The organism is Reinekea blandensis MED297 (assembly GCF_000153185.1).
GTDB lineage: Bacteria > Pseudomonadota > Gammaproteobacteria > Pseudomonadales > Natronospirillaceae > Reinekea > Reinekea blandensis.
The window spans coordinates 34,251-90,483 of sequence record NZ_CH724153.1 but is presented as its reverse complement, the minus strand read 5'-3'; the positions used below and the strand labels follow the sequence as shown (position 1 = coordinate 90,483).

Here is a 56,233-nt window from a genome sequence, read left to right as displayed (position 1 = left end):
GATGAACACCATCGTGGCCGATGTAACGGACATCCCCGTCGTTGAGGTTGAAGATGAGGTGGTGATTTTCGGCCATCAGGGCACCGGCAAGATCGACATCAAACGCATTGAAATGCAGGCCGATACCATCATGGCCGACATCTACGCCGAGTGGGGCCAGCGCAACCCACGCGTTTATATCTGAGTTCATTGCGGTCCCATAGAAACCTGAAGCACTGCGGTCCTCGGCGCCGAGGACCTGCCACTGACCAACACAGGAGGGTCAGCTTTACCTACTTTCAACCAACTCAGTTTGCACCACCGGGTCGTTATGCAGGGTCCGATGCACCGGACATTTGTCCGCAATCTCCAACAGCTTTTGGCGTTGTTCCGCCGTTAACTCGCCTTGCAGATAAATCCGGCGAACCAGCCGTTCCACCCCCGACTGATTCTGTTCCGCCTGGTCGGCATCCGCTACGTAGTTTCGCTCATGAAAGAGGGACACCTCGACGTGATCCAGCCGGAGTTTTTTACGCGTGGCGTACATCCGTAGTGTCATGGCCGTGCAGGTGCCCAGCGCCGCCAGTAAGTGCTCATACGGGTCCGGACCGCCATTCTGCCCGCCCATGGCAATCGGTTCGTCGGCGTACCAGTGGTGATGATCGCTGTACACACTTTGCTGAAACCGATGATCCATTTCAGATACGACTACATGCCCCTTGGGAACATCGGGACGTTCCGGCGTCGACGATTCAGTCACGTACCGGCTGGCCCAGCCAGCAATGGCCTGAGCTGCGTACTCGCTGTCGGCTTCCTGAGACAATAAATGGTCAGCACGATCGAGGCTGATAAACGATTTCGGATGCTTCGCCGCGCCGTAAATCTTTTCTGCCTCGCGGATATCGACAGTGGTATCCAACGGCGAATGCATCACCAACAAGGCTTTGTCGAGTGCGCCGATCGTCTCGGTACTCTGAGCCCGAACATCGTCGATAAACTGCCGGCGAATGGTAAAGCAACGGCCACCCAGACTGACTTCCGCTTGCCCTTGCGTTTCGATTTGCGACAGATCCGCATGAAAATTATGCAGCACATGGTCCGCTTCAAAGGGAGCACCAATGGTGACGACGGCATCGACTTTCGGCAGCTCTGCCGCCGCCTGTAAGACTGCGGTGCCGCCCAGGCTATGACCAATCAGCAAGCGCGGTGCCTCATAAGTCGCTTCCAGGTAACGTGCCGCGGCGACCAGGTCTTGCGTATTGGTGGAGAAGTTGGTGTTGGCGAAGTCGCCATCGCTGTTCCCCAAGCCGGTAAAGTCAAACCGAAAAACGGCAAACCGTGCCCGCACCAAAAAACGACTGATCCGACTCGCTGCAGCAATGTCTTTTCCGCAGGTAAAACAATGCGCAAATAACACATAGGCTCTTGGGGGTTCATCGGGGGTTTCGAGAAGACCTGCCAAGGTATGCCCCTGGCTGTCGAAGGTCAGTTTCTGTCGCATGGTGAGTTCCTGTGCTGGTACTGAAAGAAGAATCCCGTTCAGACCGACAGAATACGCGCAGGTTCCATTGAATGACAATCGCGCACGACAGACTGGTTGGCCTGTCGTGCGTCAGAGATCAGAGAACGTAAAACAGAATGGCAAAGTAATGGAACATGGCACCCGTCAGAACAAACAGATGCCAGATCGCATGATTAAACGGAATGCGCTTGTTCACGTAAAACACAACGCCGCCGGTATAGGCCAGACCACCGGCAACTAACAGGCCCAAGCCACCGGCACTGAGGTTATCAACCAGCGGTTTCGCAGCGATCACCACGACCCAGCCCATCAGCAAGTACAGAGTAACCATTAAGGCTTTTACATGTCGCGCGGGCGACAACTGCAACACGGTGCCGATAATGGTCAGCCCCCAGATGATGCCGAAGATGGTCCAGCCCCAGCCGCCGTTCAGCGTCATCAATGTAAACGGCGTATAAGAACCGGCGATCAGGTACAGAATGGCCAGGTGGTCCAGTTGCCGCAGCACCTGTCGAACCTTGGGTATTTGTATGGCGTGGTAAAGCGTAGAGGCCAGAAACATCAGGACCAGTGTGGACCCGTATACGCTGCTGCTGACAATGGCCCACGCATCGCTCTGACCAATGGCAACGGCCAACATGATAATAAACCCGACCACGGCCAGAACGGCGCCAATGCCATGTGTCAGGCTGTTCGCCCACTCTTCCAGTGTGCTGTATTTGGGAAGTGCTTCGCTCATAAACTCTCTGATGTACTTTTTAAATAATATACAAGTGTATATTTATTATTCTTTAAAACAACCACCCTGTGGTAATCATCCCGGACCTTTACATTCGCACCCACCGTTCGCCCGCGAGCAAACCGGTTTTGGCACCTTAGGTCCGAACCAACGTCCAGCTTAGTACTCAATGAGTAGCCTGTCAGTATCAACAGAGTCGACTTTTTGAACCGTGCTTGGAGTGGTCGTCTCAACGCGTAAAGTAACGGTCGTGGATTTCAGAGTTACGACAATCAGGAAGTTGGAATGGACACGATCGACGAAGTATTAGAGTTTGTGGAAAAAAACCCGGAGTATCGGGCTCAGATTGGCGTTATTAAATTCGGGGACGGCACCAAAACCTACCTGGCCTGGGCGGCATTGCCGAGAGATTCCGGAGACTCAGCCGCCCCGTGGATTCCGGCGATGCGATCCATTCAGAAACTGAACCCCAGCGCGCACTGGGTCCCACTGACGGCGGATGAACTGCAGGACTATCTGAATGGCCGCTCAGAACCCGCCTTTGCCGAGCGAACCCGAGCGGTTTCCCGCCGGGCTTAGCACCGGCTAACCAACCCTGGCTCAGCCGTATCGACGCTGAGCTTCCAACACCAGCCCTTTGCCGACACTGTTGAACAGATCCCCCCGAACCTGTCGGGCAGCAGGAAAGCGCGACGCAATCAACTGCCGCACCGAGGGCAAAGCGGTCGACCCGCCGGTTGTAAAAATCGTCTGCACCTCAGTGTGATTGACCCCAGCTTGAAGAAGAGTTTCATCTACGGCGGTAAACACCCGCTCTACCTCAGTCGCAATAGACGACACCAGCTCAGCCTGGCTCACCGAACAGACCGTCTCTTCGAGTTCATCCAGAAAGCTCAGCTCAATCTGCGCCTGATCCTGTTCCGACAACTGGATTTTTGCCGCTTCCACTTCACCGGCCAAACGATGACCGTCTTTCTGACGCAAGGCCTGCATTAATCGATCCAAACGCTCCGGCTCAACCACGTTACGTCGCAGGTCGCTCAGCTCGCGCAAAACTTTCGGCTCATACAGATGATGAATGCGATGCCAGGTCGCCAAATCCACAAAATAATGCCGCGGGATCGCCAGATTGGGTTTGTCGCGATACACCATGTTCAGCCCCAGTTGCGGCATCACCGTCGCCATCGACAGCAACCGGTCGAAATCGGTTCCGCCAATGTGAATACCATGGTTGGCGAGCAGATCGTTTGACCGATCCGATTTTTTTCTGGCCTCCGGCGACAGTTTGATGAGCGTAAAGTCGGACGTACCACCACCCATATCGATGATCAGCGCCAGCTCTTCAGACTGAGTCTGCTGCTCGTAATCGTAGGCCGCGGCAATGGGTTCAAACTGAAAAGACACATCGGTAAAGCCGATGTTTCGGGCAATGGCCGCCAACGTCTCTTCGGCGGCCTGATCCAGCTCGGGGTGATGATCATTGAAATGGACCGGACGCCCCAACACCACCGACGTCAACGGTTCTTCGGCGAACGCTTCCGCCCGTGTTTTCAGGCTGTTCATGAAGAAGCCGATGATTTGCTGAAACGAATAAACCGTCGCTTTAATCTGGGTGCCTTCGTTCATCTGATTAGACCCCAGAATCGACTTCATGGAACGCATCAGCCGACCAAACTCACCTTGCGAATAGTGGCGAATGGCGTCCCGTCCGAAGTGAATATCGTCGGTTTCGAAATCAAAGAACAAAGCGCTGGGCAAGGTCGTTTCCCAGGCACCGCTGATCGGATGCTTTTCCAGCGGCGTCATTTGAGCCTGCTGATGACGAAGCACACCCACCGTTGAATTGGAGGTTCCGAAGTCGAGTCCACACAGTGCCATCGTCGTTCATCCGTCATCCGAAAAGGGCGCGCGATTATAGGGAACTGCACCGGCTTTTCAAGTGCAGGACACCCGGTTCGTGAAAGTTGCGCTGGCGCAGCAGATCGCGTACAACAGCCGCTGGAACAATATCAGGAAATGCTTATGTTGGGTCTGAACCGAAATGTCTGGATACTGGCCATGACGCAGCCTTTGGCGCTGGCCATGTCCCCGGCCATTGTCTTAATCAGCGGATTTGTCGGGAAATCGCTGGCGCCGCGGCCAGAACTGTCCACGCTGCCGCTGTCGATGATGATCATCGGCATTACGCTCGGCGCAATGCCCGCGGCCTTGCTGATGCAACGGTTCGGACGCAAACGCGTCTTTCTGGCCGGCATGGTCATTAACAGTCTGGCGGCACTGATCGCGGCCGGCGGCATCGCGCTGTCCAGCTTTATCATCTTTTTATTGGGCATCACTCTGTCCGGTATGACCATCGCGATCATGCATCAGTTTCGTTTCGCGGCGGCCGAGTCCACACCGGCCGAGCTGGCCGGACGTGCCATTTCAATGCTGATGCTCGGCAGTGTCGCCGCGGCCTTTATCGGAACGGAACTGGCCGCTTTTGGGCAGGACTGGTTTGCGACACCCTATGCCGGCTCCTTTCTCGCCCTGATTGCCGCCAGTGTCGCAGGGTTTATCCTGTTGTGTTTTTATCAGGACAACACCCGGCCGGAGCAGTCCGACAAGGACACCCCACCGGTCAACTGGTCGGATGTGTTACGACGACCCACGTTTCTGATTGCCCTCGGTTCGGCGGCCATCGGCTATGGCGTGATGAGTTTCGTCATGACCGCCACCCCTCTGGCCATGCACGACATGATGGGACACAGCCTGGGCGACACCAAATGGGTGATCCAAAGCCATATCATGGCGATGTTTCTGCCCTCATTGGTCACCGGTGAGTTGATTCGCAAGTTTGGCGAACGCACGATCATCTTTGTGGGACTGCTGGCTTATCTCGCCACCACGGCGTTTGCCTATTCCGGGGTCGAAGTACTGCATTACTGGTGGGCACTGGTGTTACTGGGCGTGGGCTGGAACTTCCTGTTCATTGGCGGCACCACCCTGCTGACAAAGGCGTACAAGCCGCATGAAAAGTTCCGCGTGCAAGCGGTAAACGACCTGACCGTCTTTGTGTTTCAGGCGTTGTCGTCGCTCAGTGCCGGCGTCATTCTGTTTTTAAGCGGTTGGTCTGGCATCGTCACGCTGTCGCTGGTGCCAACGGCTGTGCTGCTCATTGCCATCGGCCTGACCTGGACGCGAATCAAGTCCACCGTGGCTGCCGAGTCTCAAGCAAGCTAACCTGGCGCAAAACGATTTCGCTTTGCCCCAAACAAAAAACCACCCGACGGGTGGTTTTTTTTATGGATCGCGTTTGTCTGTTAAACGCTCTTTGCTGTTAACGCGATTAAAGATATTCAGAGAAGAAGCTATCGAGCTTGTCGAACGGAATCATGTCTTCGCGATCGTACAGGTCGATGTGGCGCGCGTCAGGAATGACGACCAACTCTTTGGGTTCGGCCGCTCGCTCAAACGCCTGTTCTGTCATCAGACGGGAATGCGCGTTTTCCCCCATGACCATCAAAATCGGACGCGGAGAAATCTGCTCCAGATGCGTCATCAACGGGAAGTTGATAAAGGATAACCCGCTGGTCAGCGTAAAGTTCGGAATGGTATTGGGGTGCCAGCCGCGCTGAGTGCCATAATACTCAAAGAACTCAGAAATCACCGGCGGTAAACCTTCCGGAACGGCAGGCGCAGGGCCATCGGTTGGCCATCCACCGCGCGGCAAGGCCGGGGTGCCGTTTTCAAAATCATCCCAGCGTTGCTGACTCAACCGTTCCAGCGTCGCGTTACGCTGCTCATCGGTCATTGAGTAATCAATGTTGTAGCGATGCATCACACTGATGTCGTACATACTGGTGGTGGCAATCGCTTTGATGCGAGGATCGACTTCCGCCGCGGTCAGGGCAAAACCGCCAGCACCGCAGATTCCAATGGCGCCAATGCGGTCACGATCGATGTAGGGCCGTGTACCCAGGTAATCGACTCCCGCGCTGAAGTCTTCCACAAAAATACCGGGCGCCGACAAGTCACGCGGTTCACCGCCGCTTTCTCCGTTGTAGGATTCATCAAACGCGAGTGCAATAAAGCCCCGCTCCGCCATGTTCATGGCATAGATGCCAGCACCCTGTTCTTTCACACCACCATAGGGCGTACCAATCACAATGGCCGGGTACTGTTGGCTCGGGTCAAAATCGGCCGGTTTAAACAGATGACCGGCCAGTTCGATACCGTAGCGGTTTTCGTAACGTACCGCTTCCATAGTCACGGTATCCCGCAACTCATACGTCAGGTACACCTCATCGGCCGGTGCCGATTGCGATTGCACACCTGGCGTGCTGCAACCGACCAGAGCCACCGTAGCCAAAGCCACCGAGGCGACGAACATTGAACGTTTCATATACTTTTCTCCGTAATGATTACCAAGGCTGTAAACAAACGAGCGGTTTCAGATTACGGAATCGAGGATGGGCGCGGTCAGTCCAATCGGACACGATCTTTGCCTAAACGTCTGACCGTTCAGGCTTTACAGAAGACCGACAAAAGAAGACATTCGAACAACAGAAAGGAATCGTTCGGCTCAGCCGATCACTCCACAAAGGGCAGAACCAGAATTACGGACGTCACCAAACAGTACACCAGCTCCAGTTTCGCGGTATTTGCCAGTAATTGGTTTAAATCCCGCCCCTGCAGGCGGTTCACTTCCTTAAACCGTTTCACCACCAGCGGCGCCAGTAGCAGCGCCGGGATGACACCCCATAAGCCAATCGGGAACGACACCAACAAATGCAGTACCAGGGCCGCGATCAGCATCCATTGATAGAGCTGCCGGGTAGCCGTATCACCGAGGCGCACCGCCAATGTACGCTTGTTCGCCTGAGCATCGGTGGGGATGTCCCGAAGGTTATTGACCAGCATGATCGCCGCGCTGATCAGCCCGGCCACCGCCGCATAACCAAAACTGGTCAACGTCAGGGCCTGCGTATGCGCGAAATAGGTGCCGACGACCGCCAGCAAACCAAAAAAGAGAAAGACCGTCACCTCACCCAGGCCATGAGAGGCCAGCGGATACGGGCCGCCACTGTAGGCGAATACGCCCAGCATAGAGGCCAGGCCAAAGACCAACAGGCTCCAATGGCTGAGCCAGACAATACCGAGCCCACTGAGCAACGCCACCAGGCTGACCACAATCAGCGCCAACTTCATCTGCCCGTCCGTCGCCATGCCGCTGTGCATAATGCGTTGTGGCCCTAAGCGGTCTGGCGTATCGACGCCTGAGCGGGCATCGGACCAGTCGTTGGCGAAATTGACGGCAATCTGCAGCGCCATGGCACAGATCAACGCCAGTACCAATACCGTCAGACGCAGCCCATCATCTGACCACGCCAGCGCAGAGCCCAGTAAAATCGGGCTGATTGACGCCGGAAGCGTTTTTGGCCGTGCGGCCAACCACCAGGTTTTCAGCATGAATCCTCAATAAAAAACAATGCGGTAAATCAGCCTAAATCATTCTCGTTTCGGCTATCCTCAGAAGACATTGTACGAACTGGAGACGTCATGCAAGCTTTAGTATCCCAAGTCCTTCTTCCTGTTGTGTTGGCCGCCGTCATGCTTGGCATGGGTCTGGGCCTGAAGGGGAGCGATTTTGCCCGAGTTGTGAAACGACCGAAAGCCTCTTTGCTCGGCTTCGCCATGCAAATGCTGTTTTTGCCGGTGTTGGCTTTACTCATTATCTGGGTTTTACCCCTGTCGGCACCGGCCGCCGCGGGTCTGTTCCTGGTGTCGTTATGCCCGGGCGGCGCGACGTCGAACCTGTTTTCTTTTATCGCCCGCGGAGATGTGGCCCTGAGTGTGACGCTGACCGGCATCATCAGCTTGCTGTCCCCTATCATTTTACCGATCGTATTCATTGGTTATCTGCAATTTGCCGGTGCTGACGCCGCCGAGTTTGCACTGCCCTTGATTCCCGCCATGAAACAGCTGGCCCTGGTTACGCTGGTACCGGTCGCCATTGGCATGAGCATCCGCTATTTTGCGCCGCAATGGTCGGTACGCACACAGCCACTGATTAAAAAGATCGCCACCGTGGCGATGATGGTCATCATCATTGCGTTAATGGCCACCAACCTGAACGTCGTTCAGAGCTTTTTGAGTCTCGATGCCCTGGCGGTTCTGACGCTCTCGACGGCGTCGCTGCTGATTGCCTTTAAGGTCGCCGGCTACTTCCGCCTGCCAGCGAAGACACAGCGCACCCTGGCCATTGAAGTGGGCGTACAGAACGCCGGTACCGCGATGATGGTCGCGCTGGCTATCATGCACCGCCCCGAACTGGCTTTTGTGCCGCTGATGTATGGCCTGCTGATGAACATCCCGGCCTTTGCCTTTGTCGCCTGGACACAGAAATACCACAAAGACGAACCCGTAACGGCTAACGCCTGATTAACGTCGTCTGCCATACCTGACCGACAGCGGAGCGTCCTGCGCTCCCTGCCGGTTGACCTTAAGGGCAAGTCTGAAGGCCCCTTCGGGCGAGCCTGGAATGCCAATTGAACATTATTAACAGCCGGACTATGATCCGACTGAACCTCGCCACTGACCTTATCAGGCGCTGCAGTGCCCATCAGACTTACTGGAGTTGACCTTAACCCAACTCAAAGCTTTATCATGTGTTTATCGACCCATTGAAGGAACCGGTCAACCATGCACAGCCATGACCACAGTCATCACCATCACCACGATGCCGAATCCGGCAATATCGCCTGGGCGTTCTTCCTGAACCTGAGCTTCACCATCATTGAGTTCATTGGTGGCATCCTGATTAACAGCACCGCCGTCATGGCCGACGCCATTCACGACCTTGGCGACAGCCTGTCCATTGGTTTTGCGTGGGTGCTCAGTAAGCTCGGTAAAAAACCGTCGGACTCTCAGTTTTCGTACGGGTACCGGCGCCTGACCCTTCTGGGTGCGGTGATTAACGGTCTGGTACTGCTGATCGGCTCGGTCTGGATTTTAACCGAGACTATTCCACGGCTGTTTAACCCGGAAATGCCGGTTGTTGAAGGGATGATCGGGTTAGCGATTCTGGGTGTATCCGCCAACGGCTTTGCCGCCTTTAAACTCAGTCACGGCCATACCGTGGCCGAACGCATGCTGAACTGGCATCTGCTGGAAGACGTGTTGGGCTGGGTCGCGGTGCTGGTCGTCGCGATTGTGCTCTACTTCTGGGAACTGCCGATTCTGGATCCGTTACTGTCCATCGGTTTCACCGCATTTATCGTGATGAACGTACTGAAAACAATGGGCCAGGCTATTCGGCTGTTTCTGCAGGCCATTCCCAGCGAAATGGACGTCACGAAAATCCATGCCGATCTGGTCGACATGCCCCATGTTGAAGACGTTCATCACCTGCACGTTTGGTCGCTCGACGGCGCTCGCCACGTGTTGACCGCGCATCTGGTGATGACTGACGTGATCGACATCAACCGACAACGGGAACTGAAACAGCGGGTTCGTGAATACCTGGCACCGTTTAATCTGGAACACACCACCATAGAACTGGAGTTTTCAGATGAGCTTTGCCGTGATGCCGAATCGGATCATCACCATCACTGACGCGGTCCATGTATATCGTTAACCCAAAAAATGGCGCAATGAGGTATTGCGCCGTTTTGCTTTTTTACCGCGTTGAGATCAGAACCGGCTGAGCACCTGCTCCAACACCGCTTTGGCGTTTTCCGCAGCCGCCGCACTGACAGACGCTTCCAACACCTCAGTGAAGGCTTTCAGTTGATCGGGTGTTAAGCCGTTGTTCAAGCTGATGAAGTAATGCGCGCCCAGCTGGCTGTTCACGCCGGAGAGGTTCGCCAAAGTGGCGATGGTCACCAATTCACGCTCTTTCCAGCTCAATACATCGCGTTGAAAAATATCACCAAACAGATGGGCCTTCAGGAACTCATCGATTACCGGGGCAAAGTCATACAGCCCACCGCTGACCGGCCGACCGATCAGTTCTGTCTGGTTGGCGGTGCCGTTTTCCAGGCTGTCGTAGTCATCCGGGAACGGGCTGGCTGCAGGGCCGTACTCAACCGACTCGCCTGCCTCCTCTTTGGCTTCAACGACCGATTGCAATGTCCCCATGGCATTGAGGCTGCGCGGAAACCCGGCGTAAGCATAAAGCTGGGCCAGCATTTCCTGCATTTGATTAACGGTAAGCCCGGCGGCTAAGCCGTTTTCAATGCTTTGGGTTAAGGCGTCCATCTCACCACTGGCCGCGAAAGCCGCGATGGGGATCATGGCGCGTTCTTGTTCCGTTAAGGTTGTTTCATCTGCAGACACGTTGCTCACTCCTACCATCGTCAACAGCATTACCAGTACATAATTCAAAAAGGTCTGAGGTTTCATCATAAAGGCCTGTGTTTTATGAAAGTTAAGGTTGTTGTTTCGTACGTTTCAAATGCGATGGATCGGAGCCGATCACGGCGTAATCGCCCTGTCCGGTCCGCCTCCATCGTTGTTCACTGCTAAAATCGATTCACTATTACTGAGCGGCGAGCGGGCCGTTGTATTGCTCGTCGGTGACCGGCTCTAACCATTCCACACTGCCGTCTTCGTCGTCGTGCCCGGTGAGTGCTATGTGCGTCATCGGCGACTCTTTAGACGCGCCATGCCAATGCTTCACATCATCAGGGCAATGCACCAGATCCCCGGCTTTAACGACCTGAATAGGCTCACCCCACGCCTGGGTGTACCCGACACCGCTAGTGACAATAAACACCTGACCGCCCGGATGACTGTGCCAGTTGGTACGGGCACCGGGTAAAAACGTCACTTCAGACACGGAACTGATGGCAAAGCCATCGGCCCGAAACATCGGCACCACACTGACATCGCCGGAAAAGAACTGGTTCAGTTGGCTGAAGGCCGGGTTTTCACCCAGAGGGACAATCTGTTGCGCACTCTCAGCAAAGGCCGGCGCGGTGGCCAAACTCAAGGCGGCGCATAGAAGAACACGTCCGGTTTTCAACATGTATTACTCCGTTCAGTTTTCATTAACACCCGTGTGGTGTTTGTGTTTATGAACATCGCGGAGAGCCTTTAACCAACCCTATTCCACGATTCAGAGGGTTTCACGCTACCAGAGGGATTCAAGGCCTCTTAGCCCGATTGATTGGAATGCTTGCCTGTTTGTACAGCCGGTGCGGCGAACTGGCAAAAACTGTGATGCGGGTAACGACTCTTGTTTGCGTTTGAGAACGGATTGGGGTGATTGATTAGATTTACGCAGAACGCTTTTTCAAAAGAACTATCGGTTCGTAACTGATCATTGAACAACTCACTTAAAACCGCTATTAAATCCATCAGCTGAGTTCGTAAAAAGGGTCGTTCAATTAATTTCAACCAACGCTGAACTTTCTACCGATGGTGTTAAATAATTAAAACGAACGAGCCCAGCATCTGCTGACAAGCCGGTGTGATTTTTAGAGCGTGGGATTTCAAACACCACAGACATGAAACAATGCGATCATACGAGTGACTGGCTAATTTAAACAGGCATGCTTAACGGAGCCGCGGACTATGCTTTGGCGCGCTTAAAGGGGCTTGAAGCTTTAAACATTAAAGGCCCTATCCCATTCGATTTATTCCTTGGTTGCGAACCAAAAAATGAATCGGTTATTGAGCATTTGCGACGTTGTCCTGATTCTGTAACGAGTATCGATGTTTTCCATTCTCCCACTCTTTGTCCATAAATCGTGACATTGAGCTGTATGCTCATTCATGCCTATTGAAGAACAAGCATATCTTTGCGAGAGAGATCGCAAAATCTGAAGGACTGCAGACGCAAAACATCGATATTAGAGGGATATTTGGTCTTGAGACGGATATCCAAAACAGGTCAGGGAAACGACTGATATCTGACTTTTCGATCAAGTATCTGAGCTATTAAGCGAGTAGCGCGACGTTGTAACGTCCTAGCTTGACGTTAAATTCTGGATACTCGGTCGCATGACGCGAAATCAGTTAACATCAAATTGACAATATTCGTGGAGTCGCAGAGTATAACAGGCTTTGGAGTGATCAAATTAAATTGGGGCGGCGTATTTCACGTCACCGTGATATTTGGTCATGCGACGTAGAATAATCTGTTATGCGCCAGGAGTAATTCCGAGTGAAAATTAAGAAATCACCAGTAGGCCAGCATATTTTGGATGGACTGGGTGATACTAAAAATGGATATGATCATATCGAAGATTTCATTCCTTGGATTGGTGAGATTGTAGTTGCGTTCAATAGTCTGGAAGCATCATTAGATAGCGTACTCTGTGAAACTTTCTCTGATAGATCAGACCAAAAAGGATTACTTGTTCTTCACTCTATGATGTATTCGACCAAAGTTGATCTATACAAAAAATTCAATGATGACTTTATACGAGTATTTGATTGGGATATTCCTAGTTATAAAGAACTTATATCTTCACTGAAGGAATGTGGAGTTCTTCGCAATAAGGTGGTTCACGCCAATTGGGACTACACTGACGATGAAGGTTATACCCAAGTTAAGTACAAGGTTGGCAGTGAAGGGCTTGAGCATGAACTTTGTCAGTTCTCCGAAGAGTCTTGAAGAAAATTGCCGAAAAAATCTACGAGACTAGGCATGCACTTAGTGATTTCGATGAAGAGTGCAGCCATAGAATATCACAATGGAATAACACGGTAGCCAATAATGGCAATATTAGAAATAGGTCAGAGTAAGCGCATAACAAGCAAAGGCAGCGGACCTTGAACTTGCCCCACTTTAGTGGACACCTCTAGATAACTTAACTAGAGGTACGTATGCCAAAATACAACAACCCACGCAAAACCTGGGAATACTCAAAAGAATTCAAAGTCCGAGCAGTTAAAATGAGCTATCAGCCTGACCTTCAGAGCAAGCAGGTTGCCGAAGGTCTGGGCATTCATCCATTTATGTTGTCACGTTGGCGCAAAGAATATCGTGAAGGATTGCTTCAGGGTGACGGAAAGAAGCAAGTCGGTTTGTCTAAGAAACGCAAAGTAAAAACACCCAAGCAGATGTCAGAAAACGTTCAGTTAAAGAAAGAGATAGAGCGGCTTAAGAAGGAGAATGATCTTTTAAAAAAGTGGCAACAGTATCTGGCGGAAGTTCATCAGAACGATTTGGATTCATCCACCGATACAAAAAAGAGTTCGCAATAGCGGCCTTGTGCCGTTGGCTTGGCGTCTCGAGAAGCGGTTACTATGCCTGGGCTGACCGGGAACCATCGCAACGAGAGCGATCCGATCAGACGCTACTAAAAGACATTACCCAGGTGTTTGATAAGAGCTCTGGACGCTATGGCAGCCCGAGAGTGCATAAAACTCTGGCTCGACAGGGTGTTCAAGTCTCTAGAAAGCGTGTGGCGCGGCTGATGCGTGACAATGGGCTTAAGGCCAGAGTCACCTTGGTGACTCGGCGGCAACCGGGGCTGAAACGGTTTAAAAACCGAGGGGAGAATAAGTTGCTTCAGTTTGGTGGCACCATAGCTTGTGACCAAATTTGGGTTGCCGATGTTACCTATATCAAACTGAGTCACCAATGGACTTATTTAGCGACAATTATGGACCGACATTCCCGTAGGATTCTGGGTTGGTCTCTGTCTCATACGCGAACAACCGAACTAACTTTAGCTGCACTGAATTACGCGATACGGAAAGGCCGGCACACCGAAGGTGTGATCCTGCATACGGATCGTGGCGTTGAATTTACCGCGTCTGATTTTCAGTCGGCACTGTCAAAGGCCGGAATTGAGCACAGTGTCAATCGTCCCGGATACTGTACTGACAATGCGTATATGGAGTCGTTTTATCATTCATTGAAAGGCGAGCTTATTAGAAATCAGCTCTTCAACGGCATCGATCATTTGCGTCGCGAGATGGGTCGGTATATAAATCAATTTTATAACAGGGTGAGACTGCACTCAGGAATCGAGTACTACTCACCAATAGAATATGAGCGCATGGCCGCTTGAAATGACGAGGTGTCCATTTTATCGGGGCAAGATCACCTCAAAACCGCCGCTTCGCTTCGGTTTTGGCCCGTTGCTTTTGGGCGTTACTTTTAGGGGAAGTAAATGGTAATTGCAGCTTTCATAGTGTCTGTACTCGCTTTAATGATATCGGCGGCTAGTTATTATCATTCACATTTCCATATAGATAAAAAACTTTTTGCCTATTTGAATATCGGCATTCACTTTTTCAACGACAACAAGGTTCCTTTAACGCTTTTAAACGCGGGAAGCAGTGATGTGGTGTTGTTAAATTGGTATTTAGGTATGAAGGCGTTAGATCGCAATGGTTCGTTATCTAGAGGCGAAGATAAAATTACTTTGAATCCAGGGAGTAATTCTCTACTAAATCCCGGCAACGCGTTGTCAGCTACTATTCAACTTGGAAAGGAATATGATTCACATACAATCGAAAACTGTGCCGAGCCGATGCCAGAAAATAGGCACAAAATAACCTATTTTCTTGAAATAGAATGGTGTGACAGTAGTGGGGCTGAGTTTACCTCAGTAATAGATTTATTTGATGTGAAGTTAAATAACGAAAATAACATTACTGGAATTTCTCCAATCAAAGACGGGGAAAAGAATCTATACAATCTTCAAAAGTAACAAGTACGCGCAGTGGATTGATTACTCTGCGCTCCACCAACCACTGGCGTAAACGTTATTTCTTGGTGATACGAGAAAACTAATCACAATAAAGTAGGAAGCGAAAATTATGAAGAATGTATTGTTATTGGCAGTTGTCAGCTTTGTTTTCATGGGGTGCTCTTCCATTCCAACAGCATATTCGGGACAAAGTATAAATGAAGCCGAAAGAGCGACTGTCTGGGTGCCGACCATGTACAAGAAGGAAGTGAATGATGATGTTCTTTCTTTGTATGCAACTGCTGCTTATATACCACCCGGAGCAAATACAGCTTCATTTATGGATTTTGCTATTAACTCGCTAAGCAACCAAAAAACAACTTACACCTGGGATATTGCATTTAATGCCGCACCAGGTCATACATACTATTTCTTTAAAGCTTGGAGTAATCAATCCAATAACTATGTACTCCTAGCAAGAGACCTTGGGAAAGGGTTTGAAATCCCTAAAGCTCCGTTCTTTGGTGGTAGTGAATATGAAGGGGTTTTAAATAACCAAAAAAGTGCTGGGAAGCCATTCAGCTTTGAAATGGTTGGTAAGTAAGTTGAACTTCACCCGGTTTAGTAGACACCTCTAGATAACCCATCTAGAGGTAGTTATGCCAAGATATAATAATCCACGGAAAACCGTGGGAATATACAAAAGAGTTCAATGTCCAAGCCGTCAAAATGAGTTTGGTCTTCGCTCCGTTTGTGGGTGGCTTCGCCAGCTAACCCCTAAACTACACTACAACCAAAACGCAACTGACGGGTTCTGCCCCCTTTGGTCCGATGATTTCGCTAGAGATGGCTTTGCTTTAGGCTCAATATCAAAAAATCCACCATGCCATCAAGCCTTACGTGTTTGGCTTGGTACCCATTTTTCAGCAATCGGAAAAGCAACCCGGCTGGTCAATATCGAGAAGACAAACGCGACCGGCCAAGCGACTATGAACTGTTTCCCCCAGACCAATAACCACTGGACTGTAAGTCCCAGTTCTAAAGCACTGAAAATGCCAGACATGATGAGAGCCATCTGAAACGAAATGAGCAATTGTGCAACAACGAGTGTTTTTGGGTTCAATTTGATAATCCTATTAACGCTAGGGTACCGAACTGAAAAACAGATGCATGACGGTACCCTCTATGAATGAGATGTACCTTGGGTTCACATGAGTGACTGCATCTTGCCGGGGCAAGGACCGGAATAACCGTACTGGTCTTAATCTTTTAGGTCACGCTATTTTAATTAAAATAATCCACTTGAGTAGTCTGGCACTTTGGTTCTTTTTGTGTACAAAATTGAAAAGGTTCAGAGTCATTGATATCGAGCCTCTCATCAGTTTTTGCCGTAAGCTTATAGCTTTCTAATTTACCCACCAGCCCCAACACTTAACAACCTACCCTTCCAACATTCCATAGTCCCGCTCCACCAAACAAACCCGGGTTTTAAAATCGGCATACCATTGCTCGTGCCCGAGCCGCTGCGCTTCCCGATGATCGACATTCTGTTTCCAGGCGCGAATGGATTCGAGGTCTTGCCAATACGACACGGTAATCCCTAAAGTTTCCCGGACTGTCTCCATGCCCAGGAACCCCGGTTGTTCGCTGGCCAGTTCGACCATTCGATCGGCCATCTCGCCATAGCCTTCATCCACATCGGTTCGCAGGTTAGTGAATATGACAGCGTAGTATGGCGGTTTTGGGGTATTAGCTATGGTCGACATGGTGATCTCGCAGCAATGGTTGGGTCAGGCAGGATTATCGGTGGTTTACCCCGGCGTAGTAACCCCAATCTGACTTTTCAGCACGAGGTGAACGCAGTACAGTCTACCGACTGCTTTTTTTGTACCGTCGCTCTCAAGAGGAACGCCCTGCCATGACCACCGTCTGGATTACCGATGCGCTGCTGAGCTTTGTCTGCTTTCACACCGGCACCCGCTTATGGTCGATGCGCAGTACACCGGCGCAACTGGCGTCCATCAGTCTGTTCCTGTTGAGCTTGGCGTCGGTGCTCGGCACCTTCCGGTTTTTGTTCAATCTTGAAACTGAGTTCTGGCTGAATGCCCATGAGCTGGCCTCCCGGCTGTTTGGCATTGCCGGTCTCTATGTGTTGATTTTTGTCTGGTTGGACTTCAGTGGCTTGCTACGCATTCACCGGCCCTTATTCTGGGCACACGCGGCCGACGGCACGCTGATTTTCCTTCTGGCCTTTTGGCTGGATCGCCTCTCGGAGTTTCAATTGGTGGTGGGTATTGTCATGACCGTCGCTGCCCTAAGCGCGGCCTGGCGTTGCGCTCGCAACCAGCAGCCCGGAGTCGCTGCGGTACTGGCAGGTGTTTCTTTTCTGTTCATCATCAACGGATTGGTCATCACCGGGGCCATGACGCCACTCATTGGTCCGATTCTGAGGATCGATGTCTTTCATCTGTGCCTGGCAGCCTGGGCCTTGGGCTTGGGTGCGGTGCTCAAACAAACACCGCTGACCCTGACCGGCCTGAAACTGCCGTGACTTTACCAATCAACAAAGCCTGCCCGATTGTTTTGCGCGAAAACTCTTACGGGTTAGACATTCTGGCGTTTGAACACCCACTGGCAGGCTTTCAGATAGTTAAAGGTACGCTGGAACCTGGAGAGTCGCCCGAGCAAGCGGCGGTTAGGGAACTGGCTGAGGAATCCGGCCTGCCCGCGAGCGTTAAGCGATCGTTGGGCAATTGGGTTCCGGGCTTTGAGAATCATCATTGGGCGTTGGCGCTGATGCGTGTTGATTATGATATTCCGGATGAGTTCCGGTTTTTCACTCAGGACGATGGCGGCCACTGGTTTCGGTTTTTCTGGCAGCCGCTTAATGCCCCGCTGTCCATGCAATGGCATCCATTATTTCAACAGGCCATTGCGGAAATCCGCACGCGGCTGTCGTTGGCAACCTAGCCTCGGCTCATCGGTTTCACCTACAGCTACCGCAACGTTGTCAGAATCTCACCAATGGTGTCGGCAGCCCGGTCCGGCGTTATCTGCGCGTGGCGAATCAACCGATCGAAGTGTCCTGTCATGGCGCGGATGTGTTCCACCGAATGCACCACCAGATACATGTTCCCCAGATAAATCGCCGCCTGAATCGGTCCAAACAGGGTATAAGGTGACGAAAAGGCGGTATGACCGTCGTACAGAAACAACCGATAAGTCGGATAAAACCGCTCAACCAAAGCCTGCATGTGTTCTAACTGCCGTTTTCGAATCGCTTTCGGCAGTGTTTTCCAGATGCCCTGCCCACCCGCCAGATGCTCCAGCGTTTGAATGGGCATGCAGACTTCGATATCGGTCTCGGGAAACGGAGTGCGGTCGAGCTGTTCGCGCGCCATGCGATCCTGTGCGGCGCGAATGGCCAGGTCCTGATCCTTAAACTCAAAATCGCTGACTTCCGGAATGCGCAGCAGGTCCGGGATAGTGCTGGGGATGTAGCGGATCTTGTAACCGCGTGCTTCCCGATGCCAGCTGGCGAGTTTCTGTTGAGCTTCCTCGCCGGACATGCGCAGGGTTTCGACCACGGGAATCAAATCGTCCCGGTCACTCTCCCCGGAGACCTTCCCCAACAGCCAGTCCACGGAGACACCGCAATATTGCGCGATGTTAAACAGCGTTTCGGCCCTCGGCAGACGCACAGCGTCGGGCATCAGAAACTGGCTGAGCGCCGATCGGTCAATGCCGACGGCCTTGGCAAACTGGCTGAGATTGAACCCATGCTGAGAAATCAGCAAAGCCATGCGCGCGCGGAAAACGTCGGCAATGTCGCGCTTATCGGCCAGCTTAAAATCCGATTGTTGTGTATTCACACCATTTTTCATTTTAATTAACAAATTATGTTTCTGTAGTGTATTGACATTTTAATGTGCAAATTCTCGCATTGTCCAGAAACCCTTCCATCGTTCTAATGGCGGTCCTTGAAGACGAAAGGAGACCATCGATTGGGATTACGACATCCGTCTGAGTGGCGCACCCTGTTCTTACTGGTTGCCGTTTACCTCGGTTGGGGCTTGCTGGTGTGGAACCCCGTTAACCTGCCATTGGGCCTGCAGGTCCTGTTACTGATACCGCTGATCACGTTACATTCGTCACTTCAACACGAATGCCTGCACGGCCACCCGTTCAATAACCAACCCTTAAATGATGCGCTGGTGTCTGTGCCCATCGGGTTGTTCATTCCTTACCTGCGGTTTAAACGCGCCCATATCCGGCACCACCATCAGGCCGAACTGACGGTCCCCGGTGATGACCCGGAAAGCTGGTACCTGACCCCAAACAACTGGCGTGGGCATTCCCGGCTCATGAAAACCCTTCTGACGGCCAACAACACACTCGCCGGGCGCGTAGTGCTAGGCCCGTTCATCGGCCTGCCCACCTTTGTGAGGTCGGATTGGACACAACCTGGTGCCCGTTGGGTTTGGATAAAGCATCTGTTCGCCGTTGCGCTGTTGCTGACCGGCCTCAACCTGTTGGCTGGCCTGCCCGTTTGGACGTATCTGCTGGCCGCTTATGGTGGCTATGGCCTGCTGACGGTTCGAACCTTTCTCGAACATCAGGCCGATAAAGACCCTCGCGCACGCACGGTGTTAATCGAAGACCAAGGTTGGTTCAGCCTGCTGTTTCTGAACAACAATCTGCACGCAGTACACCATGCCTACCCAAATGTTGCCTGGTACGATCTGCCAGACTTATTTGCCCGCAACCGTGGGCGCTTTCTGGCATTGAACCGGCACTATCATTACCCCAATTACCGTGCCATCTGGCGGAGCTATGCGTTCCGACGCAAAGAACCGGTGGTGTATCCATTAGTCTCAGGGTTACCAACACAAGCGACCGTTACCCCAGCTTCACCCCCAACGCATTTCGATGCAGATCGGGAGGGCGCCCTGTGACACCAACAACCATCGCGTTGCCCATGTACGACTGGCCGGAATTAACGCCCGCAACCACAACGTTTGGAAACCATCTGCGGGACGCTCTGAGCGCCGCCGGCTTTACACCCGCCAATATGCTCAGTACACCAACCGACCTGATGGCGCACTGGCAACACCCCGATCTGCTGTTGAGCCAGACTTGCGGTTTACCCTACAGCCGCATGCTGCACGATCGCGTCGGATTAGTCGGCACACCCAGTTACGATATTCCCTCCAGCGCGGGGCAATACCACAGCGTGCTCATCGTGCCGGCCAATGCCGACACCGAAACACTGACGGACTTGACCGGCGCTTGCTTTGCCGTGAATGAAGGTGGTTCACAATCCGGGTTTTCGGCACCGATGACGGCCTTTCAACAAGCGTCTACAACTCTGCCAAATTCGCTCACGCTGAAGATGACCGGCAGTCACCGTACATCCATTCACTGCGTCGCCAACGGTGAGGCGGATGTCGCCGGCATTGATGCCGTCACCTGGGAAATCGCCTGCCGACACGAACCGGCTACTCATCGGGTGCGGGTATTACGCCGAACGCAACAGACACCCGGTTTGCCAATGATCAGCGCCCTGCGCTCCCCGGACGCCTTGCACCGGCTGCACAACGCAGTGGTCGATGCCATGGCGTCACTCGATGAGGCCACCCGTGATGCATTACTGCTGCTGGGCTTTAACGCCACACGCCCGCGCGACTATCGCGCGCTGGCCACTCGATTTTCAGCCCTGAACCGAACCCTATAAAACCCGACCCAAACCAGAGCCTGCCCACAGGCCGAAACAGGAGAGAGTATGTCGACGGCTTTAAAATTTGCAGACGCCGGCACGACCGATCTGGCTGATCTGGTCGACCTGCAGCGTTACCCGATTGATGACCCCGAAAGCGAACCATGGCGTGCATTGGTTAAACAGGTGCGTGAACATCTCGACAAAGACGGCTGTGCCGTGCTGCCGGAGTTCATTACAGCCGATGGCTTAAAACAACTGCGAGCCGAAACCAACGCATTGGCGGATAAAGCCTTTTTTCAACGGCGTGAATGCAACATCTACAACAGCGAACCCGATGCATCTTTGCCTGAGCATGATCCGCGACAGATCTTTTTTGAACGCAGCAGCGGTTTTGTCACCCGCGATACCATTCCGGCTGACACCGCATTGCAACGGCTGTATGTATCGCCCGGGTTAAAACAGTTAGTGGCCGCCTGTAACCAACTGCCGGAAGTGTATGAGTATGCCGATCCGTTCGCCGGGTTGGTGGTGAACACCATGCCACCGGAGGCGTATCAGCCCTGGCATTACGATTCCAACGAGTTCATTACCACCATCATGACCCAAGCCGCCGACACCGGCGGCGAGTTTCAGTATTGCCCGGGCATCCGCACGCCCGGGAATGAGAACTTAAGCGAAGTGAGCGAGGTGATTCGAGACCGTCTGCCTTCCAGAATTAAAACCCTGACGCTGAACCCCGGCGATTTGCAAATGTTTCGTGGGCGCTATTCGCTGCATCAGGTCTCTCGCGTGCAAGGGCAACAAACCCGACTGACGGCGGTGATGGCATACGCGAAACACCCGGGCGTCATCGGACCAGTGGAACGCACCCGGCAGCTTTACGGCCGGGTATCGGAAGCGCATCTGCTTGCAGAGCGTCATCAATCAAAGGACGGGCTGATCCGATGAGCACAGCGTTGAACCCACACAAACTGGATTTGGAACGACTGAACCGGCTGCAAGAGCAAATGCAGCAACAGGATGTTGAGGCAATCCTGCTGTACGACCCAACCAACATCCGCTACGCCACCGGCTCAAGCAATATGCAGGTGTACGGACTGCACAACCCCTGTCGTTATGCGCTGGTTCCTGCCGAGGGCAAAGCCGTTATGTTTGAATTTGCCGGATGCGAACACCTGCTGACGAACAAGCCAGCCATTGGTGACATCCGCAATGCGGTGGCCTGGTATCACTTCATTGTCGGTAACCGCGTTGACGAAAAGGCAAACCAATGGGCCAACGAAATTGCCGACCTGTTGCCAGGTAAGCGGCTGGCCGTTGACCGGCTCGACCCGATCGGCGTGGCAGCGTTGAACCAACGGGGCGTTCAGGTCAGTGACGGACAGCAGGTAATCAACCGCGCACGCATGATTAAAACCCCGCAGGAAATGATCGCCATGCGCGCAGCCATTAGCAACTGCGAAAAAGGCATGACGCTGATGCACCAGAACCTGCAACCCGGCATCACCGAACAAAAGCTCTGGTCGTACCTGCATCAGGCTAACATTGAACATGGCGGGGAATGGATTGAAACCCGGTTGCTGACTTCCGGCCCTAACACCAATCCCTGGTATCAGGAATGCTCAGATCGGGAAATTGGAAACGGCGATCTGGTCTCTTTCGATACCGACCTGATTGGCGCGCACGGCTATTCGGCGGACATATCACGCTCGTGGGTCACCGGTGATCGTCAGCCCACCTCCGAACAACGCGCGCTCTATTCGGCCGCGTATGAACAGGTGGCCCGCAACATCGAACTGTTCCGGCCCGGTATCAGTTTTCAGGAAGTTGCGGAAAAAAGCTGGTCACTGCCGGAACGGTTTGCCGAACGCACCAACTCCGCAATCGCGCACGGCATTGGCCTGTGTAACGAATACCCGCTCATTGTGGCACCGCACCTTTGGGACGACGGCGGCATTGAGGGGCAGATCGAAGCCGGTATGGTGCTCTGCGTGGAAAGCTTTGCCGGAGAAGTCGGCGGACGTGAAGGTGTGAAGCTGGAGCAGCAGATTCTGATGACGGAAAACGGACCGGAACTGCTCTCCACCTATCCGCTGGAAGAGGCCATACTGTAACGCGTGTTACTCATTGTTTTTGGTTCGCAAAGCACTGTGCAGCCGCCATCCGATCAGAACAAACCAAATGATAAACGGAATGAGTGACAGCAACGCCAGGGTCAGCCCGATGATGCCAAAGGACACCGGCACCAACATCAGCGCGCCCTGAATGATTCCAGCAATGGCCGTCGCTTGGGAAAACTGACGACCATGCAGCATCACCCACGACACGATCATGCCGGCAATGCCCATTAGTACGTAATGCACCAGAAAACCGGTGCCCTGAAAATCAACCAGCGCAGACTGAGCCGCAACGATCAGGCTTGGATCTAACTGATTCGGATCGGAAACCTGCCGAACCAACATCAGGAATGACAGTGACGGGTTCACTGAAAGGTACAGTGTGATCGCAACCGCTGCGATCAAAACACCGACGCTCATCATCGCCGGATTCACTGCTTTTAAAACTGAGAACAGACCCGCGTAGACAATCAGAATCAACAGGTAGTCGAGCACCATCAGGCCGTCGAGCGTCAGAAATGTCAGCACCGGATGAAGCATGGCAGAATGCAACAGCGACTCTGCGGCTGCAGCCGTCGGTGCAAAACTGGGTGGCGGCCAAATAATACCGACAACAATTTGAACCAAGGTTAAGCCGACGGTAATAAACGCGGCTACCGAGGCAAGCCGCAACAGGTGGCGCTGACCCGGTTCATGCAGTTGGATCGTCGATGTCATTCGGCGGACCTCTTAACGGGTTCCTGACGCCAGTGTCGGTCTGAGCGACCGGATTGCGACAGGACACTTTTGACATCAACGTATCACGAGTTCTGATCGTGCGTCGCAAAGTTTTTCCGGATCAGTTGGCCGAGGTCAACACTGCCTTCAATTGCCCCGGAGTCACCCGCGCAATGGCACGAAATTCTCGAGTCATTTACTTCCAGGCAGAACTAACGCGACACCAACATGGACTTCAACGTATCGCCAATGGATTGAACGGCCTGCTCGCGTGCAGGCGTCCATTCATTGGCGTAGTTCAAACGAAAGTAGTTTCGATACAGGCCGGACACTGAAAACAGCTCGCCCGGTGCGATACGAATGTCCAGATCACGGCACTGGTGATACAACTCGGTCATGTCCAGCCGGCGAGGCATTTCAAACCAGGTGACTAAGCCGCCTTTGGGGCGACTGGCCAACGTTTCCTGCGGGAAATATCGTTCGGCAAGATCCAGCATCTGTTCACTGCGTTGTTTGTACGCCAGCCGCGCCTGTCGAAGATGACGATCGTAGAGCCCTTTCGACATAACCTCGGCAGTGACCGCCTGCGGTAAACTTGGCGCTGCGAGATAGTTGGTGTATTTCTGTCGCAACACCTCGTCATAGTAACGGCCCGGCGCAATCCACCCGACTCGCAGTTGAGGGTCCATGGTTTTTGACACCGATGAACACCACAACACCCGGCCATCGGGGTCAAAGGCTTTAATTGTTTTAGGTCGTGGGCCGTCAAACTGCAACTCGCCGTAGATGTCGTCTTCGATGATGCACAGATCATGACGGACAGCGAGATTAACGATAGCCTGTTTATGATTATCAGGGATGGTACAGCCCAGCGGATTGGAAAAGGTTGAGATGCACAAAATGGCTTTAATCGGCCATTGCTGCACAGCCAGTTTTAACGCATCGACACTCATCCCGGTTTCGGCATCGGCCGGGATCTCAATGGCTTTCAAACCCATCGCTTCAATCATCTGCAGCAAGCCAAAGTAACAGGGTGACTCCACAGCAATGATGTCCCCTGGTTTGGTTACAGCACGCAACGCCAGGGAGATGGCGTTCTGCGCTCCCAAGGTCGTGATGATGGCATCCGGCGATACATGCACACCGCCATCAATGCCGCGTCTTGCCACCTGCTGGCGCAGTTCAAACAGCCCCTCGGTGCTGTCGTAACCCTGCCCCAGTGCCGTTCCCTGCCGGGACAGTCGCGTCAGGGTTTTCTGAATCACGGCAGCGATGGACAGTTGCAGATCCGGAATGGCGCAACTGAAGTTACGTGAGCGGGTGATGGACGCCTCGCGCTGCACTTCCAATGCGAGTTCTTTAGTGGAAACCGCACGCGGTTTCGACGTGACTTCGCCGGTTCGCGGTTTGCCGATCTGAACCGACTGGGCCCGCTGCACAAAATAGCCCGATTTAGGACGAGCTTCGACCCAACCCCGTTCCTCCAGAATGGCGTACGCCGAGTTAACGGTCGCGATACTGACTTGCTCCCGTTTTGACAGCGAGCGGACCGATGGCAAGCGGTCGCCGACCTTATAAACACCGCCACGGATCTGTGCGATCAGCGTGTCGGCCAGTTGGGCATAAAGCAACGTTTCCATAGTCACACCAGTACAGTTATTGGAAATAATGGGGCCAGAAGACCGGTACAGATCAATCTGTATCTATTTAAACTCAGGTTTGTTGAATCTGTACCGGAACACACCTTACCGGTACGCTGTGTTCTCCGTCAACAACCCATGCGAGGAAAGGACATGACCACATTAACCGCTTCATCCAATACCCTCACCGTTTCAGTGCGCATCTCGGCACCGAACTGGCTGATTCGCATGGCCCGGAACGCGCAGGCACGTCGCCAACATCGCACGCTGCAAGACCTGAGTCCTGAGTTGCAACGTGACATCGGCCACTACGCCGCACCGGAAAAACAACTGAAAACAACGGACTGGTGCTGACCATGAGCCTGAACCTGTCTCTCATTCTGTTCGCCATTGCATCCACCGGTACACCCGGTCCGAACAATCTGATGATCTTGGCCTCTGGTCTGAACCACGGGGTGCGGCGTTCACTGCCGCACCTGCTCGGCATCTGTACCGGTGTCCCCATCATGATTCTCGCCGTTGGCTTTGGCCTGGATCAGCTGTTCCAGCAATGGCCGATTCTGTTCACCATCTTAAAAGTCGCCGGAATCAGTTACCTGCTGTTTCTGGCCTGGAAAATCGCGACGACTCAAGTCCGTCAGGGTCCACAAACCAACAACCCACCGATGACCTATGTACAGGCCGCTGCGTTCCAGTGGGTGAATCCGAAGGCCTGGGTGATGGTTCTCAGTGCGGTGGCCAGCTTCACCGTGGCAGAGATCAGCCTGACGCCACAGATTCTGACCATTGCATTGACATTTCTGCCTATTGGTCTGTGTTGTGTTGGCTGTTGGTTGGTGGCTGGTGAGTCACTGCGTCGTCTGTTACATGATGCTCGAAAACAGCGCCTGTTTAATGTCACCATGGCGTCGTTGTTGGTGTTATCGATAGCCCCGATGATGGCTGTCTGATCTCCGATCCAGATTACGGTGTCAGCTATGCTGATACCGTTCGGCGCTTAAACTACTCGCCCAAAAAAGCAATAACGCGAAACATAAGCATAGGAATCTTCGAGCAGGCTGCATTGACGTGCACGAAGACCTTTATATGAGGCAAAAACAAGATCGCTCGAAAACCTTGTAACGAATTAGACGCTAAAGCTGAAGAAGTAAACTTATTATCGCTCACCAAACCCTTACTTGTCGCTAAACCCGTACTTCTTTTGTAGCTCATCAACACGACCAATGTCGATCATGTTCTTTAACTCTTCATCAATTTTATCAATTAAGGGTTCAAGCTCGGGGCGGTCTTTCGCAAAGACAAAGTAACCGGGCGTGTTGACAGCTGAAGGCTGCAGTCGACGGACTTTGCGACTGATATTCAACTCGTTAAACAACGCAGCTGCATCGTGATTACTGGTCAATAAAATATCGACTCGTGCAGTGGTCAGCATCAAAAACTGTTGTTTGGTCGTCTCAACCTGCTCGATGGATAACGACGGAGCGATGGCTTCAAACTCTTTTGGTACTCCCCAACCTAATACGATCGCAACCGTTCTGCCTTTAAGCGTTGCGTAATCACCATTCCACTCAAATGGGTCGTCCGTTCTGACATAAAAAATTTGAGAGTTGTTAAAAATCGGATAAGCGCCAAAGCGAAAAATCTGTTCTCGCTCAACCGTTTTACTGGGTCCAATCAATCCAACAGCGCTGCCATCGAGTACCATTTGCAACGCGCGCCTTCGGGGGTACAGTTCAATGTTCACCTCGTGGCCAATGTTCTGAAACAACTCGTTTGCTAACTCAATGGCCAATCCATGAAGCTCGCCGTTTTCATCCACATCAGCCAACTGGGGAAAATGTGTAGAAACAAAGGTATAGGTTTCAGCCTTCACTGCAGAACTTACCAACACCCCGAACATGATCAAGCCAGACAAAACTGCCCTCATTTGCCTCAACCTCATTGACCTAAGTACAACCTGATCTCTCATAAGTTAATGAAAATGGTTGGATTTAAAAAAATCTGACCACAGTTCTATTGCTCAGTTTCCCTTGGTCGACTCATCGCGCAATAACAGATTAACGCTTAATTGCACGTCAGTTCGCTCGTCTGTGAAGACAGTGTTCACTGTCTCTTTCCCGAAAATAGTCGCTCTATAGGATAATCCAGGTTAAAAGTTCAGCCATCCGAAACCGTTGAAATATCTGACAAAAGAATTTCTTAACTCCAAAAAAGTTCAAGAATTACGAGGCTTTCAAAAAAACAGTTCAATGGGGGTGAGATCTGTTAGAAAAATCAACACGGAACATCATCAACTTCGACCGAAAACGGCTAAATACTCAAAAGATGACATGAGTGTGGCCACCAAAGCCTGACAACCTGCCAACGCTGGGGAAAGACGATAACCTGACGATTAATCGATCGCCATGTCCGGTTGTCGTTGCCAGACGCTGAGCGCGATGCGCTCATGCATCTGAATGAACTCGTTTTTGTGCGCCATATAGTGTTGAACATCGTTGTCGCACTGGCGTACACCTTCCATTTTAATGGCCTGATACGCCATCGCCTTGTCCGGGTTCGATCTGAGATAATCGCGAAACGCCAGATGACGATCGACATTCGGATCATCATACAAGTAGGCATGCAGATGATGACTGTGCTGAACCCCGCCCTTCTTGAAGTATCGTCGACCGGCGATGCCATACTCACCTTTTGCGGTGTAGCCGATTGACGCCAGCTGATCGTTGAATCGATCCAGTTCCGATAGGGACGAGCATTCCAACAGCATGTCGATGATGGGTTTCGCCGCCAGGCCCGGTATTGAGGTGCTGCCGATGTGGTGAATCTGACAGTCGAGCCCGGATAAAAAGTGTTGCAGCAATCGTTTTTCGATTTGGAAATCCGCCTTCCAGGCGGGGTCATAAGGTACGACCTCGATAATCCGTTTCAAAATGCTTTCCTTACTCCTTCGAAAGCCGGCAAGATACGGAACGGTGTTTCAGTCGTCAACATCCCGACAGGTTATTTGCGCGGTTGAGTGCCGATCGGGCAGCGGAATCCCCTCACGAAGTTTTCGCATGGCCTCGATAATCTGAGTGGATGCGGCATAGGTCACAGCCAGTTGTGCCCGCAACCGTTTGGCTCTGAGGCCGGCGTCAATTAAGCGCACGTCATTGACGCTTTGATAGCTGGCTTTTTTCATGTTGGGTTCCCGTCGTGAATCGACCTCAGTATAGTCGAGATTGCAAATGAGTTTTGAGGTGTGACCACATGCGTTGCGTCGGCAAGCAAATGACCTTACTGTGTTCGCTTTTTACAGACTGCCTATGCCTGAACTGATTCTGGTCACCGGTGGCGTCAAGTCGGGAAAGAGCCGATTGGCCGCCGATTGCCTGACCCATCTCACTCCCACGCCTACCCTGATCGCCACGGCTCGCCGTACCGACAGCGAGATGAGCGCACGCATTGACCGGCACATCGCCGACCGCGATGAGCGCTGGCAAACCATCGAAACCCCGCTTCATCTCGCCGATGCACTCATTCGTTGTTCGCAACCGGTTCTGGTCGACTGTCTGGGTGTCTGGCTGACCAATCTGCTGATCGAAACCCCTGAGCAAATGGAGGAGGCGATACTGCAATTTTTACAGGCTTTGGACCAGCGCAGTGCCGCCACGGTGCTGGTCTCCAATGAGTCCAGCCTCGGTATCATCGGCGCGGATGCCCTGACCCGCCGTTATATAGATGAACTTGGTTTACTGAACCAGTCCGTCGCCCGGAAAGCCAGCCACGTCGTGATGAGTATCGTCGGCTTGCCTCAGTGGCTCAAAGGCACAGACATACGAACAAAGGACATTCAATGACCCCGTCAGATTTAGCCACCCGCTTACAACAGAACATCGACCAGAAAACCAAACCACCCGGTGCGCTTGGGCAGCTCGAAGCCCTGGCCAAACAGATCGGACTGATTCAACAGACCGAAACACCGGACGTAAGCCGACCCAAGGCCTTTGTTTTTGGCGCGGACCATGGCGTCTGCGCGGAAGGGGTTAACCCGTTTCCGCAAGTGGTGACGGAACAAATGCTGGCGAACTTTGCCACGGGCGGTGCCGCGATGAATGTGTTTTGCCGTACCAACGGTATCGATCTAACCATCGTCAACATGGGCATCGTGAACAGCGACGCGCGCTGGCCGGAGGTGCTGCATGCGGCCGTGGCGCCAGGAACCGCCAACCTGGCCAAAGGCGCCGCGATGACGGCCGAACAATGCGAACAGGCACTGTCGACCGGGCATCAACTGGCTACAGAAGCATTCGAAGCCGGGCATAATCTGCTCATCATCGGTGAGATGGGTATTGGCAATACCACCAGTGCCTCGGCGCTGCTTTCCGCACTGACTAAGCTCCCTCCCGAACAGTCCGTCGGACCCGGCACCGGCGCCGATTCGGCAACCCTGGACCGGAAAATCACCGTAGTCCGTCAAGCAGCGACACGGTGCGCTTCCCACTCAGCCGATCAATGCTTAATGGAACTCGGCGGCTTTGAAATTGCAGCCATGGTCGGCGCGATTCAGGCTTCAGCCGAAACGCATAGGCCGGTATTAATTGACGGCTTTATCGCTACAATTGCCGCCTTGGTGGCTGAAAAACGCCAGCCCGGCACCGTCGAGGCCTGCGTGTTTGCGCACCGTTCCGCCGAACCTGCGCATCGGCACGTACTCGACACGCTGAACGCCCAACCGTTGTTGGATTTAGGCCTGCGTCTAGGCGAAGGTTCAGGGGCCGCACTGGCCTACCCTCTGGTCAAAAATGCGGTGGCCATGCTCAATGAGATGGCGACCTTTGCTGATGCCGGAGTCAGCGGCGGATGATTCACGACTTCCTGCTAGCGGTAGGCTATTTCACCCGCATACCGGTGCCGGCACACCCGAACTTCAGCGAAACCGCCCTGAAACGGTCTGCAGTTTACTTTCCGTTGATCGGTGTGCTCGTCGGCGGAGCGCTGGCAGTGATCTGCCTGCTGGCCATGATGCTTTGGTCAACACCTGTAGCCGTCATAGTCACACTGGCCTGTGGCTTTCTGATGACCGGTGCGTTTCACGAAGACGGTTGGGCTGATACCTTTGATGGCTTCGGTGGTGCGTTTGAGCGCGAGAAAAAACTGAGCATTATGACCGACTCACGGCTTGGCACCTATGGCAGTCTGGCCTTGTGGGCAGTACTGACATTAAAAGCTCTTGCCCTGATTGAACTGGTCGAAGTGGCCGGCGTACTGGTCTTTCTGTTGCTGCATGGACTCAGCCGCTGGGGCGCAATGAGCGCCATGATCTGGTTACGCTACGCCAAAACCGAAGCGTCGAAAGCCAAGCCCGTGGTTCAACAGCTGTCCTTCGGCCGCTGGCTGCTGAGCGGGTTGGTTCTGACGCCTGCCTTTGCCCTGTGGCCCCCAATCACAATGATGACCCTGTTACTCTCGGCGGCACTGCTCACGGCGGTTTGGCTCTGGCTCTGCTACCGGCAAATTGGTGGCTATACCGGTGACACCCTGGGCGCCGGTCAACAATGGCTCGAAGTAGGTTTAATCTTGACATGGCTGGCACTGTGACCCTCTATCTGGTGCGACATGATCGGGTTCACGCGCCGGGCATCTGCTACGGGCAAACCGATTTAGCCAGTGAAGTGCCCTATGCCGAAACCGCCAACAGACTGCGCGCCCAGCTGCCGGCCCAGCCCGATGTGATTGTTACCAGCCCGCTGCAGCGCTGTGCCAAATTGGCTCAGGCAATCTACCCAGCAAACCCCGTTCAAGCGGATGACCGCTGGCAGGAGGTGAACTTCGGCACCTGGGAAGGGCAACGTTGGGACGATCTGCCGCGCGATGCGATTGATGCCTGGGCTCAAACACCCACCGATTTTGAATTTCCCGAGGGCGAGTCTCTGCACGCATTCCGAGAACGGGTCACTTCAGCCCTGAATGAGCTCCCGCAGGACCAGACTGTGGTCGTGATTACCCACGCTGGCGTCATCCGCCTGTGCCGTGCTCTGTTGCTCGGACAGTCGTGGCAACAGGAACTGTCCACACCCGTCCACTATGCCAGCATCAGTCGCCTCACCCTGAAAACATAACCACATAGTCAACTTTTAAATGCAAATGGCTCCCACTGCGGCGCTTTTCTGATAGACTTCGCCGCCCGGCTATACTGACGTTGTATGCGGAAACCAACGTCCGCCGGTGCCAAACCACACGCATCTAAGTCTGTAAGAGAAAACCGCTCATGAACCGATTATTCGTCGACAACCTCACTGTCATTGATTTCAGTTACTTTCACCCACGCCGCGGGGTGGTCGGCGAAAGCTGGATTGTCGATGTGGAGCTTGACGGCGAGCTGAACGATGAAGGCATGGTGTTCGACTTCGGCCATGTCAAAAAACTGCTCAAACAGGCCATTGATGAAGGCATGGACCACACGCTGGTTGTGCCGACCCAACTGCCAGGTCTGACCATTGAGGAAGACACCATTCAGGAACGCGTGCGCATCGACTATCGTCCAGACTCTGAAACCCTGGCCTTCGCCTATGAAAGCCCCCGCGAAGCGGTGTTTATGATCGACAGCGCCGATGTTTCCATCGACAGCGCCCGGCCGCTGTTGGAAACCCACCTGAACAACCTGGTCCCGGATAACGTCTCGCATGTGTCACTGAACCTGCGCACCGAACGCATTGACGGCGACTATTACCATTACTCGCACGGGCTGAAAAAACATCAGGGCGACTGCCAGCGGATCTGCCATGGGCACCGCTCACGCATTGAAATCTACCGTAATAACAAACGGGATGTTGAAGCCGAAGCACAATGGGCGAACACCTTCGCCGACATCTACCTGATTACGGCCGAAGATGCTCTATCCTCGGATTATGAAGGCCTGACGCACGTTGGCTACGACGCTGAACAGGGGCGCTTTGATGTCTGGCTCAACCCGAACCAGTGCTACACCATGGCCACGGACACCACCGTAGAACTGATCGCCACCCATCTGGCCGAACAGCTCGCCAACGAGTTCCCGGAAGATTACTGGAAGGTCAAAGCGTTTGAAGGCGTTGCTAAGGGCGCAATCGCAGTCGCTGGCCCCAGCGCCTGAACATCAGGACGCGCTCAGATTGAGTTGAGGGTCTGCAAGAACAGGCCGTTCAGAGGCAGGACGCCGATGACGAATCCCCAAGGATAGGTTTACGACGTGGCTGTTTTTGCAGACCCTCGGCTTTCTCATCCCTGTTTGCAGCAATAGCTGTGGCCCAGTAATTAACCCAGACACGAAATTCACACGCCCGGGCATTCGTCTGCCTTGGCTTCAGTGGTATACTCCGGCCTTTGCACCCTAAGACCACGACAGGAACCTCATGTCTCTGAAACTGCACAATAGCCTGACCGGCCAGAAGGAACACTTTGAACCGCAAAACCCCGATAACGTCACGCTTTATGTGTGTGGTCCCACGGTCTACAACTACATTCACATCGGTAATGGCCGCTCAGCCGCCAATTACGACCTGCTGTTCCGGGTGCTGAACGCGCTCTACCCCAAGGTCACCTACGCACGGAACTTCACCGATGTCGACGATAAGATCAACGCGGCCGCCAAAGACGAAGGCGTCGACATTTCCGTGTTTGCTGAAAAGTACATGCAGGCCTACGACGAAGACATGGCCAAGCTCGGCAATCTGGAACCGACCATTGTGCCGCGCGCAACCGAACACATTGGCGACATCATTACGACCATTGAAGCGCTTATTGAACGCGGTCACGCCTATGCCGCCGATGGGCATGTGTTGTTTGCCGTCGACTCCTTTGACGACTACGGCAAGCTCTCCAAACGCAACACCGAGGACATGATTGCCGGTGCTCGAGTTGAAGTGGCCAGCTACAAAAAGAACCCGATGGACTTCGTCCTGTGGAAACCCTCGAGCGATGACCTGCCCGGTTGGGACAGCCCCTGGGGTCGTGGTCGTCCGGGCTGGCACATTGAATGTACCGCCATGATCCAGAAACACCTCGGTGAGACCATCGACATTCACGGTGGTGGCACCGACCTGTTGTTCCCGCATCATGAGAACGAGCTGGCTCAGGGCACCTGCTGCTCAGACCATTCCGGCGGCTACGCAAAATACTGGGTACACAACGCGATGCTCGATATCGAAGGCGAAAAGATGTCGAAATCGCTGGGCAACTTTATTGTGCTGCGCGACATTCTGAACGAGCAGCCACCGGAACTGATCCGACTGGCCCTGCTAACCGCACATTACCGTTCGAACATGAACTGGTCTGAACAGTTGTTGCATCAGAGCCGCTCGCTGTTGGACCGTTTGTATACGATCAAGCGCGACGGCGACGCTCTGATAACAACGGACATCGATATCCGGGACACCGAGTTTTTCGCGATGCTGCTCGATGACCTGAACACGCCAAAAGCGTTCGCCAACCTGCACGAACTGACCACGCGGTTCTTCAAAGCCGAAAGTGACGACGAGCGGGCCGCACTGAAATCTGAAATTCACGCCATTGCCGACTTCATCGGCGTGATGCAAATGGATGCGCAAGCCTGGTTCCAGGGCACCAGTGACGATTCCGCGTTGAGCGCGGACGCCATTGAAGCCTTACTCGAAGAACGGGTTGCCGCTAAGGAAGCCAAAGACTTTGCCCGGGCGGATGAAATCCGGGATCAGTTGGCGGCAGAGGGTATTCAGATTAAAGACACCCGCGAAGGAACGCTCTGGAGCCGGGACAGTTAACCGATGAAGTGGATACTCATAGGGCTGGTGCAGTTTTACCGCTGGGTCATCAGCCCCATGCTGGGTCCGCGCTGTCGGTTTTACCCCACCTGTTCTGAGTATGCTCTGATTGCCCTGAAACACCACGGCGCCCTGAAAGGCAGCTGGCTGGCGATGAAACGCATTGCCCGCTGCCACCCCGGGTGTGAAGGCGGCTTCGATCCGGTCCCCGGCACCGAACCGCCCACCGATGACAGTACAGAAGGAAAACACCATGATGATTGATAAACAATTGCTGGCCATTCTGGTTTGCCCGGTCACCAAAGCACCGTTGCAAATCGACAAGGAACGCAACGAACTGATTTCAACGGCGGCCAAACTTGCTTACCCGGTACGCGATGGCATTCCGGTAATGCTGGAAGACGAAGCCCGCGCCCTGAGCCAGGATGAGTTTGAGTACTGGCACTCCCAGAAAACCTCGCTCTGAAGTCCCGTTTCGAAAGGAATCCCATGACGACCCTGTTTCCACCGGCCCTCAAGCCGGGCTCAACCATTGGCTTTTACAGCCCTTCCAGCCCGGCGACTCACTTTGCACCCAAGCGCACTCAGCGCGCCATAGACTATCTGGAAGCAAAGGGTTACCGCATCGAACCAGGTGCTTTAACCGGACAGGCCGACCACTATCGCGCCGGAAGCATCCAGGCCAGAGCTGACGAGCTGAACTCGCTCATCCGTAACCCGGATATCGACTGCATCATGTCAACCATCGGTGGCGCCAACAGTAACTCTTTGCTGCCGTACATCGATTACGATGCCATTCGGAAGCAGCCAAAGGTGTTTGTCGGCTACTCAGACGTGACGGCCATCCTGTTAGCGATTTACCAGCAAACGGGACTGACCACCTTTTACGGCCCGGCATTGACGGCCTCCTTCGGTGAGTTACCCCCCTTTGTTGACGACACCTACCAAGCTTTTGAAACCGTCACGCGAGCGCACCGAATACCACTGACCTTGCCCAACCCAGAACAATGGACAGAACAATTTTTGCCTTGGGAAGAACAGACTCAAGCGAAGCAAGGTCGGGACAATAGCCAAACTTTTCATGGTCAGGGCAAGGTGAAAGGACGATTGATTGGTGGCAACCTGAATACAATGACCGCGATCTGGGGCAGCCCCTACATGCCTGAGATACGGGACGGCGATGTACTGTTGATTGAAGACTCGTTGAAAGACATCGCCACCGTCGAGCGACTGTTTGCCTTCCTCAAACTCAACGGTGTGTTTGATCGTGTTAGCGCCGTGCTCCTGGGCAAACACGAACTGTTTAAGGATGGCGATACTGGTCGCACGCCCATGGACGTTTTACGGGAAGTTCTGAACGGCCAACCCGTACCGATCGTAGAAGACTTCGACTGTTCGCATACACACCCGATGCTGACACTGCCGATTGGTGCGCAAGTGACTGTTGATTTTGATCAGCAAGCGATCCGATTACTGGATTGCTCGGTGAGTGACGATTCGTAAACTGAGCACAATCAGCAACCGCTGATAATGGCTTCCATCGTGGGGACATCGCCCTCAATCAGAGGTTGCTGATAGTGAAAATAGCAATTGTCGTTCTGCACACTGCCATCGTCATTCAAGTCGTAGCCCCAGAATGAATCGGTCCAAGACAGATTCGAATAATCAAAATCGCCACTCAGCCTGATGGTTTCATCGACGGCGATGTCGTCCATCCAACCCCAGATCATCCAGACCACCTGGTCATCGAAGCGAGTAGCGTTGGTGCAGTTCCCACCCGCAGGTGACCCTTGCAGATAGAGTTCGACCACACGGCCGACCGGTGCGTAGTTAGGACAAATCTTGGTGGGGTAAGTGTCCAGCCAGAGAGCCTGCCTGAGAATGCTATTCGTCGACTTGACCGTACCGGCCACACTTTCAATAACCGACGCCCGTGCATTGGATTGAAGATCAACGAAACGGGGTAAGATAACCACCGACAGAATAGACAGGAGGAGAATTACGACAATGAACTCGATCAGAGTAAAGCCGTCAGGCTTGTACATCGTTTACTGCGCCATCAAGACCCTATTGATTTGTGACGATAACTCAGGAAGTATCCGCAGTCCAGAGTCTAGACGTGTTCCTGAACTGATGTTGTTTACTGTCCGGCAGGTGCCCTTTGGTTCCATTAGGGTAGCAGTGCACTTAAACCCGCAAACACAAAAATGTCTGAGCCATCTTAGACACATCATCGCCGTCGTTGCATCACGCTCAGTTCTCACGTTCTGCCAACGCGCTTTGGCATGACTACGGCATCATTCAAAGCCTAAGTAGGCACTTATCTCATACAAATCAGGGCGGCCTTCTTCATTGCCGAAATAGCAGACGTTTTGGTATTTGCCTGCCTCTTTAACTCCAACAACAAAATCGCATTTATGGGTTTTGGCCATTTGCTGCAAGGCATTCAACGTACCTTTTAGCTTTTCTGGTTTGGTGATGGAGAACTCAATACCAACGTCTACGTCGCGATCTGCCACGGGCGGGTCTTCCGTTTCTTCGGAACGGTAAATAGCGGTTATCGTCGTTTTTGGTTCCGCCCACTTAGCGATATCATCATAAAGCAGGTCGGCGATATCCAACAGTTCATCGTGTTCGGCAAAAATGAATAGATCCATGATAGGGACTCAATGATACAGAGGGTATATTGTTCAGTGTGAAGAATTCTGGTGCAAACTCAAGAAAAAGCAAGGAAACGTTTGCTTCGTTTCCAAGACATTACACTCCGAAATCCAAGGGCAAAGGAAGCTGGAGCACTGTATGACTAAATAACCTTTGATGAAAAAACAGACAGAGATTAACCTAAAAAATGTTAGTAAATATTGCAACTTTAAAAGTTTATAACAATGACACCGTTGACTAGACTATTAGCTCGTCTCAAATGTTTTCGTACTGTTCTTGTGTCATTGTCGTTTTAGTAAAAGCCATACCTAACTTCCCGATTCATTAATATTGATTACACAAACTTCGTCTTTAAAGTACAAACCACCATCTTCACGCATTGGACTATCGAATAGCTCCCCAATTTTAAAAGAGTCTAGAAAAACCCTTCCAGAAAATCCTCGGCCATTATAGGTAAACAAACTTCCTGAAATAGAATTAAAACCACCTCCATATTCATTTAAAAACTCGTGATCCAAGTTCGTATCTTCAGTAACAGCACTGTTGTGTTGATAATATTTACCATCTCCATAGGTGGAAATTGAAACCACTTTCTCTACAGCTCCACTATTGTTGATATTGAACTCAGCGCTTCTCGTTTGCATATCTTTTGTTAGAAGCTGTTCGTTAAATTCAATTAACTTACGCCATTGAGAAACCGTTTTTGGAACAAAACTAATGGACTGCATCTTTAGTTTAAAGCCAACTGCTAGATTATCTTCCATCTGCCACTGAGGCATAACAAGCTCGCCTCCACCGTTTAAGAAAGGGTCACGACTCTTCATAAGCTCTAAACTGTTCTCCCTTTCAAAGTAATTCAGTACAGACCTACACACCTCATATTGACCGCCTTTTACCAGCTCTAACAACACCGGCGTAGTTAAACCACCATTGTACACGGCCAAGTCAATCAACCTTAGTTTGTATTGTTCAATCAGACACTCATTTAGATTACTCTGTTCACTACAGGTTTCGTCCCGGTCATTTATCCAAGCTATCTGTGCTTCTCTAATCGAAAGAGCTTCATCTTCAGTAGACACAGAGCGTGCTTGTTGATAGCTCTTTGCGAGTCGTTCGTCCAACTCTGATAGTTCACTGGAGCGACAGATTTCCTTCTCGATGCTTGTAACGGCATTTTCGCAATCGAAACTCGCGGCACCTGCGTCTAAACATACTAGAAAGCTAAGGCCGATTAATAGACTTTTTATATTTGCAACATCCCTACTTACTTTCTTCATCTACGACTATCCTAAATCTAAAAAACAGGTGTTAAAGTCATTAAAATATGGTGAGTTCGAACTTCGTCGAAAAAACTCACAAAAAAGCATTAACAACAAATGCTCAACACTTCGGCGACTGGTTATTTCTAATCCTATAATACTCATTTGTTCTTACTCCGTACTATCAGGAACGGTATCCTTAAAGCAATTATTTTCTTTAAACTGCAGACATAAAGCCGAAGACAATAAAGTTTTGCTAAGGCTCTCTCAGCGCTTCTTAGCGTTAAACATCTCGGTGGCAAAAAACACAATAAGCTCATGAGCAACTGTATTCACTTCAACCAAAACCGCTAATTTCAGTTTAAATTTCACTTTGCCGTTTTTTAACGAGTATTGGTCACAGGGCTATAATGGGTACTTAAGGTTGAGGGATGTATTATCTTCTGTAGAGTGACTTATGTTTTAGGACCGGGAGCAATGAAAAAAACAGAGACAAAAGGGGTACCCATTATTTAAAAATCCATTTGCCATGACATCTACCATCCTTTGCACTGTGGCTAAGACTGTTTTCGGTAACCGAAAGTCAAGCTAAAGCGCCAACTTTGCTTTGCAATAGCATTCCCTTAGTAATAAGCAGCATTTCACTGAGTATCCCTCAGTCCTGCAATCAGTCTTCTAAAGTGTTTAGACGACGTTCACAAGATGCACAGAATTATTTACCAATGTTCAAGAAATGTGTGTTTTTGCGCCCACCTCTTCTACTCAATAAAAATCAGTACCGAAAGCTGATGTTTTCGAACTCAGCGAAAGGATAGAAAGACGGCTAAATTTTTTAATAATACGAACAACAAGTTCGAGGGAAGGCCCAGGCTGCATAGGCCAGTTTCTGGCTATGCAGACACCAATAAAATAAAAATCGGCTTGCCATAAAATTGGAAAATCAGACTAAAAATGAAAAGAATTGATCATTTTTCGCTCAGCCGAGATCACTATATTTTATTAATGCGAACGTCTGCCTAAAAACGCCCAATGGATATTGGGCGCATGCTCTTTTTTATCTTACCCCTCAATCTCCACCGGCTCATCATTTTTTAAATGCAGCGTCTGCGTTGGGAAGGCAAACTCCGCACCATTACGTTCGACGATATCGATGATCTTTACCATGATGTCCTGCTTCACTTCGTGGTAACGAATCCAGTTAACGGTTTTGGTAAAGGTGTACACAAAAAAGTCGATAGATGACGAATTGAACTTATTGACGTTGACGATCATGGTTTGGTCCTGATCAATTTCGTCGTGCTCCTGGAGCATGGCCTTAACGTCGGCCACCACCTGCTCAATTTTATCAGCATCCCCATAACGTAACCCGACAATTTCATAAATGCGTCGATTACGCATGCGCGACGGGTTTTCAACCGATATGTTGGCAAAGGTAGCATTTGGAACGTACAGCGGGCGCTGATCAAAGGTACGAATCCGGCTGAGTCGCCAGCCGATATTTTCGACCACCCCTTCCACTTCTTTGTCGGGTGATCGAATCCAATCACCCACTTTGAAAGGCTGATCCAGATAGATCATTAAACCACCAAAGAAGTTGGCCAGAATGTCTTTCGCCGCAAAGCCCACTGCGATACCACCGACGCCACCAAAGGCCAGAATGGCGGAAATACTGAATCCTAACGTCTGTAACACCACCAGTGCGGTGGTAATGACAACAGACAATCTGAGCAATTTCCCCAAGGCGGAGGCGGTAGTCGCGTCCATTGGGTTTTCCAGCACACCTTCACGTTGCACGGCAGACTCACCATGGCGGATAAAGCGAACGGCAAACCAGGCGAAGAGCACGATAAAAGAGACTTCTCGTATCGGGTCAATCAAATCAAAGATCGGCTCGTTGGAGACATTGCGCACGACATCGGCGGCCATCAAAATGCCTCCGATCCAGACAAAAACCCGAACGGGTCGTCGTGCCGTCTCGATCAAAATGTTATCAAACCGACCGACGGTGCGATTGGCACGAATTTCAAGGCGATCAAAGGTTTTACGAATGAAATAATTGATGATCAGGGTCGCGAGAACGATCAGAAAGACCTGTATAATCCAACGATATTCAGATCCCTGGGCCACAAAACCGTTGATAAAGGTTTCCAGTTCTGTCAACCAATCCATAAATTAAACTCCTGAGGTAATTCTATAATGTACCTGATGATCAAACATCTGCACATGACGCTGGCGCTGATCTCAATTCTGGGATTCATAGTAAGAGGTGCGTTGGCGATTAATCAACACTCGATCATGCAGCAGAAATGGATTCGCATTCTGCCACACATCATTGACACCGGGTTAATAGTCGCGGCGATTTATCTGGCCTGGTTCCTGAGACTCAATCCGATCACCCAGCCCTGGCTGGCGGTGAAAATCGTTGCATTGGTGGTTTATATAGTTCTGGGAGCCCGGGTGATCAAACGCCGTGGTTCGGTTAAAGCGCAGTGGGTTACCTATGCGGCCGCCATCGCGACCTTTGCTTACATTGGTGCAGTTGCCATGACCCGATCCCCCTGGATCATCTAACCCCACCTATTACCGCAATCAGCTCAGACTGAGGTCTGAGCTGCTTTCGAAGGCATTGGCGTTGGAACGGTTGACTGTGAGCGCTTTACTGGCCACATCGCAACGGTCGTGGTAATCCAGAAATAGGCCGCTATAGAAGAAACCAACAGAAGAAACTCAGTCCGGAAGCCGACATCGTCCATAATCAGAAAAAAGCCAATCTGAATTGCGTACCCGGAAAGCAACGAACACCAGCGACAGAAAAATGTCTGGCGCAGACAATACTGCCACGTCACGAGAGGCACAAACAGGACAGCGGCCAGCCATTGCAGACTCGCCAAATGAGGGATGAAGGAAGACAGGTCAATCATAATGGCGAAATTATGGCGAATTTCTCTCATAATACAAGTGAACTCTCAGAAACAATTCGCAAAAACAGCCACTTAGAGCTCCATCCTCAACAAAAATGTGAACTCTGTCTCGTCGCTCGATACGTCCATGAGAGTATTCTGGCCTGACCAAGGAAAAGCTTCATATGTGAAATAGGGAACGACATGCGACGCCACTCCGGTTGGAGTATGCTATTACCCCCATTCCCGCTGACTCCCGAGGCTGAACAACCCCGTCTATGCCGCAGTTAAACTACGCTCAGAAACTGGCGACCACCATCATCGCCCTGATCCTTTTTGTCGCTATGCTGATCGGGTACCCCCTGGTGTATCGACAGTTTTCGATGATGGAAGAACAGTTTAATGCGCTGGGCGAGTCTTTGGCGGATCAAGCTGCCAGTGGTGCTACGGAACTCATTTTTACAGATGATAACTTTGGCCTCGAGCGCCTGATTAACAATTACGAGGACCAAAGTGGCGTGGTTTCCGTCATCATCGTCAATCGCGATGGCGACATCTTCGGAACACTGAGCCCACGACCGGATTCCACCATCCTGATCTCAGAAGAAAGCTTTCTCAGCGCCGGGCAGTTGCTCGAAGAAGGCGACATCGCATGGTTCCGCAAACCTGTAAGGTTTCAACAGGTTGTCGGCGGCAGTGTCTGGATAGGGCTTAACAAATCGCCGTTACTGGATAACCAGCGACTGGTCATTTCTACGGCGATCACCGGTGTTGCGTTGTTGGTGCTTTCCGTTTTTTTGCTGGCCATTCGGCTGTCACGCAACCTGAGCAAACCGATTAACGAGTTGATTGATGCCACCCATGCTCTGGGTGAGGGGCGGTATCAATACCGGCTGAGAAATGAATCGTCTGGGGAGTTCGAGCAGGTTAAGGCCGCCTTCAACACCATGGCAGAAAATCTGGAACTCAAGAACCGCCTGGAACAGAACATTTCCCGCTTTGTTTCTTCGCCGGTCGCCGAACACTACATGACCCGGACTGAGCAAGAGCTGACACTCTCAGGCGAAAGGGTTGAAGCCAGTATTATTTTTGTTGATCTGGTCAGTTACACCTCCTTCAGTAACCGAAACACGCCTGAAACCGTTGCCGAGGTGCTCAACTTGTACTTCACGGAGTTTTCCCGTGCCTGCCATCAGCACCACGGTATCGTTGATAAGTTCATCGGCGACTGTGCCATGTTAGTGTTCGGCTGTCCTCAGCGCGATGATCACCATCGTGAACATGCACTCGACTGCGCGCTGTACATCCGCACTCGCATCCAGCAGCTGAACCTGCGTCGACAACAGGAAGGGTTGCCTTGGATGAACATCCGTATCGGCCTGGCAGGCGGCACGGTGTTGGCGGGCTTGCTGGGATCTGCAGAACGCATGAATTACTCAGTCATTGGTGATGCAGCAAATCTCGCCGCAAGACTCTGCGATCAGGCGCCTGCGGGCGGCATATTGACGGAACGATCTTTCCTCAAGGCTATACAACGCCCGCAACCACTCAAAGCCCATGAAACCCAGCAATTGACCGTCAAAGGGTTTGAGCAGCCCATCGATACCCTGATTGTTGACGATGTGATTGTCGAGGATCAGAACACATGAAACGATTGACCGTTCTTACCTATATCTTGCTCTTACTCTCTGGATGCACCACTTTTTATACGCAACAGAGCAATCTGACGCCGCAGATTGATGATTGGCTCGATCAACAGCGTTACGACCGTGCTTTGGAAACGATCAATGCCCTGCCCGCCGACCATCCACAATACGAGCAATTGATTGAACAGGTACCGGCCATCAAAGCTCGTCGACAGCAATTCATTGCTCAGGTACTTAAAGATGCTCAGTCTTACGAGGCCGTTCAGGACTGGGTCGGTGCAGAAGCGATACTTGATGAAGGGCTCACCCGACTGCCAGACGCACCAGAGCTTCTCGCACAAGCCGAGTTCTACCGCCAAAACCGTGCGCTCCGCCGTGAACGAGACCAGGCCGCCATTACTCTGGCAAAAGCACGATACATCAACTTAGCGCGACCGTTTCAGGAATCCAAGCTCTATAACTCCGACGACCGTCTGCGGGCCCGCCAGGAATACAACCGCTTTATCAATGAAGCTCAACAAGTGTCGCGGGAACTTTATGCACTCGGACAAAAATACTACCGTGCAGACCAACTGACCCAGGCCAGAGAGGCTTTAACACTCTCCATTGAGACCGCGCCCAATGAACTAAGTGAGCAATTACTGACTGAGATTGCGTCTCTGGAAAAGGATCGAGAAATCACGAACACCGCCCGACAACGACGGACGGCGGATGAACAGATTCCGGAACTCACGGCCAGCTTCTACGACCAGCTTAATGACGACGATTACGCGGGCGCGGAACGTCAATTACGGGAGATTTCGACCATTGAACCCAGTGCCGCGGATAAACTCAGGGTCATTCTCAGCGATATGAAACAAGCACGAATCGAAGAGCTGACCCGCAATGGCGAAAACCTTTATAACTCGGGCTATATTGAGCAAGCGGCGGACCGTTGGCGCACCGCACTTGAGCTGGACCCGAATAACCAGGACATACTCAGCAAACTGGAACGGGCTGAGACCTTTTTAGAGAATCTGGAACGTTGGCAGAGCTCTGACGGCCCTGAATCTGAAAAACCCCAGCCTTAAGACTATTCGGCGCGCACTTTCACCTTGCCGCAGTGCTCGCAGACGTAGCGATTCACTAACTTGCCGGACTTAGAGTCGAACTGTGACGCCTGATCCAACCGCCACTTATGGCGCCCGCTACGACAGAGTGTTTTACCGGCCGCTTTCTGCTTTCGCTGAGCTTTTCGGAACGCCGTTAACGATCGCACTTCTGCCATGGCTTCGTAATCCTGAGTGTTTAAAACAGAACGGATGGTAGCATGGCTCTGTGGTTATCTGGAGAGAGATGTACTGGGGTCATTGGCCTGTACCGATAACGAATTTCCCCTGAAACCATTGGTTCAGCCAGGCACCTGCGTATAATGGCCGATTTACCCGTTCAGAGAAACTTCATGCTCGATGATAAGTCACTGGCTGTCCTTCAGTCCCTGAAATCCGACATTAAAGCTGCCAAAACCCTCTATGAAGGGACCGTTAAAGGCACTGGCAAAAAATTCGGTTTTGTTGTGAACGCCGCCGACGGCAGTGAGCATTTTCTCCCTCCAGACGAAATGAGCCGGGTTTTTCCGGGCGACGAGGTTCGCTTTACCATCGTTGATCAGGATGACGGCAAGACCAAAGCCGAGCTTGAAGAACTCATCCGCAGTCCCCTTGACGAGTTCAACGGGGTTTTCTTTGTTCGCGGCAAAGCTCAGGGCGTAGAACCGTTCGATTCCGCCTTCGGTGGCTGGCTGTTTGTTCCGCCTAAGCAAACGAGCCATGCGAATAATAAAGACCTGGTCCGCGCTAAAGTTGTCCGACACCCGTGGGACACGGGCAAAGCACAGGCTGAAGTGCTGAAAAGCCTGGGGAGTGCTGACAACAACCGATCCTGGTACAGCGTTGCCCTCGCCGAACAGGGCATTCCGGAGGCGTTCAGCGATGCTGAGCTGAAGCAGGCAAAAGCGCTGGCTGAGGCCGGACCAGAAACAGACCCTTCGCGTCAGGACTTAACGGATCTACCGTTTGTGACCATCGATGCCGCCTCCACTAAAGACATGGATGACGCCCTTTTTGCCCGCCCGACTGAGAACGGTTGGCAACTGTCTGTAGCCATTGCCGATGCGTCGGCCTATATACCACTGGACTCAGAACTGGACAAAGCGGCTCAGAAACGGCTGACCACAACCTACTTGCCCGGTCTGACGCTGCCAATGCTGCCCGAGATACTGGCGGACTCAGCGATGTCTCTGGTTCCAGACGAAACCCGACCGGCCATGATTTTTCAAATGCAGATCGATCGTGACGGCAATGTCAGCGATTTTGAGATTTTTCCGGCAACAGTGCGCAGCCAAGCCAAACTTGCTTACGACGACGTTGCTCATTGGTTCGAAAACAACGCGATACCCGAGTCTCACCAGGAAAACCTGCAAGCGCTGAACGACGCCACCCAAGCACTAGCAAGCTGGAGACGCAAAAACGCCAATCCCATGAAAGACCGGGTCGATTATCGGATTCGAGTAGACGACCACTTTCAGGTGACGGACATCGTTCAGGAACATAAGAACCCTGCGCGGGCTCTGGTTGAAGAAGCGATGATTGTCACCAACTACCAATCCGCACAGTGGTTACAGGATCAACCCGGTCTGTTCATGTGCCACCTTGGCTTTAAGCCGGATCGTGAAACTGAACTTAAAGGCCTGTTACGCGACTACACACCGGATGTCGCCGAACTGAATGGCCATGATCTGGCGGACTTCCGTAAAATTATGGCCGCCTCACAGACCATCGACTTTCCATTGTACGCGGTGCTGCAGAAGCGGTTTGACCGCGGTTTCTGGAGTCGAGAAGCCCAACCACACTTTGGTCTGGGTTTGTCGCGCTATACCAATGTCACTTCACCCATTCGCAAATACTCCGATCTGTGCATGCACCGCCTGATCAAAGCTAAGTTAGCCAGCCGGGCACTGCCAGACATCGACCACGCACTTTCGTTGCTGAACGAACGCGGTAATGTCTCCCGTTTTGCCGCACAGAAAATTGAAAACCGACTGCGCTATCAATGGCTGTCACAACAACCGGAGCAGACTTACCGCGGAACCATTGTGCATTTGAATGCAAACAACCTGATGGTCCGACTGGACGATTGCGGTGCCGTGGGTCAGGTTGACTTACGTAAACGCAAAGACGAGTTCAGCTACGATCCGTTGCGCATGATGTTAAAGTTTGAAGAATTTCAGTATCAGCTGGAACAGGAAGTGACTGTCAAGATTGCCAGTGTCTCAGCTGAGCAACTCAAGCTTGAGATCGTTGAAGACGACGGCTGATGGACTGAACAAACATTACAAAAAAAGCCGCGAGCACCTATGGTCTCGCGGCTTTTTCGTTGTCAAAACGGTCTCAATGGACTGTTTTGAACAACTTATTGCTGAAGAGCATTGAGTATCTGATCGTAGTTATAGGTCAACATTTCAAGATAGGTTGCTGCCGGGCCGGATGCGTCCGACAGTGCACCGGAGTAAAGTTCACCAAACACGGGAATCCCGGCTTCTTTGGCAACCTGCGTAATCAGACGATTATCCGTGATGTTTTCGGCAAAAATCGCCTGCACCTGATTGTCTTTAATAAACCGAACCACATCAGCAACATCCCGGGCGGACACATCACCCGCGGTCGTTAAACCGGCAGGCGAAAGCATTTCAATACCATAGGCTTGTTCAAGATACCGAAACCCGCTGTGAACGGTAATTAATACACGCTTCGACTCCGGCACGGCCTCCAGGCCCACTTTCATTTTCTGGTCTAAGGCGGATAGCTGCGCCAAAACCTCGCGTTCGCGTTGCTCAAACTCAGCTTTGTGCTCCGGCAACAGAGCAATCAACGCCTCGGTGATGTGGTGGAAGTACTCACGTCCGGCTAACGCACTGTGCCAGGCATGGGGGTCGATACCGCCATGATCGTGTTCGTGCTCCAGCCCGTCGTGTTCTTCATGACGTCCTTGCTCATGCGCCTCATCATGATCCTCGTGATCCTCGTGATCCTCGTGACTGTGATCATCAACACTGTCATGTTCGTGTTCATGTTCGTCTTCATGAACGTCGAGCTCGCTTCCATGATCCGTCATGACCCCTTCGGCGACCAACAACGATATCCCTTTATACTCTGACGCTTCCAGTAAACGGGTCATCCAACCCTCAAAACCCAGGCCATTTAAAACCACGAGATCGGCACTCTGGACCTTCCGAACCTCTCTCGGTGTTGGCGAATAGACATGAGGATCTTCGTTAATGCCCACCAACGAAGTCACTGCGACGTGCTCCTGACCAATCTGCTCGATCATGTCGCCAAGAATACTAAAGCTGGCGATGACCTCCACCCGCTCGTGAGACAGTGTGTATGCGGAGAGCAACATAAGCCCGGAAGCGAATAATCCTTGACCAAAACGGTTCATCTTGAGTGCCTTAAATAGAATCAAATTTAATTAATGATATATCATATCATTTATCTTTGACAACAAAACAGAGATAATAAGCCCTTACTTGGAGACAGCCGTAATTTATGAATCAACTTGATGATGCGTTGCAACAGGCAGATCAGGCTTCCACGAGAGCCGGCCTAAAACTGACCCCTAAGCGACGACATCTGTTTTCGCTGTTGTTGGCATCGGATACTCCGCTTTCAGCCTATGAACTGGCCGATCGTTTCAAGGATTCGTTTGGTCAGGCGATCCCGGCGATGTCGGTTTATCGCATGCTCGACTTTCTGACCGAAAACAACCTGGCTCATAAACTGACTTCGGAAAACAAGTTTGTCAGCTGCGCGCACAGCACCTGCAATCACGCCCATCAGGTACCACAGTTTCTGATCTGCGAGCGCTGCCATCAAGTCAAAGAAGTGGGTATAAAAAAAGAAGTGTTTGACGCGTTACGCGAAAGTGTTGATTCGGCAGGCTATTCACTGCGCGAAGCCCAGTTGGAACTCAAGTGCCTCTGCGCGGCATGCGCAGAGGCGACTGAGTAAAGTCAGTTTTCAAACCCATTCGGGTTCTGACTCTGCCAACGCCAGGAATCAGCCATCATTTCATCCAGGCCTTTTTCCGCCTTCCAGCCTATCTCAGATTCAGCAAAAGCCGGATCGGCATAACAGCAGGCGATATCGCCCGGACGCCGGGGCGTAATCTGGTAAGGTACGTCTTTTCCGGAGGCCTTTTCAAAGGCTTTAACCATATCCAGAACCGAATAGCCTTGCCCGGTACCAAGGTTATAAGCGATACACCCGGTTTTCTTCGCAACCTTTTCGAGTGCCTTCAGGTGGCCCACCGCCAAGTCGACTACGTGCAGATAATCCCGAACCCCGGTACCGTCTGGGGTGTTGTAGTCGTCACCAAAGACAGACAATTTATCGCGCTGCCCGATGGCCACTTGCGTGATATAGGGCACCAGATTATTTGGAATACCGTTCGGCTGCTCGCCAATACGACCGCTCGGGTGCGCTCCAGCCGGATTAAAATAACGCAACAGCGCAATCGACCAGCGCTCATCGGAGGCTGCAAGGTCCCGGCAAATGTCTTCGACCATTAATTTGGTGCGTCCGTAGGGATTGGTCACCTGAAGCGGAAAACTTTCCTGAATCGGAACGGTATGGGGGTCCCCATAGACCGTCGCCGATGAAGAAAAGACAAACTGAAAGACGCCAGCGGCTTTCATGGCCTGTAACAGTGTAAGAGAACCCGCTACGTTGTTTTCAAAGTAGTCGAGTGGAATCTCGGTACTCTCACCCACCGCCTTGAGCCCGGCAAAATGCACCACCGACTCAATGTTTTCGTCACTAAATACTTTATCCAACAGAGCCCGATCGCGGATGTCCCCTTCGATTAAACGAACAGGCTGGCCGGTAAGTGCCTCAACACGTTTCAGCGGCTCCGCTGAACTGTTGGAAAAGTTGTCTAGAACCAGCACATCCTTGCCTGCCTCCAGCAATTCGACACAGGTATGACTGCCGATATAACCTGCACCACCTGTCACTAAAACGGTCATAACATTCTCCTTGGTTGTGAGCCGCTCATACTATATTTGAAAACGTTTTCAACACAAGGGTCTTTTTGCTCAAAAACTTAAAACAAACCTCTCAGGCATAAAAAACCCGCCTTAGGGCGGGTTTTTAACAGCATCTGACAATTACGCCAGAGACGCTTTAGCCTGTTCAGCAATAGCTGCAAATGCAGACTTGTCATGAACAGCGATATCAGCCAGCACCTTACGGTCAATTTCAACATCGGCCTTTTTCAGACCGTTGATGAACTTGCTGTAAGACAAGCCGTTTACGCGAGCTTCAGCGTTGATACGAGCGATCCACAGAGCGCGGAACTGACGCTTACGCTGACGACGGTCACGATAAGCGTACTGACCCGCTTTGATAACCGCCTGTTTGGCTACGCGGAATACACGTGAACGTGCACCATAATAACCTTTAGCTTGCTTAAGAACTTTTTTGTGACGACGACGAGCGATCACACCGCGTTTAACACGTGCCATAATTTAATCTCCTGTAAGAATATCGGTTAGATGTAAGGCAGCATGCGCTTAACAAGCGGCTTGTCTGCATCAGCAACTTGCAGCATTCCGCGCAATTGACGGATACGCTTGCTGCTTTTCTTAGTCAGGATGTGGCTACGGAACGACTGCTTGTGCTTAAAGCCGTTCGCAGTACGCTTAAAACGCTTCTTCGCGCCAGAATTGCTCTTCATTTTAGGCATTTTCAATCTCCAGATTTACTTCTGTTACCGCGTTGCATTCCGGCGTTGATGCATAAACAACAAAGGCCTGAGAAGCTAACGGTTGCCATCAATACAAAGGCGACCTCGTTAGGTCGCCTCACTTAAACCGGACGAAACCGCCCGGATTCGCACTGTTCAGTGCAAATTACTTTTTCTTGGTTGGGGCCAGAACCATGGTCAGCTGGCGACCTTCCATCTTGGGACGCAACTCGACCTGAGCAATGTCCTCCAGATCGGTCTCTACGCGCTTCAAAAGCTCCATGCCGAGCTCTTGGTGCGCCATTTCACGACCGCGGAAGCGAAGCGTCACCTTGGCCTTGTTACCTTCCTCAAGAAAGCGAGACAGATTACGCAACTTCACGTTGTAGTCACCAATGTCGGTGTTTGGTCGGAACTTGACTTCCTTAACCTGCACCTGAGACTGCTTCTTCTTCGCAGCGGCCTTGGCTTTTTTCTCTTCGTACAGCTTTTTGCCCAGATCCATGATTTTTGCGACCACGGGATCTGCATTGGAAATCTGTACGAGGTCGAGTCCGGCCTCCTGGGCTTTCTCGATCGCCTCACGCAATGGGACGATACCGAGCTGCTCACCATCCGCAGAAATCAAACGGACTTCAGAAGCTTCAATCTGGTCATTAATGACGTGACGGTTCTTTTTTACACCCGCCTTTGCGTTACGTTTTATAATCTACTCTCCATTCTCGTTGGTGCGACCTTTCAGAGCGATGTCACTCTGAATACGATCGCTGAACTCAGCTAGCGTCATGACCCCGAGGTCTTGTCCTTCGCGGGTTCTGACCGCTACCGTGCCGTTTTCGACTTCTTTATCGCCGACCACCAGCAAATACGGTATACGCTGAATCGTGTGCTCGCGGATTTTAAAGCCGATCTTCTCATTTCTCAAGTCAGCTTTGGCCCGAAAGCCCTGATTTTCAAGGTTTTTCACGATATTTTGCGCAGTTTCGGCCTGAGCGTCGGTAATATTGAGCACCATGGCCTGAACCGGAGCCAGCCAAGGCGGCATCGCGCCAGCATACTGCTCAATCAGAATACCTAAAAATCGTTCAAATGAGCCGACAATCGCCCGGTGCAACATGACCGGCGTCTGTCGCTCACCATGTTCATCGACATATTGAGCGTCCAAACGTCCTGGCATTGAGAAATCCACCTGAATCGTCCCGCACTGCCATAGTCGGCCAAGGCTATCTTTCAGGGTAAACTCAATTTTGGGCCCATAAAAGGCCCCTTCGCCAGGCAGAATAGCCCATTCTTTTCCAGTTGCATTCAAGGCTTCTGATAACGCCTCTTCGGCCCGATCCCAGTCCTCGTCGGACCCAACTCGCTGCTCAGGACGGGTAGACAGTTTCAGAATATAGTCGTCAAAGCCGAAATCGTGATATACCTCTTCCAGCATGCCAATGAAACTGGCCACTTCGCTCTGAATCTGCCCTTCAGTACAGAAGATGTGGGCATCATCCTGCACAAAGCCACGAACCCGCATAATACCGTGCAACGCGCCTGAGGCTTCGTTCCGGTGACAGCTGCCGAACTCAGCCAATCGCAACGGCAAATCCCGATAGCTTTTCAGCCCTTGATTGAAAACCTGCACGTGACACGGACAGTTCATCGGCTTAATGGCATTGTCCCGTGACTCGCTGTGGGTAGTAAACATGTCATCACCAAATTTGTCCCAGTGACCGGACTTTTCCCACAGTGAACGGTCCACCACCATCGGAGTTTTGATTTCCTGGTAACCGTGCTGATGCTGTTTCCGGCGCATGTATTGTTCAATAACCTGATACATGGTCCAGCCGTTCGGATGCCAGAACACCATACCTGGAGCATCTTCCTGCAGATGGAAGAGATCCAGTTTTTTACCGATTTTACGATGATCTCGTTTTGCGGCCTCTTCTAAAAAAAGCAGATGCGCTTTCAGCTGCTTCTTATCGGCCCAGGCAGTGCCATAGATACGCTGCAGCTGTTTGTTACTGCTGTCGCCACGCCAATAGGCGCCCGAAATGCGCATCAATTTAAAATGGTGGCAGAACTTCATGTTCGGGACGTGCGGTCCACGGCACATATCGATGTATTCTTCGTGGTGATACAGCCCGGGCTGATCACTCTTCGCGATGTTCTGTTCCAGGATTTCCTGCTTGTAAGGTTCACCGCGGTTAACAAAGACATCGTGAGCTTCCTGCCAGCTCACAGACTTCTTAACGACGTCATAGTTCGTTTTGGCCAGTTGCAGCATGCGCTTTTCAAGTTCCGCCAAATCGTCTTCTGTCAGCCGGTGTTCCATATCCACATCGTAATAGAAGCCGTTTTCAATGGTCGGACCAATCGCCATTTTAACGTCTGGATACAGTTGCTTGATCGCGTGACCTAACAGGTGCGCACACGAATGACGGATAATTTCCAGACCGTCGTCGTCTTTCGGGGTGATAATCTCGATGTTGCTGTCGGCTGTGACCAGGTCACAGGCATCTACGCGCTCACCATTGATGCGACCGGCTAAGGTATTACGAGCCAGGCCAGGACCAATGTCCTCGGCAATTTGCATAATGGATACGGGTTGATCAAATTCGCGTTTTGAGCCGTCAGGCAGAGTAATAACAGGCATGCTGCACTCCTTCAGTGGTGGCCCCTACCAAGGGTCACATGTTGGACATTTAAGTTTTCAGATTATTCACAACGCCTTGCCTACCCTTACCACAGGACCGTACAAAACGTTGCTGACGAGCCATCGGGCCCGAACGGGGAATGATAACACAGCCACGCCTGACAACAATGCGGTCAGGCGTGGCTGAGAGGACCGGTATCAGCTTTTCTCGGATGACCCGGCTTTGGGGGTGTCATGATGGTCGTCTACCGGTACATCTTCCCAACCGGTAATCATGGCCTTCATATGCTGACCAATGGTTTCACCCGTGGTGATGAGATACAGGTGGGCAATCAGGAACAGCAGCATTAAAAATGCGGCAATCACATGCAGAATCGCCACGATCTCTAGCGTCAGTCCCAGATCCACGAGCCAGGTTGTGACCCAGTCGTTGTAAAACAAGTACAACAACCCGGTCACCCAAATCAGCGGAATCATAAATGCTTTCAGCGCCAGATAGGCTAGCCGCTGTAGCGGATTATGTTTTGCTTTTTCGCTGGGATGAAATGGAGCCGGGTCACCCAGAAAGATCCCTCGGACATAGTACTCAATCTGCTTAACGACCCCTTCCGTGCGCGGCAGATAATGCCGGAACTCACCGGTGGTTAAATGCCAGAAGATCGTGAACACCCACAACACAATTAATGCCCATGCTGAATAAACATGAAGATCAATGGCTGTCTCAAAACCAAACAGCGTGTAGGTGCCGCGAATCTCAAAACCGGTCAGGGCCATACCGATCATCAGTACCGCCTGCGACCAGTGCCAGAATCGCTCGTAGCCACGGAAAAGCACTAAACGTCTTGTTTTACCGCTCATGACTGTCTCCTCCGTCGATTAAAGAACCAGCGCAATGCACCATGCATCAGCACACCAAAGAACGCTGCCAGCATGGCCAGTCCACCAAACCGATCCAACCAGCTATGTTGCCCACTTCCCGGTACATACACATTGGGAACGGCGGCCATCAGGCCATTCTCAGAGTGACAATCAACACACTGCAACGCCTGCTCTTTGGGCGCAACGGTGTGGTTTAGTGCCCGAATGGTTTGCACATCGGCAAAGTCATACTCGCCGGAAAACTCAACGTCGGCGGCCCGAGCACCGGCTTTCAGTGCTTTTTCCCAATCATAACCATTCCAGAGCGCATCCCGGCTGCGGCCAACCAGATTGATTGGTAGCAGTTGATTTGTCTCAACGTCGTACGGCAAGCGGGAAGTGAACTGATGAAACGGGAAGATTTTGGCTTCACCGTCACGCACGGCCTGCGATGGGTTCAACGGTGTCAACTGGGCCGGATCGATAGTTTCACCAACGGTGGCATAGTCGAGCTTACCATCGTGCCACTGGTACATCGGTGTCAGATCGTCGCCGTAGGTCATATCACCTTTACCACTGGCGAAGATGACGTTTCCGTCTTCATCGTAACTGGCGATTGGACGACGTCGGCGATCCCGTTTCTCAGCCGTTGACCAGTCCCATGAGGTTTTGGTTGATATCCCATTACGGGCGTAAGCAGGAATGTGACACGCCTGACAAGCAACCACATCGGTGTGATCATTGAGCTTCTCGTCATGCATTGGTCGATCGCCATGACAGGACACACAGGTTGCGCGGGAGCCTTCCAGTGCGCTGACGCCCTGGGTGTCGATCGGACTGAGTGATTCATAACGGCTGCCGGCCAGCTTGTGGTTGTCCGACTGGTGGCAATCACTGCAGCTCAGGTTGGCACCGTCCGGACTCATGTGCACGTCCATTTCAAACTCGGCACCGATCAGAGCGCTGTCCAGATCACCATGTTTGGCACCGTCGGCACCACCATCGTAAAAGTGACAACTACCGCACGAAGCGACTGAGGTGGCACCCACCGATTGGGCAATCTCAGTCAGGCCAAGCGTAAAGCGCTCGCCTTCGTCTTTCACCCGATCTTTGTTGGCTTCCCCGGCGTCGTCATGACACATGGTGCATTCGGCGCCGTCCTGGTGAAACTTGTTATAAAAGTATTCACCGGAAGTGTCATGACACATCAGACAATCGACCGCGGCTTCCTGAATGACATCCGACACCCGACTGGACAGACCATAACCAATATGACAGCTGCCACAATCTGAGGCGTTGGAAACCACATTCGGATGATACCCATTCAGAACGTGAAGCTTGCCTAACTGTTCATCACCGTCTTCGGCCTCACCTTCGAGAGGAAATGTCCACTGCCAATGCACTGTGTCATGTAACTGCTCTTCTGCCTGGTTATGACAACTGACACAGGCGACATTGATGTCTTCAACATCGGTAAATGGCTGTTGCAGCGCTTCGAACTGGCTGTGATCGGCCGTCATATTAGACGCCCAGACTCCGCCTGCGAACACACTGAACACGAAACATGCAAAAAGCTGCTTCCCGTTACCGGGAAGCAGCTTACTCATCAGATCAACACTCATCATTAATAGACTTCTGGTCGCTCTACGGCTGGTACACTGACTTTTTCACCCAAGTCCTGAACACTGTCATGCAACAGCTGCAGGATGTATTGGCCATTATGCGCCCAACCACCGTGGTCTTTCGCCACAAACTGGTAGTTATAGGCCGCCTGTGCCAATCGAGGGCTCCAGGATTTATAGGCGTTCGGATAAATAGCTTCGCCCTGATCAACTTCACCGTTTCCATTGGTGTCATTGAAGAAATATGGATAAGCGTGCGAATCGTAAATAACCGGCTTACCTAAAACATCCGCAGAGTAATCAAGGATCGCTTGATACAGGATGCCGTGCAGGTTTTCGATCTCAGTTTTAATGCCTTCTTCTGCACCGTTGGCATCAAAGTCACCGATTGTTTCGTCTGAACGGATGAACGCCCATTGATTTTCAGCACCGGTATCTTCGTGACATTCCACACAGATATCAGCCTTTACGGTGGTACGGTGAGGACTGTGGCAGTCATTACACTGAGTCGCGAAATCGTCATGATAATGCAGACCGTTGTAATCCATGCCTTCATATTCATAGCCGCCGCCGGCTTCAGTACCAAAACGGGTCGCAGCCGCTGCACTGTAGTGCACGTTCAGGAACTTAAGATCCTGATGAACAGTATCGTCGTCAACGCCAGCTGCCGTAATCATTTCATCAACCGCGTTGCCGGATGCTCGACCCTGGTGACAATCCATGCAGCGTGCATCTGATTCAAAGCGCTCAACGACCTTGCCTGATGGGAACACAACTTCCGTCATTTCACTGACTGCTTTGTTGTGACAAGCCGTACATTGAACACCTTCCAGACCAGGTGCTTTGGCATCGACGGAGTAAGCTTCTGAACCATCGGCTCCCAGATAATCCAGATGGCCGGTCGTTGAGTGACAGGCGGCACAGCTCTCTGGCACCAATTTGTCGTCTTCTTCTTCCCAGTGCACGAACGCTTCTGATGTTATATCGGCGTGAGGTGAACTGACCCAGCTGTCGTAAAAAGGAATTTCGATATCTCTCATTTCTGCCGTTGCCACCGAGGCAATGAACAGACAACAGGACACCGCAATTGTCCGCAGTATGTTACTTGGTGCCATAACTGACTCCTTTGTTGTTATTTATTCGGCCCGAATTTCAGGTACCTCTTTAGTTTAACCGCTCCTGAAATTGACGATATACATACACATGATCTATGTCAGTTTATGTACGGTTATTTGTCAAGGAACTGTCCGCAAAAGCATCCGTTTAACAAACAATAGCACTGAACTGATCATAGATTGCACAAAACATGGCATCCGTGTTAAATTAGAAAAAACTAAATTAGAGAGCTTTAAAATTATGCAATACACAGATAAGTTTCAGTCCATGTGCGACGAAGCCCGCCAACGAGTTGATTCGGTCGAGGCTTCTGAAGTCGATTCTCGTATTAAAGAAGGCGCCGTAGCCTTGGACATCCGGGACCCCGACGAACATCAGGCTGGACACATTCCCGGCTCCAGGAATTTAAGCCGGGGCAAACTGGAAATGCTCATCGAGGGCATGATTCCGGACCTATCGACTGAAATACTGTGTTATTGCAATGCCAATAATCGAGGCACGCTGTCTGCGGCCAGCCTGCGAGCGATGGGATATGAAAATGCTTACTTTATTGCCGGCGGACTGAACGCATATCGCAAGTTATCGGGATGAGCCTCTGATAACGAGTTTTGGTTTCTTCTGTGAAACGCGTTTTTCAGAAATCTGGAATGATCAAATGTCGAGTTGTAAGCGCAACAGAAAGGGGGTATCGAAAGATACCTCCTTTTTTTGTTTGGTAGCTGGGTGGTGCGACATTCCGGCCGGATTGCATCACTGAAATCCTAGGGGATTTTAGTGCCCCTTCGGGCTTCGCACCTATCGTCGCTCGTGGCAAAACTCTCTTGTCGAGAGTTTTTTGAACCGGTCCGCATTCGGCGGCGACCGTAGGTCGGCGGTTCAAACTGCACATACAAAAAAAAACCGCAAATCTTTCGATTACGGCG

Annotated in this window: 62 protein-coding genes (1 of these 62 running past the window's edge); 32 read left to right on the top strand and 30 right to left on the bottom strand. The window is 51.8% G+C overall.

The window, feature by feature from the left end; genetic code table 11:
* Positions 1-184 carry the final stretch of an alanine racemase gene (alr, locus tag MED297_RS15165; protein ID WP_008046449.1) on the top strand. The gene continues 926 nt to the left of window position 1, outside the view, so 184 of the gene's 1,110 nt are visible here — the last part of the coding sequence; the start codon falls outside the window, past its left edge; the stop codon is at positions 182-184.
* 84 nt (positions 185-268) lie between these two features.
* On the opposite strand, the gene MED297_RS15160 is transcribed toward alr, so the two are convergent.
* Together MED297_RS15160 and trhA are read right to left on the bottom strand one after the other, a co-directional pair.
* A complete protein-coding gene (locus tag MED297_RS15160; protein ID WP_008046446.1) occupies positions 269-1,480 on the bottom strand; it encodes a bifunctional alpha/beta hydrolase/OsmC family protein in 1,212 nt (403 codons plus the stop codon).
* A gap of 118 nt (positions 1,481-1,598) precedes the next feature.
* Positions 1,599-2,240 (bottom strand): PAQR family membrane homeostasis protein TrhA, encoded by a 642-nt coding sequence (trhA, locus tag MED297_RS15155; RefSeq protein WP_008046445.1) that lies wholly within the window; start codon positions 2,238-2,240, stop codon positions 1,599-1,601.
* 285 nt (positions 2,241-2,525) lie between these two features.
* Between trhA and MED297_RS15150 the strand changes: the two genes are divergently transcribed.
* On the top strand, positions 2,526-2,819 hold the full coding sequence (locus MED297_RS15150) for a hypothetical protein (protein ID WP_008046444.1): 294 nt from the start codon (positions 2,526-2,528) through the stop codon (positions 2,817-2,819).
* 21 nt (positions 2,820-2,840) lie between these two features.
* Here MED297_RS15150 and MED297_RS15145 read toward each other — a convergent pair whose 3' ends face one another.
* Positions 2,841-4,118 (bottom strand): Hsp70 family protein, encoded by a 1,278-nt coding sequence (locus MED297_RS15145; protein ID WP_008046443.1) that lies wholly within the window; start codon positions 4,116-4,118, stop codon positions 2,841-2,843.
* A gap of 144 nt (positions 4,119-4,262) precedes the next feature.
* On the opposite strand from MED297_RS15145, the gene MED297_RS15140 reads away from it, so the two are divergent.
* On the top strand, positions 4,263-5,462 hold the full coding sequence (locus MED297_RS15140) for an MFS transporter (protein WP_040557455.1): 1,200 nt from the start codon (positions 4,263-4,265) through the stop codon (positions 5,460-5,462).
* A 106-nt stretch (positions 5,463-5,568) separates the two neighbouring features.
* Here MED297_RS15140 and MED297_RS15135 read toward each other — a convergent pair whose 3' ends face one another.
* On the bottom strand, positions 5,569-6,624 hold the full coding sequence (locus tag MED297_RS15135; RefSeq protein WP_008046441.1) for an alpha/beta hydrolase: 1,056 nt from the start codon (positions 6,622-6,624) through the stop codon (positions 5,569-5,571).
* 188 nt (positions 6,625-6,812) lie between these two features.
* Positions 6,813-7,691, bottom strand: a complete 879-nt coding sequence (locus MED297_RS15130) for a 1,4-dihydroxy-2-naphthoate polyprenyltransferase (protein WP_008046430.1) — start codon at positions 7,689-7,691, stop codon at positions 6,813-6,815.
* A gap of 90 nt (positions 7,692-7,781) precedes the next feature.
* Between MED297_RS15130 and MED297_RS15125 the strand changes: the two genes are divergently transcribed.
* Together MED297_RS15125 and MED297_RS15120 are read left to right on the top strand one after the other, a co-directional pair.
* Positions 7,782-8,663 carry a bile acid:sodium symporter family protein gene (locus MED297_RS15125; RefSeq protein WP_040557454.1) on the top strand — a complete coding sequence of 294 codons (882 nt, stop codon included), beginning with the start codon at positions 7,782-7,784 and terminating at the stop codon, positions 8,661-8,663.
* Between the two features lie 261 nt (positions 8,664-8,924).
* The gene (locus tag MED297_RS15120) at positions 8,925-9,836 is read left to right on the top strand and encodes a cation diffusion facilitator family transporter (RefSeq protein WP_008046427.1); all 912 of its coding nucleotides are present in this window, start codon (positions 8,925-8,927) and stop codon (positions 9,834-9,836) included.
* A 78-nt stretch (positions 9,837-9,914) separates the two neighbouring features.
* Here the strand turns inward: MED297_RS15120 and MED297_RS15115 are convergent, their stop codons facing one another.
* Together MED297_RS15115 and MED297_RS15110 are read right to left on the bottom strand one after the other, a co-directional pair.
* Positions 9,915-10,559: a carboxymuconolactone decarboxylase family protein gene (locus MED297_RS15115; RefSeq protein ID WP_237613450.1), complete on the bottom strand. Its 645-nt coding sequence runs from the start codon at positions 10,557-10,559 to the stop codon at positions 9,915-9,917.
* Between the two features lie 202 nt (positions 10,560-10,761).
* Positions 10,762-11,250: a (R)-mandelonitrile lyase gene (locus MED297_RS15110; protein WP_008046423.1), complete on the bottom strand. Its 489-nt coding sequence runs from the start codon at positions 11,248-11,250 to the stop codon at positions 10,762-10,764.
* Between the two features lie 1,140 nt (positions 11,251-12,390).
* On the opposite strand from MED297_RS15110, the gene MED297_RS15105 reads away from it, so the two are divergent.
* The 4 genes from MED297_RS15105 to MED297_RS15080 all read left to right on the top strand — a co-directional run bounded on the left by MED297_RS15105 (position 12,391) and on the right by MED297_RS15080 (position 15,476).
* Positions 12,391-12,843, top strand: coding sequence for a hypothetical protein (locus tag MED297_RS15105; RefSeq protein WP_008046421.1), 453 nt, complete (start codon positions 12,391-12,393; stop codon positions 12,841-12,843).
* A gap of 212 nt (positions 12,844-13,055) precedes the next feature.
* Positions 13,056-14,248, top strand: a protein-coding gene (locus tag MED297_RS21945; RefSeq protein WP_086004889.1) for an IS3 family transposase whose coding sequence is annotated in 2 segments (ribosomal slippage) — positions 13,056-13,353 and positions 13,353-14,248 — 1,194 coding nt in all. Because the reading frame shifts where the segments join, the coding sequence is not laid out codon by codon here.
* A 102-nt stretch (positions 14,249-14,350) separates the two neighbouring features.
* Complete coding sequence (locus tag MED297_RS15090) at positions 14,351-14,893, top strand: hypothetical protein (protein ID WP_008046418.1); 543 nt, start codon at positions 14,351-14,353, stop codon at positions 14,891-14,893.
* Between the two features lie 109 nt (positions 14,894-15,002).
* On the top strand, positions 15,003-15,476 hold the full coding sequence (locus MED297_RS15080; protein ID WP_008046417.1) for a hypothetical protein: 474 nt from the start codon (positions 15,003-15,005) through the stop codon (positions 15,474-15,476).
* A gap of 285 nt (positions 15,477-15,761) precedes the next feature.
* On the opposite strand, the gene MED297_RS22720 is transcribed toward MED297_RS15080, so the two are convergent.
* Positions 15,762-15,995, bottom strand: a complete 234-nt coding sequence (locus MED297_RS22720) for a DUF2798 domain-containing protein (RefSeq protein WP_008046416.1) — start codon at positions 15,993-15,995, stop codon at positions 15,762-15,764.
* 316 nt (positions 15,996-16,311) lie between these two features.
* Complete coding sequence (locus tag MED297_RS15070; protein ID WP_008046415.1) at positions 16,312-16,638, bottom strand: antibiotic biosynthesis monooxygenase family protein; 327 nt, start codon at positions 16,636-16,638, stop codon at positions 16,312-16,314.
* 152 nt (positions 16,639-16,790) lie between these two features.
* Here MED297_RS15070 and MED297_RS15065 point away from each other — a divergent pair, with 152 nt between their 5' ends.
* Together MED297_RS15065 and MED297_RS15060 are read left to right on the top strand one after the other, a co-directional pair.
* Entirely contained in the window at positions 16,791-17,423 is a 633-nt protein-coding gene (locus tag MED297_RS15065; RefSeq protein WP_008046413.1) for a DUF6962 family protein, read from the top strand.
* A complete protein-coding gene (locus MED297_RS15060; RefSeq protein WP_008046410.1) occupies positions 17,420-17,842 on the top strand; it encodes an NUDIX hydrolase in 423 nt (140 codons plus the stop codon). The genes MED297_RS15065 and MED297_RS15060 overlap by 4 nt, the downstream gene beginning before the upstream one ends.
* Before the next feature lie 26 nt (positions 17,843-17,868).
* Here MED297_RS15060 and MED297_RS15055 read toward each other — a convergent pair whose 3' ends face one another.
* Positions 17,869-18,744, bottom strand: a complete 876-nt coding sequence (locus tag MED297_RS15055) for a helix-turn-helix domain-containing protein (RefSeq protein ID WP_202594559.1) — start codon at positions 18,742-18,744, stop codon at positions 17,869-17,871.
* A 132-nt stretch (positions 18,745-18,876) separates the two neighbouring features.
* On the opposite strand from MED297_RS15055, the gene MED297_RS15050 reads away from it, so the two are divergent.
* The 4 genes from MED297_RS15050 to MED297_RS15035 are packed head-to-tail and all read left to right on the top strand — an operon-like array spanning position 18,877 to position 22,705.
* Positions 18,877-19,827, top strand: a complete 951-nt coding sequence (locus tag MED297_RS15050; RefSeq protein WP_008046405.1) for a fatty acid desaturase — start codon at positions 18,877-18,879, stop codon at positions 19,825-19,827.
* Positions 19,824-20,606, top strand: a complete 783-nt coding sequence (locus MED297_RS15045; protein ID WP_050762937.1) for a phosphate/phosphite/phosphonate ABC transporter substrate-binding protein — start codon at positions 19,824-19,826, stop codon at positions 20,604-20,606. The genes MED297_RS15050 and MED297_RS15045 overlap by 4 nt, the downstream gene beginning before the upstream one ends.
* A gap of 48 nt (positions 20,607-20,654) precedes the next feature.
* A complete protein-coding gene (locus MED297_RS15040; protein WP_008046396.1) occupies positions 20,655-21,539 on the top strand; it encodes a HalD/BesD family halogenase in 885 nt (294 codons plus the stop codon).
* A complete protein-coding gene (locus MED297_RS15035) occupies positions 21,536-22,705 on the top strand; it encodes a M24 family metallopeptidase (RefSeq protein WP_008046394.1) in 1,170 nt (389 codons plus the stop codon). Before MED297_RS15040 ends, MED297_RS15035 begins: the two co-directional genes overlap by 4 nt.
* A gap of 6 nt (positions 22,706-22,711) precedes the next feature.
* Here the strand turns inward: MED297_RS15035 and MED297_RS15030 are convergent, their stop codons facing one another.
* Complete coding sequence (locus tag MED297_RS15030) at positions 22,712-23,425, bottom strand: DUF4386 family protein (RefSeq protein ID WP_008046392.1); 714 nt, start codon at positions 23,423-23,425, stop codon at positions 22,712-22,714.
* A 212-nt stretch (positions 23,426-23,637) separates the two neighbouring features.
* The gene (locus tag MED297_RS15025) at positions 23,638-25,065 is read right to left on the bottom strand and encodes an aminotransferase-like domain-containing protein (protein ID WP_008046390.1); all 1,428 of its coding nucleotides are present in this window, start codon (positions 25,063-25,065) and stop codon (positions 23,638-23,640) included.
* A gap of 153 nt (positions 25,066-25,218) precedes the next feature.
* Between MED297_RS15025 and MED297_RS15020 the strand changes: the two genes are divergently transcribed.
* Together MED297_RS15020 and MED297_RS15015 are read left to right on the top strand one after the other, a co-directional pair.
* Positions 25,219-25,419, top strand: a complete 201-nt coding sequence (locus tag MED297_RS15020) for a hypothetical protein (protein WP_008046388.1) — start codon at positions 25,219-25,221, stop codon at positions 25,417-25,419.
* 2 nt (positions 25,420-25,421) lie between these two features.
* Positions 25,422-26,015 carry a LysE family translocator gene (locus MED297_RS15015; RefSeq protein ID WP_040557449.1) on the top strand — a complete coding sequence of 198 codons (594 nt, stop codon included), beginning with the start codon at positions 25,422-25,424 and terminating at the stop codon, positions 26,013-26,015.
* Between the two features lie 224 nt (positions 26,016-26,239).
* Here the strand turns inward: MED297_RS15015 and MED297_RS15010 are convergent, their stop codons facing one another.
* The 3 genes from MED297_RS15010 to MED297_RS15000 form a co-directional block, all read right to left on the bottom strand.
* Complete coding sequence (locus tag MED297_RS15010; protein ID WP_008046385.1) at positions 26,240-26,980, bottom strand: substrate-binding periplasmic protein; 741 nt, start codon at positions 26,978-26,980, stop codon at positions 26,240-26,242.
* 477 nt (positions 26,981-27,457) lie between these two features.
* The gene (locus MED297_RS15005; RefSeq protein ID WP_008046382.1) at positions 27,458-27,994 is read right to left on the bottom strand and encodes a GrpB family protein; all 537 of its coding nucleotides are present in this window, start codon (positions 27,992-27,994) and stop codon (positions 27,458-27,460) included.
* 48 nt (positions 27,995-28,042) lie between these two features.
* Positions 28,043-28,246 carry a hypothetical protein gene (locus tag MED297_RS15000; protein ID WP_008046381.1) on the bottom strand — a complete coding sequence of 68 codons (204 nt, stop codon included), beginning with the start codon at positions 28,244-28,246 and terminating at the stop codon, positions 28,043-28,045.
* 124 nt (positions 28,247-28,370) lie between these two features.
* On the opposite strand from MED297_RS15000, the gene MED297_RS14995 reads away from it, so the two are divergent.
* From MED297_RS14995 to MED297_RS14955, 9 genes are all read left to right on the top strand, one after another.
* Complete coding sequence (locus MED297_RS14995) at positions 28,371-28,904, top strand: bifunctional adenosylcobinamide kinase/adenosylcobinamide-phosphate guanylyltransferase (protein WP_008046378.1); 534 nt, start codon at positions 28,371-28,373, stop codon at positions 28,902-28,904.
* Positions 28,901-29,911, top strand: a complete 1,011-nt coding sequence (gene cobT / locus MED297_RS14990; RefSeq protein WP_008046376.1) for a nicotinate-nucleotide--dimethylbenzimidazole phosphoribosyltransferase — start codon at positions 28,901-28,903, stop codon at positions 29,909-29,911. Before MED297_RS14995 ends, cobT begins: the two co-directional genes overlap by 4 nt.
* Positions 29,908-30,645, top strand: coding sequence for an adenosylcobinamide-GDP ribazoletransferase (locus MED297_RS14985; RefSeq protein WP_008046375.1), 738 nt, complete (start codon positions 29,908-29,910; stop codon positions 30,643-30,645). Before cobT ends, MED297_RS14985 begins: the two co-directional genes overlap by 4 nt.
* Entirely contained in the window at positions 30,630-31,166 is a 537-nt protein-coding gene (gene cobC, locus MED297_RS21460; protein ID WP_008046374.1) for an alpha-ribazole phosphatase family protein, read from the top strand. The genes MED297_RS14985 and cobC overlap by 16 nt, the downstream gene beginning before the upstream one ends.
* A gap of 149 nt (positions 31,167-31,315) precedes the next feature.
* Complete coding sequence (locus MED297_RS14975; RefSeq protein ID WP_008046373.1) at positions 31,316-32,179, top strand: 6-pyruvoyl trahydropterin synthase family protein; 864 nt, start codon at positions 31,316-31,318, stop codon at positions 32,177-32,179.
* A gap of 259 nt (positions 32,180-32,438) precedes the next feature.
* Complete coding sequence (gene cysS / locus MED297_RS14970; protein ID WP_008046372.1) at positions 32,439-33,824, top strand: cysteine--tRNA ligase; 1,386 nt, start codon at positions 32,439-32,441, stop codon at positions 33,822-33,824.
* Between the two features lie 3 nt (positions 33,825-33,827).
* Positions 33,828-34,088 carry a membrane protein insertion efficiency factor YidD gene (yidD, locus tag MED297_RS14965; RefSeq protein WP_008046369.1) on the top strand — a complete coding sequence of 87 codons (261 nt, stop codon included), beginning with the start codon at positions 33,828-33,830 and terminating at the stop codon, positions 34,086-34,088.
* Positions 34,078-34,290, top strand: a complete 213-nt coding sequence (locus tag MED297_RS14960; protein ID WP_008046367.1) for a Trm112 family protein — start codon at positions 34,078-34,080, stop codon at positions 34,288-34,290. The genes yidD and MED297_RS14960 overlap by 11 nt, the downstream gene beginning before the upstream one ends.
* A 23-nt stretch (positions 34,291-34,313) precedes the next feature.
* Positions 34,314-35,327 carry a S66 family peptidase gene (locus MED297_RS14955; protein ID WP_008046366.1) on the top strand — a complete coding sequence of 338 codons (1,014 nt, stop codon included), beginning with the start codon at positions 34,314-34,316 and terminating at the stop codon, positions 35,325-35,327.
* Between the two features lie 11 nt (positions 35,328-35,338).
* Here the strand turns inward: MED297_RS14955 and MED297_RS14950 are convergent, their stop codons facing one another.
* The 4 genes from MED297_RS14950 to MED297_RS14935 all read right to left on the bottom strand — a co-directional run bounded on the left by MED297_RS14950 (position 35,339) and on the right by MED297_RS14935 (position 39,913).
* Positions 35,339-35,869 (bottom strand): type II secretion system protein, encoded by a 531-nt coding sequence (locus MED297_RS14950; RefSeq protein WP_008046365.1) that lies wholly within the window; start codon positions 35,867-35,869, stop codon positions 35,339-35,341.
* Between the two features lie 252 nt (positions 35,870-36,121).
* Positions 36,122-36,481 (bottom strand): hypothetical protein, encoded by a 360-nt coding sequence (locus tag MED297_RS14945; RefSeq protein ID WP_008046364.1) that lies wholly within the window; start codon positions 36,479-36,481, stop codon positions 36,122-36,124.
* 312 nt (positions 36,482-36,793) lie between these two features.
* Complete coding sequence (locus MED297_RS14940; RefSeq protein ID WP_008046363.1) at positions 36,794-37,762, bottom strand: lysozyme inhibitor LprI family protein; 969 nt, start codon at positions 37,760-37,762, stop codon at positions 36,794-36,796.
* A 1,041-nt stretch (positions 37,763-38,803) separates the two neighbouring features.
* Positions 38,804-39,913: a mechanosensitive ion channel family protein gene (locus MED297_RS14935; RefSeq protein WP_008046361.1), complete on the bottom strand. Its 1,110-nt coding sequence runs from the start codon at positions 39,911-39,913 to the stop codon at positions 38,804-38,806.
* Between the two features lie 27 nt (positions 39,914-39,940).
* On the opposite strand from MED297_RS14935, the gene MED297_RS14930 reads away from it, so the two are divergent.
* Positions 39,941-40,315 carry a SirB2 family protein gene (locus tag MED297_RS14930; protein ID WP_008046359.1) on the top strand — a complete coding sequence of 125 codons (375 nt, stop codon included), beginning with the start codon at positions 39,941-39,943 and terminating at the stop codon, positions 40,313-40,315.
* Between the two features lie 23 nt (positions 40,316-40,338).
* Here the strand turns inward: MED297_RS14930 and MED297_RS14925 are convergent, their stop codons facing one another.
* Positions 40,339-40,695, bottom strand: a complete 357-nt coding sequence (locus MED297_RS14925) for a hypothetical protein (RefSeq protein ID WP_008046358.1) — start codon at positions 40,693-40,695, stop codon at positions 40,339-40,341.
* A gap of 227 nt (positions 40,696-40,922) precedes the next feature.
* Here MED297_RS14925 and MED297_RS14920 point away from each other — a divergent pair, with 227 nt between their 5' ends.
* Positions 40,923-42,293 carry an adenylate/guanylate cyclase domain-containing protein gene (locus tag MED297_RS14920; RefSeq protein WP_008046357.1) on the top strand — a complete coding sequence of 457 codons (1,371 nt, stop codon included), beginning with the start codon at positions 40,923-40,925 and terminating at the stop codon, positions 42,291-42,293.
* A complete protein-coding gene (locus MED297_RS14915; protein ID WP_008046356.1) occupies positions 42,290-43,360 on the top strand; it encodes a hypothetical protein in 1,071 nt (356 codons plus the stop codon). The genes MED297_RS14920 and MED297_RS14915 overlap by 4 nt, the downstream gene beginning before the upstream one ends.
* A gap of 2 nt (positions 43,361-43,362) precedes the next feature.
* On the opposite strand, the gene MED297_RS14910 is transcribed toward MED297_RS14915, so the two are convergent.
* Positions 43,363-43,557 carry a hypothetical protein gene (locus MED297_RS14910; protein WP_008046355.1) on the bottom strand — a complete coding sequence of 65 codons (195 nt, stop codon included), beginning with the start codon at positions 43,555-43,557 and terminating at the stop codon, positions 43,363-43,365.
* Positions 43,558-43,731: 174 nt separating this feature from the next.
* On the opposite strand from MED297_RS14910, the gene MED297_RS14905 reads away from it, so the two are divergent.
* A complete protein-coding gene (locus MED297_RS14905; RefSeq protein WP_040557446.1) occupies positions 43,732-45,645 on the top strand; it encodes a VacB/RNase II family 3'-5' exoribonuclease in 1,914 nt (637 codons plus the stop codon).
* A 95-nt stretch (positions 45,646-45,740) separates the two neighbouring features.
* On the opposite strand, the gene MED297_RS14900 is transcribed toward MED297_RS14905, so the two are convergent.
* Positions 45,741-46,769, bottom strand: a complete 1,029-nt coding sequence (locus tag MED297_RS14900) for a metal ABC transporter solute-binding protein, Zn/Mn family (protein WP_008046352.1) — start codon at positions 46,767-46,769, stop codon at positions 45,741-45,743.
* 107 nt (positions 46,770-46,876) lie between these two features.
* Here MED297_RS14900 and MED297_RS14895 point away from each other — a divergent pair, with 107 nt between their 5' ends.
* Positions 46,877-47,338 (top strand): Fur family transcriptional regulator, encoded by a 462-nt coding sequence (locus MED297_RS14895; protein ID WP_008046351.1) that lies wholly within the window; start codon positions 46,877-46,879, stop codon positions 47,336-47,338.
* A 2-nt stretch (positions 47,339-47,340) separates the two neighbouring features.
* Here the strand turns inward: MED297_RS14895 and galE are convergent, their stop codons facing one another.
* From galE to MED297_RS14855, 8 genes are all read right to left on the bottom strand, one after another.
* Entirely contained in the window at positions 47,341-48,354 is a 1,014-nt protein-coding gene (gene galE, locus MED297_RS14890; RefSeq protein WP_008046349.1) for a UDP-glucose 4-epimerase GalE, read from the bottom strand.
* Positions 48,355-48,495: 141 nt separating this feature from the next.
* On the bottom strand, positions 48,496-48,852 hold the full coding sequence (gene rplT, locus MED297_RS14885; protein WP_008046347.1) for a 50S ribosomal protein L20: 357 nt from the start codon (positions 48,850-48,852) through the stop codon (positions 48,496-48,498).
* A gap of 26 nt (positions 48,853-48,878) precedes the next feature.
* A complete protein-coding gene (gene rpmI / locus MED297_RS14880) occupies positions 48,879-49,073 on the bottom strand; it encodes a 50S ribosomal protein L35 (RefSeq protein WP_008046345.1) in 195 nt (64 codons plus the stop codon).
* A gap of 166 nt (positions 49,074-49,239) precedes the next feature.
* Positions 49,240-49,779 (bottom strand): translation initiation factor IF-3, encoded by a 540-nt coding sequence (infC, locus tag MED297_RS14875; RefSeq protein ID WP_083779449.1) that lies wholly within the window; start codon positions 49,777-49,779, stop codon positions 49,240-49,242.
* Between the two features lie 3 nt (positions 49,780-49,782).
* Positions 49,783-51,714, bottom strand: coding sequence for a threonine--tRNA ligase (thrS, locus tag MED297_RS14870; RefSeq protein ID WP_008046343.1), 1,932 nt, complete (start codon positions 51,712-51,714; stop codon positions 49,783-49,785).
* A gap of 198 nt (positions 51,715-51,912) precedes the next feature.
* Positions 51,913-52,572, bottom strand: coding sequence for a cytochrome b/b6 domain-containing protein (locus MED297_RS14865; protein WP_040557444.1), 660 nt, complete (start codon positions 52,570-52,572; stop codon positions 51,913-51,915).
* Complete coding sequence (locus MED297_RS14860; RefSeq protein WP_161599308.1) at positions 52,569-54,179, bottom strand: tetrathionate reductase family octaheme c-type cytochrome; 1,611 nt, start codon at positions 54,177-54,179, stop codon at positions 52,569-52,571. Before MED297_RS14860 ends, MED297_RS14865 begins: the two co-directional genes overlap by 4 nt.
* 17 nt (positions 54,180-54,196) lie before the next feature.
* Positions 54,197-55,309, bottom strand: coding sequence for a multiheme c-type cytochrome (locus tag MED297_RS14855; RefSeq protein WP_008046340.1), 1,113 nt, complete (start codon positions 55,307-55,309; stop codon positions 54,197-54,199).
* Positions 55,310-55,550: 241 nt separating this feature from the next.
* Here MED297_RS14855 and MED297_RS14850 point away from each other — a divergent pair, with 241 nt between their 5' ends.
* Positions 55,551-55,901: a rhodanese-like domain-containing protein gene (locus tag MED297_RS14850; protein WP_008046339.1), complete on the top strand. Its 351-nt coding sequence runs from the start codon at positions 55,551-55,553 to the stop codon at positions 55,899-55,901.
* Positions 55,902-56,233 lie beyond the last annotated feature (332 nt).

Coding starts and splice junctions, on each gene's coding strand:
- MED297_RS14935 (WP_008046361.1), bottom strand. CDS start 39,913: ATGGATTGGTTGACAGAACTGGAAACCTTTATCAACGGTTTTGTGGCC.
- MED297_RS15090 (WP_008046418.1), top strand. CDS start 14,351: ATGGTAATTGCAGCTTTCATAGTGTCTGTACTCGCTTTAATGATATCG.
- MED297_RS15120 (WP_008046427.1), top strand. CDS start 8,925: ATGCACAGCCATGACCACAGTCATCACCATCACCACGATGCCGAATCC.
- MED297_RS14940 (WP_008046363.1), bottom strand. CDS start 37,762: ATGAAGAAAGTAAGTAGGGATGTTGCAAATATAAAAAGTCTATTAATC.
- MED297_RS15080 (WP_008046417.1), top strand. CDS start 15,003: ATGAAGAATGTATTGTTATTGGCAGTTGTCAGCTTTGTTTTCATGGGG.
- thrS (WP_008046343.1), bottom strand. CDS start 51,714: ATGCCTGTTATTACTCTGCCTGACGGCTCAAAACGCGAATTTGATCAA.
- MED297_RS14850 (WP_008046339.1), top strand. CDS start 55,551: ATGCAATACACAGATAAGTTTCAGTCCATGTGCGACGAAGCCCGCCAA.
- MED297_RS14955 (WP_008046366.1), top strand. CDS start 34,314: ATGACGACCCTGTTTCCACCGGCCCTCAAGCCGGGCTCAACCATTGGC.
- galE (WP_008046349.1), bottom strand. CDS start 48,354: ATGACCGTTTTAGTGACAGGTGGTGCAGGTTATATCGGCAGTCATACC.
- MED297_RS14960 (WP_008046367.1), top strand. CDS start 34,078: ATGATGATTGATAAACAATTGCTGGCCATTCTGGTTTGCCCGGTCACC.
- yidD (WP_008046369.1), top strand. CDS start 33,828: ATGAAGTGGATACTCATAGGGCTGGTGCAGTTTTACCGCTGGGTCATC.
- MED297_RS14930 (WP_008046359.1), top strand. CDS start 39,941: ATGTACCTGATGATCAAACATCTGCACATGACGCTGGCGCTGATCTCA.
- MED297_RS15140 (WP_040557455.1), top strand. CDS start 4,263: ATGTTGGGTCTGAACCGAAATGTCTGGATACTGGCCATGACGCAGCCT.
- MED297_RS15130 (WP_008046430.1), bottom strand. CDS start 7,691: ATGCTGAAAACCTGGTGGTTGGCCGCACGGCCAAAAACGCTTCCGGCG.
- MED297_RS15015 (WP_040557449.1), top strand. CDS start 25,422: ATGAGCCTGAACCTGTCTCTCATTCTGTTCGCCATTGCATCCACCGGT.
- MED297_RS14915 (WP_008046356.1), top strand. CDS start 42,290: ATGAAACGATTGACCGTTCTTACCTATATCTTGCTCTTACTCTCTGGA.
- MED297_RS14945 (WP_008046364.1), bottom strand. CDS start 36,481: ATGGATCTATTCATTTTTGCCGAACACGATGAACTGTTGGATATCGCC.
- MED297_RS14950 (WP_008046365.1), bottom strand. CDS start 35,869: ATGTACAAGCCTGACGGCTTTACTCTGATCGAGTTCATTGTCGTAATT.
- MED297_RS14895 (WP_008046351.1), top strand. CDS start 46,877: ATGAATCAACTTGATGATGCGTTGCAACAGGCAGATCAGGCTTCCACG.
- MED297_RS15020 (WP_008046388.1), top strand. CDS start 25,219: ATGACCACATTAACCGCTTCATCCAATACCCTCACCGTTTCAGTGCGC.
- MED297_RS14855 (WP_008046340.1), bottom strand. CDS start 55,309: ATGGCACCAAGTAACATACTGCGGACAATTGCGGTGTCCTGTTGTCTG.
- MED297_RS14865 (WP_040557444.1), bottom strand. CDS start 52,572: ATGAGCGGTAAAACAAGACGTTTAGTGCTTTTCCGTGGCTACGAGCGA.
- rpmI (WP_008046345.1), bottom strand. CDS start 49,073: ATGCCTAAAATGAAGAGCAATTCTGGCGCGAAGAAGCGTTTTAAGCGT.
- MED297_RS14925 (WP_008046358.1), bottom strand. CDS start 40,695: ATGAGAGAAATTCGCCATAATTTCGCCATTATGATTGACCTGTCTTCC.
- MED297_RS15065 (WP_008046413.1), top strand. CDS start 16,791: ATGACCACCGTCTGGATTACCGATGCGCTGCTGAGCTTTGTCTGCTTT.
- MED297_RS15160 (WP_008046446.1), bottom strand. CDS start 1,480: ATGCGACAGAAACTGACCTTCGACAGCCAGGGGCATACCTTGGCAGGT.
- MED297_RS14900 (WP_008046352.1), bottom strand. CDS start 46,769: ATGAACCGTTTTGGTCAAGGATTATTCGCTTCCGGGCTTATGTTGCTC.
- rplT (WP_008046347.1), bottom strand. CDS start 48,852: ATGGCACGTGTTAAACGCGGTGTGATCGCTCGTCGTCGTCACAAAAAA.
- MED297_RS14995 (WP_008046378.1), top strand. CDS start 28,371: ATGCCTGAACTGATTCTGGTCACCGGTGGCGTCAAGTCGGGAAAGAGC.
- MED297_RS15070 (WP_008046415.1), bottom strand. CDS start 16,638: ATGTCGACCATAGCTAATACCCCAAAACCGCCATACTACGCTGTCATA.
- MED297_RS14860 (WP_161599308.1), bottom strand. CDS start 54,179: ATGAGTAAGCTGCTTCCCGGTAACGGGAAGCAGCTTTTTGCATGTTTC.
- MED297_RS15150 (WP_008046444.1), top strand. CDS start 2,526: ATGGACACGATCGACGAAGTATTAGAGTTTGTGGAAAAAAACCCGGAG.
- cobT (WP_008046376.1), top strand. CDS start 28,901: ATGACCCCGTCAGATTTAGCCACCCGCTTACAACAGAACATCGACCAG.
- MED297_RS14905 (WP_040557446.1), top strand. CDS start 43,732: ATGCTCGATGATAAGTCACTGGCTGTCCTTCAGTCCCTGAAATCCGAC.
- MED297_RS15040 (WP_008046396.1), top strand. CDS start 20,655: ATGTCGACGGCTTTAAAATTTGCAGACGCCGGCACGACCGATCTGGCT.
- MED297_RS15030 (WP_008046392.1), bottom strand. CDS start 23,425: ATGACATCGACGATCCAACTGCATGAACCGGGTCAGCGCCACCTGTTG.
- MED297_RS15110 (WP_008046423.1), bottom strand. CDS start 11,250: ATGTTGAAAACCGGACGTGTTCTTCTATGCGCCGCCTTGAGTTTGGCC.
- cobC (WP_008046374.1), top strand. CDS start 30,630: ATGGCTGGCACTGTGACCCTCTATCTGGTGCGACATGATCGGGTTCAC.
- trhA (WP_008046445.1), bottom strand. CDS start 2,240: ATGAGCGAAGCACTTCCCAAATACAGCACACTGGAAGAGTGGGCGAAC.
- MED297_RS14985 (WP_008046375.1), top strand. CDS start 29,908: ATGATTCACGACTTCCTGCTAGCGGTAGGCTATTTCACCCGCATACCG.
- MED297_RS15145 (WP_008046443.1), bottom strand. CDS start 4,118: ATGGCACTGTGTGGACTCGACTTCGGAACCTCCAATTCAACGGTGGGT.
- MED297_RS15125 (WP_040557454.1), top strand. CDS start 7,782: ATGCAAGCTTTAGTATCCCAAGTCCTTCTTCCTGTTGTGTTGGCCGCC.
- MED297_RS15025 (WP_008046390.1), bottom strand. CDS start 25,065: ATGGAAACGTTGCTTTATGCCCAACTGGCCGACACGCTGATCGCACAG.
- cysS (WP_008046372.1), top strand. CDS start 32,439: ATGTCTCTGAAACTGCACAATAGCCTGACCGGCCAGAAGGAACACTTT.
- MED297_RS14920 (WP_008046357.1), top strand. CDS start 40,923: ATGCCGCAGTTAAACTACGCTCAGAAACTGGCGACCACCATCATCGCC.
- MED297_RS15035 (WP_008046394.1), top strand. CDS start 21,536: ATGAGCACAGCGTTGAACCCACACAAACTGGATTTGGAACGACTGAAC.
- MED297_RS15000 (WP_008046381.1), bottom strand. CDS start 28,246: ATGAAAAAAGCCAGCTATCAAAGCGTCAATGACGTGCGCTTAATTGAC.
- MED297_RS15135 (WP_008046441.1), bottom strand. CDS start 6,624: ATGAAACGTTCAATGTTCGTCGCCTCGGTGGCTTTGGCTACGGTGGCT.
- MED297_RS14910 (WP_008046355.1), bottom strand. CDS start 43,557: ATGGCAGAAGTGCGATCGTTAACGGCGTTCCGAAAAGCTCAGCGAAAG.
- MED297_RS14975 (WP_008046373.1), top strand. CDS start 31,316: ATGAACCGATTATTCGTCGACAACCTCACTGTCATTGATTTCAGTTAC.